The sequence below is a fragment of the Streptomyces sp. NPDC001889 genome, from assembly GCF_053594535.1.
In genome coordinates this window covers 57672-99327 of the sequence record NZ_JBSFER010000028.1, presented here as the reverse complement: position 1 = coordinate 99327, position 41656 = coordinate 57672, and the positions used below count along the sequence as shown (strand labels likewise).

The 41656-nt window shown below is 73.6% G+C and carries 35 protein-coding genes, 1 pseudogene and 1 riboswitch (1 of these 37 running past the window's edge); of the genes and pseudogenes, 10 read left to right on the top strand and 26 right to left on the bottom strand.

Annotation, left to right across the window (positions count from 1 at the left end; translation table 11 throughout):
* Positions 1–367: 367 nt before the first annotated feature.
* On the bottom strand, positions 368–1654 hold the full coding sequence (locus tag ACWCRA_RS29475) for an MBL fold metallo-hydrolase (RefSeq protein WP_351557112.1): 1287 nt from the start codon (positions 1652–1654) through the stop codon (positions 368–370).
* Positions 1655–2268: 614 nt separating this feature from the next.
* Between ACWCRA_RS29475 and ACWCRA_RS29470 the strand changes: the two genes are divergently transcribed.
* Together ACWCRA_RS29470 and ACWCRA_RS29465 are read left to right on the top strand one after the other, a co-directional pair.
* Positions 2269–3489, top strand: a complete 1221-nt coding sequence (locus tag ACWCRA_RS29470; RefSeq protein ID WP_351557110.1) for a Glu/Leu/Phe/Val dehydrogenase dimerization domain-containing protein — start codon at positions 2269–2271, stop codon at positions 3487–3489.
* Between the two features lie 39 nt (positions 3490–3528).
* Positions 3529–4149, top strand: coding sequence for a TetR/AcrR family transcriptional regulator (locus ACWCRA_RS29465; RefSeq protein ID WP_351557107.1), 621 nt, complete (start codon positions 3529–3531; stop codon positions 4147–4149).
* A gap of 46 nt (positions 4150–4195) precedes the next feature.
* Here the strand turns inward: ACWCRA_RS29465 and ACWCRA_RS29460 are convergent, their stop codons facing one another.
* The 3 genes from ACWCRA_RS29460 to ACWCRA_RS29450 all read right to left on the bottom strand — a co-directional run bounded on the left by ACWCRA_RS29460 (position 4196) and on the right by ACWCRA_RS29450 (position 8693).
* Positions 4196–4987 (bottom strand): SGNH/GDSL hydrolase family protein, encoded by a 792-nt coding sequence (locus ACWCRA_RS29460; protein ID WP_351557104.1) that lies wholly within the window; start codon positions 4985–4987, stop codon positions 4196–4198.
* A gap of 171 nt (positions 4988–5158) precedes the next feature.
* The gene (locus ACWCRA_RS29455) at positions 5159–6136 is read right to left on the bottom strand and encodes a M23 family metallopeptidase (RefSeq protein WP_451069041.1); all 978 of its coding nucleotides are present in this window, start codon (positions 6134–6136) and stop codon (positions 5159–5161) included.
* 4 nt (positions 6137–6140) lie between these two features.
* A riboswitch (cyclic di-AMP (ydaO/yuaA leader) is annotated at positions 6141–6293 on the bottom strand.
* A gap of 306 nt (positions 6294–6599) precedes the next feature.
* The gene (locus ACWCRA_RS29450; RefSeq protein ID WP_451069040.1) at positions 6600–8693 is read right to left on the bottom strand and encodes an alpha-galactosidase; all 2094 of its coding nucleotides are present in this window, start codon (positions 8691–8693) and stop codon (positions 6600–6602) included.
* Between the two features lie 180 nt (positions 8694–8873).
* Between ACWCRA_RS29450 and ACWCRA_RS29445 the strand changes: the two genes are divergently transcribed.
* Positions 8874–9689 (top strand): tyrosine-protein phosphatase, encoded by an 816-nt coding sequence (locus ACWCRA_RS29445; RefSeq protein ID WP_351557095.1) that lies wholly within the window; start codon positions 8874–8876, stop codon positions 9687–9689.
* A gap of 131 nt (positions 9690–9820) precedes the next feature.
* Here the strand turns inward: ACWCRA_RS29445 and ACWCRA_RS29440 are convergent, their stop codons facing one another.
* The 17 genes and pseudogenes from ACWCRA_RS29440 to ACWCRA_RS29360 all read right to left on the bottom strand — a co-directional run bounded on the left by ACWCRA_RS29440 (position 9821) and on the right by ACWCRA_RS29360 (position 28793).
* On the bottom strand, positions 9821–9976 hold the full coding sequence (locus ACWCRA_RS29440; protein ID WP_351557092.1) for a DUF6126 family protein: 156 nt from the start codon (positions 9974–9976) through the stop codon (positions 9821–9823).
* Positions 9977–9990: 14 nt separating this feature from the next.
* Positions 9991–10611, bottom strand: a complete 621-nt coding sequence (locus ACWCRA_RS29435; RefSeq protein ID WP_351557089.1) for a helix-turn-helix domain-containing protein — start codon at positions 10609–10611, stop codon at positions 9991–9993.
* Between the two features lie 144 nt (positions 10612–10755).
* Positions 10756–12186: an aspartate aminotransferase family protein gene (locus ACWCRA_RS29430; RefSeq protein WP_451069039.1), complete on the bottom strand. Its 1431-nt coding sequence runs from the start codon at positions 12184–12186 to the stop codon at positions 10756–10758.
* Positions 12187–12299: 113 nt separating this feature from the next.
* Positions 12300–13322: an adenosyl-hopene transferase HpnH gene (hpnH, locus tag ACWCRA_RS29425; protein WP_451069038.1), complete on the bottom strand. Its 1023-nt coding sequence runs from the start codon at positions 13320–13322 to the stop codon at positions 12300–12302.
* Positions 13323–13327: 5 nt separating this feature from the next.
* A complete protein-coding gene (locus ACWCRA_RS29420; protein ID WP_451069037.1) occupies positions 13328–14014 on the bottom strand; it encodes a phosphorylase family protein in 687 nt (228 codons plus the stop codon).
* Positions 14014–16215 (bottom strand): squalene--hopene cyclase, encoded by a 2202-nt coding sequence (gene shc / locus ACWCRA_RS29415; RefSeq protein ID WP_451069036.1) that lies wholly within the window; start codon positions 16213–16215, stop codon positions 14014–14016. The genes ACWCRA_RS29420 and shc overlap by 1 nt, the downstream gene beginning before the upstream one ends.
* A 244-nt stretch (positions 16216–16459) precedes the next feature.
* A complete protein-coding gene (locus ACWCRA_RS29410) occupies positions 16460–17569 on the bottom strand; it encodes a polyprenyl synthetase family protein (protein ID WP_451069035.1) in 1110 nt (369 codons plus the stop codon).
* Complete coding sequence (gene hpnE / locus ACWCRA_RS29405; RefSeq protein WP_451069034.1) at positions 17566–18951, bottom strand: hydroxysqualene dehydroxylase HpnE; 1386 nt, start codon at positions 18949–18951, stop codon at positions 17566–17568. Before hpnE ends, ACWCRA_RS29410 begins: the two co-directional genes overlap by 4 nt.
* A gap of 451 nt (positions 18952–19402) precedes the next feature.
* Positions 19403–20341: a presqualene diphosphate synthase HpnD gene (gene hpnD, locus ACWCRA_RS29400; RefSeq protein ID WP_351557068.1), complete on the bottom strand. Its 939-nt coding sequence runs from the start codon at positions 20339–20341 to the stop codon at positions 19403–19405.
* Between the two features lie 8 nt (positions 20342–20349).
* Entirely contained in the window at positions 20350–21306 is a 957-nt protein-coding gene (hpnC, locus tag ACWCRA_RS29395) for a squalene synthase HpnC (protein ID WP_351557065.1), read from the bottom strand.
* 456 nt (positions 21307–21762) lie between these two features.
* Entirely contained in the window at positions 21763–22554 is a 792-nt protein-coding gene (locus ACWCRA_RS29390) for an ABC transporter ATP-binding protein (RefSeq protein WP_351557062.1), read from the bottom strand.
* The gene (locus ACWCRA_RS29385) at positions 22541–23470 is read right to left on the bottom strand and encodes an ABC transporter permease (RefSeq protein ID WP_351557060.1); all 930 of its coding nucleotides are present in this window, start codon (positions 23468–23470) and stop codon (positions 22541–22543) included. Before ACWCRA_RS29385 ends, ACWCRA_RS29390 begins: the two co-directional genes overlap by 14 nt.
* A gap of 101 nt (positions 23471–23571) precedes the next feature.
* Positions 23572–24454, bottom strand: a pseudogene (locus ACWCRA_RS29380) (glycosyltransferase family 2 protein).
* A complete protein-coding gene (locus ACWCRA_RS29375; protein ID WP_351557056.1) occupies positions 24451–25230 on the bottom strand; it encodes a CDP-alcohol phosphatidyltransferase family protein in 780 nt (259 codons plus the stop codon). Before ACWCRA_RS29375 ends, ACWCRA_RS29380 begins: the two are co-directional and overlap by 4 nt.
* On the bottom strand, positions 25208–26269 hold the full coding sequence (locus ACWCRA_RS29370; protein ID WP_351557053.1) for an iron-containing alcohol dehydrogenase family protein: 1062 nt from the start codon (positions 26267–26269) through the stop codon (positions 25208–25210). Before ACWCRA_RS29370 ends, ACWCRA_RS29375 begins: the two co-directional genes overlap by 23 nt.
* On the bottom strand, positions 26257–27009 hold the full coding sequence (locus ACWCRA_RS29365; RefSeq protein WP_351557050.1) for a phosphocholine cytidylyltransferase family protein: 753 nt from the start codon (positions 27007–27009) through the stop codon (positions 26257–26259). The genes ACWCRA_RS29370 and ACWCRA_RS29365 overlap by 13 nt, the downstream gene beginning before the upstream one ends.
* On the bottom strand, positions 27006–28793 hold the full coding sequence (locus ACWCRA_RS29360; RefSeq protein WP_451069055.1) for a DUF5941 domain-containing protein: 1788 nt from the start codon (positions 28791–28793) through the stop codon (positions 27006–27008). Before ACWCRA_RS29360 ends, ACWCRA_RS29365 begins: the two co-directional genes overlap by 4 nt.
* A 340-nt stretch (positions 28794–29133) precedes the next feature.
* On the opposite strand from ACWCRA_RS29360, the gene galE reads away from it, so the two are divergent.
* The 3 genes from galE to idi all read left to right on the top strand — a co-directional run bounded on the left by galE (position 29134) and on the right by idi (position 31940).
* A complete protein-coding gene (galE, locus tag ACWCRA_RS29355; protein WP_351557047.1) occupies positions 29134–30117 on the top strand; it encodes a UDP-glucose 4-epimerase GalE in 984 nt (327 codons plus the stop codon).
* Positions 30118–30295: 178 nt separating this feature from the next.
* Positions 30296–31237 (top strand): cation diffusion facilitator family transporter, encoded by a 942-nt coding sequence (locus ACWCRA_RS29350; RefSeq protein ID WP_451069054.1) that lies wholly within the window; start codon positions 30296–30298, stop codon positions 31235–31237.
* Between the two features lie 97 nt (positions 31238–31334).
* Complete coding sequence (gene idi, locus ACWCRA_RS29345; RefSeq protein ID WP_451069033.1) at positions 31335–31940, top strand: isopentenyl-diphosphate Delta-isomerase; 606 nt, start codon at positions 31335–31337, stop codon at positions 31938–31940.
* Between the two features lie 24 nt (positions 31941–31964).
* Here idi and ACWCRA_RS29340 read toward each other — a convergent pair whose 3' ends face one another.
* Both ACWCRA_RS29340 and ACWCRA_RS29335 read right to left on the bottom strand, forming a co-directional pair.
* Positions 31965–32447, bottom strand: coding sequence for an ATP-binding protein (locus ACWCRA_RS29340; RefSeq protein ID WP_451069032.1), 483 nt, complete (start codon positions 32445–32447; stop codon positions 31965–31967).
* A gap of 231 nt (positions 32448–32678) precedes the next feature.
* Complete coding sequence (locus ACWCRA_RS29335; RefSeq protein WP_351557039.1) at positions 32679–33287, bottom strand: HdeD family acid-resistance protein; 609 nt, start codon at positions 33285–33287, stop codon at positions 32679–32681.
* Between the two features lie 77 nt (positions 33288–33364).
* Here ACWCRA_RS29335 and ACWCRA_RS29330 point away from each other — a divergent pair, with 77 nt between their 5' ends.
* The 3 genes from ACWCRA_RS29330 (at position 33365) to ACWCRA_RS29320 (ending at position 37619) form a co-directional block, all read left to right on the top strand.
* The gene (locus tag ACWCRA_RS29330; RefSeq protein WP_351557036.1) at positions 33365–34144 is read left to right on the top strand and encodes an enoyl-CoA hydratase/isomerase family protein; all 780 of its coding nucleotides are present in this window, start codon (positions 33365–33367) and stop codon (positions 34142–34144) included.
* A 112-nt stretch (positions 34145–34256) separates the two neighbouring features.
* On the top strand, positions 34257–35132 hold the full coding sequence (locus ACWCRA_RS29325) for an SCO6745 family protein (protein ID WP_351557033.1): 876 nt from the start codon (positions 34257–34259) through the stop codon (positions 35130–35132).
* 153 nt (positions 35133–35285) lie between these two features.
* On the top strand, positions 35286–37619 hold the full coding sequence (locus tag ACWCRA_RS29320) for a Tex family protein (protein WP_351557030.1): 2334 nt from the start codon (positions 35286–35288) through the stop codon (positions 37617–37619).
* 450 nt (positions 37620–38069) lie between these two features.
* Here ACWCRA_RS29320 and ACWCRA_RS29315 read toward each other — a convergent pair whose 3' ends face one another.
* Entirely contained in the window at positions 38070–39707 is a 1638-nt protein-coding gene (locus ACWCRA_RS29315; RefSeq protein WP_451069031.1) for an ABC-F family ATP-binding cassette domain-containing protein, read from the bottom strand.
* Positions 39708–39805: 98 nt separating this feature from the next.
* On the opposite strand from ACWCRA_RS29315, the gene ACWCRA_RS29310 reads away from it, so the two are divergent.
* Positions 39806–40762 (top strand): NAD(P)/FAD-dependent oxidoreductase, encoded by a 957-nt coding sequence (locus ACWCRA_RS29310; protein ID WP_451069030.1) that lies wholly within the window; start codon positions 39806–39808, stop codon positions 40760–40762.
* A gap of 15 nt (positions 40763–40777) precedes the next feature.
* Here ACWCRA_RS29310 and ACWCRA_RS29305 read toward each other — a convergent pair whose 3' ends face one another.
* Both ACWCRA_RS29305 and ACWCRA_RS29300 read right to left on the bottom strand, forming a co-directional pair.
* Positions 40778–41029: a hypothetical protein gene (locus ACWCRA_RS29305; RefSeq protein WP_351559910.1), complete on the bottom strand. Its 252-nt coding sequence runs from the start codon at positions 41027–41029 to the stop codon at positions 40778–40780.
* A 526-nt stretch (positions 41030–41555) separates the two neighbouring features.
* Positions 41556–41656 carry the final stretch of a BCCT family transporter gene (locus tag ACWCRA_RS29300; RefSeq protein ID WP_451069029.1) on the bottom strand. It continues 1654 nt past the right edge of the window, so only the last 101 of its 1755 coding nucleotides appear in the window; its start codon lies off the right edge, out of view — the gene reads right to left on this strand; its stop codon occupies positions 41556–41558.

Genomic DNA, 41656 nt, shown 5'->3' with positions numbered 1-41656 from the left:
GAGGGCAGGGGGCGGGACGCGTGTGCCGGAGGTCGTGGGACGGCGGGCGGGCGCTGGTCCGGGCGCAGAGCGTGCTACGGGACACGCGGACCGGGAATCCCAGGGCGGTGGACAGCCGGGAGCAGTCCGGCCCCCCGGCCCCGGGTGGAGGGCAGGGGGCGGGACGCGTGTGCCGGAGGTCGTGGGACGGCGGGCGGGCGCTGGTCCGGGCGCAGAGCGTGCTACGGGACACGCGGACCGGGAGCCCCAGGGCGGCGGACAGCCGGGAGCAGCGCGGCCCCCCGGCCCCGGGTGGAGGGCAGGAGGAGCGGTCGGGCGCCGGGAGGGGAGTTGGGCTCCGGGGGCGTCGGCGGGCGGGGCAGTCGGGTCAGGCGGTGGGTGCCACTTCCGGACTGCCGGGGCCGGCGCCCGCGCCTCCGCCCGGCTCGGCGGCCGTCTCCGCCCGGGGCACGGCGGAGCCCTGGGTGCCGGCCGGTGTCAGCGCGCTCCCCCCGGCGGGCACCGCCTCGCGCGGGGCCGCCGCCCCGGCCCCCGGGGACACGGCGGCCACCGGGCGCCACCACGGCTCGGCGGGGACGGCCGGTCCGGTGGGTTCGAAGGGCTCGCCGGGGCGCGGCAGCGCGACCCGCGCGCCCGCTTCCCCGGCCGCCGTGAGCGTGCCCTCCGCCGGCTCGGACCAGGGGTGCGGGGCGAGGTTGAACGTCGCCCAGTGGATGGGGAGCATCACCCCGGCGGGGCCGCCCTGGAGGTCCAGGTGGGCGCGCATGCCCTCGGCGGGGGTCATGTGGATGTCCGGCCAGTACTCGGAGTAGGCGCCGATCTGGATCATGGTGGCGTCGAAGGGGCCGTGCTCGGCGCCGATGTCCCGGAAGCCGGGGAAGTATCCCGTGTCCCCGCTGTGGTAGATCCGGTGCTCGGGGCCCGCGACCGCCCAGGAGGCCCAGAGCGTGTGCTGCTGGTTGCGCAGGCCGCGCCCGCAGAAGTGGCGCGCGGGGGTGGCGGTCAGCCGGAGGCCGCCCACCTCCGCCGTCTCGTTCCAGTCGAGCTCGTGGAGCCGCTCGGGGGACACCCCCCACCGTTCGAGATGGGCGCCGACGCCGAGCGGGACGGCGAAGACCGTGCCGCTGGAGACCAGGGCCCTGATGGTCGGCAGATCCAGGTGGTCGTAGTGGTCGTGGGAGATAACCACCACATCCACGGGCCCGAGCCCGGCGAGCGGGGCGGGCACGGGGTGGAGCCGCTTGGGCCCGGCGAAGGAGAAAGGAGAGCAGCGGTCGCCCCAGACGGGGTCGAACAGCACCCTCCGCCCGTCGATCTCGGCGAGCACGGTGGAGTGCCCCATCCAGGTGAGCCGCAGTCCGGACGCGGGGGGCTCGGCCAGATCGGTGAGGGTGGCGGGGTGCAGGGGCACCGGGCCGGTGGGTGCCCGGCGGGCCCGGGCCTCCTTCTGGAAGTAGATCCTGGCGAACTCGGCCATGGAGGCGCCGGACGGCCGGGTCCTGGCACCGACGGGGTTCTGGAAGACGCCGTCCGCGTAGTTGGGCGAGCGCCGGATGCGCTCCAGCCTGGCTCCGGCGGGGTCGGCGCCGAAGGCCGCGGGCCGGAGTGAGCGCAGCCGGGATCTCAGCGGGTGGGGGGAGCCAGCGCCGGTCACGGCACCTCCAGGTGTCGGGTCTTCTCATTATGTGCGTGGTGGGTGGCAGTGCGGCGAGGAAATCCGCCGCACGGGAATCCCGCCGTCCGGCCGGGGCTCCCGCCCGGGGCCCCCGCGCCGGGCGGGCGTGGCCGCCCGGGCGTCACGGTCAGGAGAACGCGCGGAGCGGTGCGGGTGTTCCTCGGATTCCCCTGTTTCCGGGGGGGCCGGGGTCATGCGGCCGGAATCGGCCATGGGGTTCCCGAGGGCGGGGGCCGGGAGCCGGGAGCCGGGAGGCCGGGGCAGGGGCTGGGAGCGGAGGAGGGGCCCGCCGGCGTGTCGGGCGTCCGAGGAGGGGGCCTGTGCGACAGATCCCCGCACGGTGCGGGCCACGGTCGGGGGCCGGCCCCGAACCCCCGCGCCTCCAACGCCGTCGGAGCTGGAACTGAGGACCGGCGGCCCCGGACCCGTGGCCCCGGACCCGCGACCCCGGCGGAAGCGGATGGAGGGGCTCCGGGAGGGGAGCCCCGGATCGTATTGACGATCATGTTGACAAGGGGGGCACCCGCTCCGAATACTGAACCGCTATTCAGTTGTCTTGATTCAGCCGTCCCGTGTCCCCCTCTGGAGGCAGCATGTCCGGGCCCCCCGCCGGCTCCCCCGCGCCCGCCGGCACCGCTCCCCTGCTGTCGCTGGACTGGACGGACCATGTCACCGGGGTCCGGGGCCATCTGGTGGTGGACCGGCTGGTGCGCGGGGTCTCCAGCGGTGGTCTGCGGATGCGTGCGGGGTGCACATCCGCCGAAGTGGCCGGGCTCGCCCGGGGCATGACCCTGAAGGAGGCGCTGCACTACAACCCCGGCGGGAAGTACATACCGCTGGGCGGCGCGAAGGGCGGGATCGACTGCGACCCCCGCGATCCGCGCGCCTACGGAGTCCTGGTCCGCTACCTCCGCGCGATGCGCCCCTACATCGAGACCGTCTGGACGCTGGGCGAGGACCTCGGTCTGACCCAGGACACCGTGGACCGGGCCGCCGCCGAGGCCGGGCTCGTCTCCTGCGTCCAGGCCGTCTATCCACTGCTGGACGACGAGGCCGCGGCGCGGCGCCGGCTGGCCGACGCCTTCGCCACCGAGGTCGACGGCCTCGGCCTGGACGAGCTGGCCGGTGGCTGCGGGGTCGCCGAGTCGGTGCTCACCGCGCTGGACCGGGCCGGGGTCGCCCACCGCGGCACCCGCGTCTCCCTCCAGGGGCTCGGCACCATGGGCGGCGCGACGGCCAGGTTCCTCTCCCGCGCCGGGCTGCTGATCGTCGCCGTCGCCGACATCAAGGGCACCGTCGCCAATCCCGAGGGCCTGGACGTCGAGGCGCTGCTCGCCGCGCGGGACGCCTTCGGGACGGTCGACCGGGCCGTCCTGCGGCCCGGGGACCGGGAGCTGCCCGGTGACGCGTGGCTCTCGGCCGACGCCGATGTGCTGGTGCCCGCCGCGGTCTCGTACGCCGTCGACACCGCCAACCAGGCCCGGGTCCGGGCCCGCTGGATCGTGGAGGCGGCGAACATGCCCGTACTGCCGGAGGCGGAGGAGGCGCTCGCCCGGCGCGGGGTGACCGTGCTGCCGGACGTGGTGGTCAACTCCGGTACGAACGCGTGGTGGTGGTGGACCCTGTTCGGGGACATCGGGGCGGACGCCGAGGAGGCGCTCGCTCATGTGCGCCGCTCGATGCGCGCGCTGGTGACGCTGATGCTGGCACGGGCCGAGTCGGACGGCGTCACCCCGCGCGCGGCGGCGCACGCCATCGCCGCCGGCCGGCTGCCGGTGATCGCCGACCGCTTCGGCTGGTACGGGCCGCCGTGAACCTGTCCCCCGCGAAGATCCGCTGTGTAGGGTGACGGAGTGGCAAGAGTCCGGTTGAGCGTGGCGGAGCGGCGTGCGGAACTTCTCGGCGCGGCCGTGGAGCAGATCGAGCGGCGCGGGGTGGCGGCGCTGCGGATCGCCGATGTGGCCGCGGCGCTCGGAGTGAGCAACGCGCTGGTCCTGTACCACTTCTCGACCAAGGAGAAGCTGGTCGCGGCGGCCTTCACCCATGCCGCCGACGCGGACCTCGCCCATCTGCGCAAACTGCTGGGCCGCCGCACCACCGCGGTGCGCAGGCTCCGCGCCGCGGTCCGCTGGTACGCGCCGACGGGCACGGCCAAGGGCTGGCGGCTGTGGATCGAGGGCTGGGCGGTCGCCCTGCGCGAGCCCGCGCTGCGGGAGGTCGCCCGCGATCTCGACCAGCAGTGGAAGGCGGCTCTGACCGAGGTGATCACCGAGGGTGCCGCCGCAGGTGAGTTCCCCTGCCCCGATCCCGCGTCGGCGGCCTGGCGGCTCACCGCCTTCCTCGACGGGCTGGCCGTGCAGATGACCTCGTACGCCGGTTCGCTCTCCCGCGCCGCGATGCTGGAGTGGACCGATGAGGCGCTCGCCCGGGAACTGGGGCTCGACCGCGAGGCGCTGACCGCCGCCATCCGCTGAACCCGCGGATGGCGGCTCCCGGCCGGGCCGGAGCGGCGGCAGCGGGTCAGAGCGGGAGCAGATCCGGCCGCTTCGCCGCCACGTGGTCGCCGGAGCTGACACCGCGCAGTCTGCGCCCGATCCAGGGCACCAGGTACTCGCGCGCCCACTGGATGTCGTCGCGCCGCACTTCCAGGGTGCCCCTCGGCGGGAGCACCGGCCAGGCCTGGTCGGGGTCGGCGGGCACCGGGAGCCCCAGCACCTGCCCGGCGCGCAGGGCGACCCTCGTGTGCCCCTCCGGGGAGAGGTGCAGCCGGTCGCTGTCCCAGGCCCGCCGGTCCTGCACCGACCTGAGGGACCACAGGTCGAGCACCGGACAGCCGTAGCGGTCGGCGATGGACCGCACGTGCGCGGTGTAGGTGGCGACCTTGCCGCGCAGATGGCGCAGCACGGGTACGTCACGGGTGTCGAAGCCGGTGGTCACCATCACGGTGCCGACGGCGCCGGTGAGGTCGGCTACCGCGCGCTCGAAGCGCTCGGCCACGTCGTCCGGGTCGCTGCCCGGCCGGATGATGTCATTGCCCCCGGCGCAGAACGACACCAGGTCCGGGGCGAGTTGTCTGGCCCTCGGCACCTGCTCCGCGACGATCTGGTCGAGGAGACGGCCGCGTACCGCCAGGTTGGCGTAGCGAAAGGTGTGTTCGGGCCTGCGGTCGGCGAGCAGCACCGCGAAGCGGTCCGCCCAGCCGACGAAGGACCCGTCCGGTCCGGGGTCTCCGACTCCCTCGGTGAAGCTGTCACCGATAGCCGCGTACGACCCGATTCCGCCCTGGTTGTCTGTGCTCGAATCGTCTGCCACAAGAACTCATCTTGAACCCGTGGATGTGACCTACGCGACCGTAAGGAGGGGTTGACGGCGGGTGATCTTTACCACCGGGGAATATCACGCGGTGGGGAATACCGCCGAATCCCCCCGCACCGTCGAGCGGTACGGGGGGATTCGAGCGTTCTGGGCGGTTTGCCGGTCGCCTCAGAGGGAGACGCCGTGCTGGCGGAGATACGCCACCGGGTCGATGTCCGAGCCGTAGGAGGCGGTGGTGCGGATCTCGAAGTGCAGGTGCGGGCCGCTGGAGTTGCCGGTGGAGCCCGAGAGGCCGAGCTGGGTGCCGCCGCTCACGCTCTGCCCCGCGGAGACGGAGAGGGAGGAGAGGTGGGCGTACTGCCCGTAGGTGCCGTCGGTGTGCTGGACGACGACCTCGTTGCCGTACGCGCCGCTCCAGCCGGCGGAGACGACGGTGCCCGGACCGACGGAGCGGACGGAGGTGCCGGTGGGCGCCGCGAAGTCGACACCGGTGTGGTAGCCGCTGGACCACATCGAGCCGGTCGCGCGGTAGGAGGTGGTGACACCGCCGGACGCGACCGGGCTGGTGTAGCCGGAGGAGGAGCCCTGGGCCTCCCCGGCGGGCTGCTCCGGGGCCGGCTGCTCGGCGGCGGGGGCGGGCTCCGGCTGGGGGGCCGCGGCACCGGCCGGGCCCTTGCCGCCGGAGCCGGTGCCCGGGGTCTTCTCCGGGGCGGCGGCCGGGGCGGACTCCCGGCCTCCGGAGCGGTCGGCGCGCGCCTCGGACGCGCCGCCGATGGCGAGTTCGAGACCCGGGTGGATCATCGAGGGATCGTCGCCGATGGTGTCGCGGTTCTTCTCGTACAGCCCCTGCCAGCCGCCGTCGACCCGGTGCTCGTCGGCGATCGCGGTCAGATGGTCGCCGGCGACGACGCGGTACGTGGCGGAGGCGGGGGCCGCCGGGGCCTGAGCCTGGGTCTGGGCCTGGGCCTGGGCGGCCTTCACCGGGGCCACGGCGGGGGCGGCGGCCGGGGCCGACCGCTCGGCCGCGTGGGCGCCGGTCGCCCCCATCAGCGGGAGGGCCAAGGCGGCCCCGCCGGTGCCGGCGGCGACGAAACCACGGGTGAGCGGGTTGTTCCTGGGGCGGCGGTGCTTACCCTTTGCGGGCATGGCGCATTCCTCTCCGGCGCCTGCGAGGTGAGCTGTCGGGTTCGGGCTGGAGATGCCCGGCCGCGCTCTGCGCGGCTTCACCCCGAGCCGTCCGGCGAGCCGGAACGGCGTACTGCCTGGGTCCCCCGCTCCTGCCACGAATCGACGTCCGATGGGAGTCCGGCCGGCGGCAGGATTAGGCGGTCCGCCCGGATGGCCGTGACCGTAGATGAGCCGAGCGGACCGGAACAAGCTGCTCCGCTTCACGGCCGGGGGTCCTGCGGCCCCGCTCCCGGGGATTCCGGTCACCCTGCGTGGAGCGCGCTCCCCCAACTCCCGCCCCGGCGTCGGCGTTGTCCTCCGCCGCACCGGCACGGACCGTCACCACTATGATCCTGCTCACCGACCGCACCCCATCTCCGCCGCAGCCGGGGCAGGTTATGGCGAAACAGCTAATTGAGCGATAACGACCCAGATGCGCTGATTAGAGACAGTGGAGCCGGAAGACCGCGGCGTCGAGGTCACCCGAGAGCCCGGTGTGCAGCCCGTGGTGCAGCAGCACCGCCCCCCGGTGCACGGCGCCGGTGTCCCGGCACTCGTACCGGCCGGCCGGATCGAGGCCGCGCAGCCGGAGCCTCGGCGGCCGTTCGCCGTAGTGCTGCGACGGGAGCCAGGCGAGGACGACGGTCTCGTCGCCGCGCAGATACTGCACCGCGCTCAGTCCGCCGCCGGGCGGGCGGAGCCGGTGGAGGTCGCCGTGCTGCACCAGTGGCCGTATCTCCTTGTAGAGAGCGATCCAGCCGCGCGCCTCGGCGAGTTCCTCCTCGCTCCACTCGGTGAGGTCGCCGCCGATGCCCAGCACCCCGGCCATGGCACTGACGAAGCGGAAGCGGAGCGAGCTGCGCCGGCCGTTGAGCTGGGTGTTCGGACTGTCGGTGACCCAGGCGGCCATCACCCGCGCCGGATGGAGCTGGCTCAGGCCGTGCTGGATGGCGAGCCGGTCCAGCGGATCGGTGTTGTCGGAGGTCCACACCTGATCCGTACGGGAGAGAATCCCGAGGTCGATCCGGCCGCCGCCGCCCGAGCAGGACTCGAAGTCCACCCCGGGGTGGGCGGCCCGCAGCCGGTCCAGGAGTCCGTACAGCCCCTGGACGTGCTCCACCCACAGCCGCTGCGGATAGGGGTCGCCCGGCCAGCCGGGGTCGGTGAAGCAGCGGTTGAAGTCCCACTTCACGTAGTCGATCGGCGCGCTGTCGAGCAGCGCGTGCAGCCGCTCCCACAGATGCTCCCGGACATCGCGGCGGGCGACATTGAGGACGAGCTGATGGCGGTACTCGGTACGGGTCCGGCCGGGCCGGTGCTGCACCCAGTCGGGGTGGGCGCGGTGGAGATCGCTGTCGGGGTTGACCATCTCCGGCTCGACCCAGATCCCGAAGCGCATCCCCCGCGCGCGCACCTCGTCGGCGAGCGGCTTGAGACCGCCGGGGAAGCGGTCGGGGTTGGGCGTCCAGTCGCCGAGCCCGGCGCGGTCGCTGGTGCGCCGCCCGAACCAGGCGTCGTCGACCACGAAGAGCTCGACCCCGAGGGCGGCGGCCCGCCGGGCGAGGGCGCGCTGCTGCGGCTCGGAGATGTCGAAGCCGGTGGCCTCCCAGGAGTTGTAGAGGACGGGCCGCTCGGCCGCCGCGTCCGGGATCACCCGGGCGAGCTGCCAGCGGTGCCAGGCCCTGCTGGCCCCGCCGAAGCCCTCCCGGCTCCAGAGCCCGGCGAAGACGGGCGAGACATAGGACTCGCCGGGGGCGAGCCGCACCAGTCCGGAGTCGTCGTGGCCCGCGCCCCCGGTGATCTGGACCAGTCCGTCGGGCAGCCGGTGGACGGCGATCCGCCAGGAGCCGGACCAGCCGAGCGCACAGCCGTACACCTCGCCGTGCTCCTCGGTCGCCGCGCCGCCGGCGTCCAGGGCGACCCAGGGCAGATGCTGGTGTCCGGTGTGGCCCCGGCGGCTCCCGATGATGTGCTCGCCGTACGTCAGCGGGGAGCGCACCAGCCGGGACTCGGCCGCCCAGCGGCCGTGGAGCTGGCTCAGCCGCCAGGTGTCGCGCGGGGGCAGGGTCCAGGTGGCGGCGTCGGCGCGGAGCAGCTCCAGGGCGGGTCCCGTGCCCTCGTGCGCGGCGGTGGTCCAGCGCTCGACGACATCGCTGTCGTCGCGCATCCGGTGGTGCAGGGTGAGTCCGAGGCCGTGCACGGGGTCGGTGAAGCGCAGCCGCAGTTCGTCGCCGTCCGCCGTGGCGCCGGCGAAGGCCCACTCGGTGCCGCGCACCTCGGGGGTGCGGACGCTGAGCGCGGGGCGGACGAAGCGGGGGCCGCCCTCGACCGGGTACTCCTCATGGCCGTCGAGCGGGGATTCGAAGGGGCGGTGGGGCGGTGGGGCCTCGGCGGCGAGCGCCTCGGCGTCCGCGCCGGTGATCCGGGGGCCCCAGTGGAGGTGGAGCAGCGCGTCGTCGTCCGACAGCCGAAACGCATAGCTGCTCGACGCCCCGGAGAGCACCCAGACACGGCCCCTGCCGACACTTTCGATCATCCCGACCCCCGGATTGCAACAGATCCGAACAGGCCCGCACATCATCCGACGGTTTCCCCCGTCGGTGCAATGCCCCCGTAACAGCCGGAATAAATGATTGCCCGAGGAATCAATGTCGTATCGTCAAGAACACGCCATCGTCGGCGACGAGCGCCGGCGTCCGTGACCTCAGGAGCCTCCGTGACGCAGCAGTTGCCACAGGTCCCGTCGACCGAGCCCGAGCTGGCCGGGGTGCGCAATTTCCGGGATGTCGGCGGGCTGCCGACCGTGGACGGCGGCCGGGTGCGGTACGGCAGGCTCTACCGCAGCGGTCACCTCGCCAACGCCACCGCGGAGGATGTGTCGTTCCTGGCCGGCCTGGGGCTGCGCACGATCTTCGACTTCCGGAACTCGGCGGACCTGCTGCTGGACGGGCACGACGCCGAGGTGCCCGGAGTGCTCCATGTGAACATGCCGCTGAGCGACCCCGCCGACGGCACCGAGTTCTGGCGGATGGTCCGGGACGGCGATCTCGTCCAGCTGCGCGCGGTCCTGGGCGACGGCCGGGCCTCGGCCCGGATGACCGATTCGTACCGCACGATGATCCGGGAACGGACCGGGGAGCACCGCCGGCTGCTGCTCGCGCTCGCCGACGACAGCCTGCCCGCGCTGATGCACTGCGCGGCGGGCAAGGACCGGGCGGGGCTCTCCATAGCGGTGTCGCTGCTCGCGGTCGGCGTGGAGCGGGAGGCGATCGAGGCGGACTATCTCCAGTCCAACGATCCGCGGCGGCGCTACCTGGTGCGGCGCGGCGACAGTTCGCCCGAGGGGATGTCGGCGGAGGTGATGGAGCTGCTGAGCCCGCTCTTCGACGCGCGCGCGGAGTATCTGCGGGCCGCGCTGGAGACGATCGAGGAGACCTGGGGCTCCACCGAGCGCTATCTCGGCGAGGGGCTGGGGCTCGGCGCCCCGGTCCGCGAGCGGCTGCGGGAGCGGCTCGTCACCACCGGGGTCTGAGCGCCGGGGCGGGGGGCGGGGGTTCGAGCGCGGGGTTCCGGAGGGCGGGGCCGTGGTTCGAGCGCCGGGCTCCGGAGGGCGGGGCCGGGCGCCCGGGCCGCCCGGGGCGGGGGCGGCCACGCTCGCGGCTGCTACTTGCCCATCTCGAAGAGCAGGTACAGGAACCCGGCGAAGACATGGCCGGCGATCAGATAGGCGAAGAGGCGGATCACCGCGCCCCTGGGGAACTTGCTCTCCTGGCTGCTCTTGGGCTTCTCGGGCACGGGCGCCGCGGTGTTCTCGGACATGTCGGTCCTCGCTTTCAGGCGTGCGGGTGGAGATCGGGGCTCTGGAGCAGGGTGTGGACGAAGAGCATCTCGGCTCCGTCGCGGGTGGCCGCGGCGAGGCGGTGCGGGGTGAGCGAGTCGTAGTGCGCGCTGTCCCCGGGGCCCAGCTCGTGGACGGTCTCGCCGAGGGTGAGCCTCAGCCGTCCGTCGAGGACGTAGAGCCACTCCTCGCCCGGGTGGGTCCGGACCAGATCGCCCTGGGCCCCGTAGGGGACGACCAGGCGCAGCGACTGCATGGCCCGGCCGGGGGCGCCCACCTGGTGGTAGGTCCAGCCGTCGGCCTGTGACGGCTCACCGCTGCCGGCCCGGATGACCGGGTCCCGCTCCGGCGCCGGCTCGCCGAGCAGCTCGGAGACTGCCGTACCGTAGATCCTGGCGAGCGAGAGCAGCATCGGCAGCGAGGGCTGCCGCCGACCGGTCTCCAGCCGGGAGAGATGGGCCGGTGAGAGGCCCGCGCGATGGGCGGCGCTCTCCAGGGTCAGGCCGCGGAGACGGCGCAGATCGCGCAGCCGGGGTGCCACGTCGGACAGCTCGGCGGCGATGTCTCCCGTGGGAGACCGAAGGTCCGGGGGATGGCCCCCGGGAGGGGTCCGCATGCTCTGCATGACTCCATTGCGCCAGGAAAATGCCTCTGTGGCAAGTTTCTTGCCCCAGAGGCAAATCTCTCCGTCGAGACTGGCGAAAGCGCAGGTCAGAGCGGCAGGAGCCGGAGGCCGAACAGAACAGGCCCCGGGCCGGTCTCAGCGGTGGGCGACCGCCTGACCGACCAGGGTCCGGCCGAAGTCCCAGATCAGACCGCCGCCCGCGTGGGCCTCCTCCATCACCGCCGTGAAGGCCGTCAGAAAGCGGTCCACCTCCGGCTCCCCGATGGTCAGCGGCGGAATCAGCTTGATCACTTCCAGCCGGTCGCCGGAGACCTGGGTGAGGATGCGGTGCCGGGTCAGCAGGGGCACCACCACCATCTGGGCGAAGAGCCCCTTGCGGGCGGCCTGGAGCATCGCCCAGCGGGTCCGCAGCCGGAGCGAGTCCGGCCGGCCGAACTCGATCCCGGTCATCAGCCCCCGGCCGCGCACCTCGCGCAGGAACTCATAGCGGTCCACCAGCTCCGCGAGCCGGGTGCGCAGCAGCTCACCGGTGGCGCGGGCGTTCGCCACAAGTCCCTCGTCCTCGATCACGGAGAGCACCGCGAGACCGGCGGCCATGGCCTGGGCGTTGGCACCGAAGCTCGCCGAGTGGATCAGCACCCGGTCCATGGACGAGTAGACCTCACGGAAGATCCACTCACGGCCCAGGGTGGCACCGACCGGCACATAGCCGCCGGAGAGCGCCTTCGCGACACAGATCAGATCGGGTTCCACCCCGGGCTCGTGCCGGTGGGCCCAGAAGTCACCGGTCCGGCCGAGGCCGGTCTGCACCTCGTCGGCGATCAGGAGCGCCCGGTGCCGGCGGAGCAGCTCCTGGGCGGAGCCGAGGTATCCGGGCGGGCTCTCCAGCACGCCCTTGCCCTGGATCGGCTCCACGATCAGGGCCGCCACATCGCCGCGCCGCAGCTCCCGCTCCAGCGCGCCGAGGTCGCCGAGCGGGACGGCGGTGTCGGGCAGCAGCGGCGCGAAGCCGTCCCGGAAGCAGGACTCGCCGTTGACGGAGAGGGAGCCGGTGGTGAGTCCGTGGAAGGCGTGGTCGCAGTGGAGCACCCTGGGTCGGCCGGTGGCGCGGCGGGCGAACTTCAGGGCGGTCTCCACCGCCTCCGTACCGCTGTTGGAGAAGAACACCCGGTCGAGGTGGGGGCTGTGGGCGAGGAGCCGCTCGGCGAGCAGACCGGGCAGCGGCGGGCAGTCGAAGCGGGTGAGGTCGGCGAGGGAGGCGTCGAGGGCGTCGTGCACGGCCTTCCGTACGACGGGGTGGTGGCGGCCGAGGCCCATCACCCCGAAACCGGAGAGCATGTCCAGGTAGTCGTTGCCCTCGGCGTCCCAGAAGTGGGCGCCCTCGGCCCTGACATAGACCTTGTCGAAGCCGATGGTGCGGAGCATGCGCGGGAGCTGGTGGTTGAGGTGGCGGGTGTGCAGCTCATAGCCCTCGCCGCCGCGCTCGGCGAGCAGCCGTGCCAGATCGAAGCCCGGAGCCGGTGGAGGCGCGGGGGGACCCGGCGGGTCCGGGGGCTGCCCGGTCATCTGTCATCTCTCCCTGGGGGCGGGTCGGGGACGGGCCGGATACGGAACGGTGGCGTGGCGGGCCGCCGGTGCGCGCCGGCGGCCCGGCCTGTCGCGCACCGGCCGGTGTCAGCTCACCCCCGGCCGCCCGCGACGGTCTCCCGGGCCGCCCGCAGCGACTCCTTCAGCGAGCCCATGGTGGCGAGGACCGCGGTCGGCTCATAGCCGCAGTGCGCCATGCAGTTGGCACAGCGCGGGTCGTTGCCCCGGCCGTACTTGCTCCAGTCGGTCTCCTCGACGAGCCGGCGGTACGTGGGGACATAGCCGTCGTTCATCAGATAGCAGGGGCGCTGCCAGCCGAAGAGCGAGTAGTTGGGGATCGCCCACGCCGTGCACGGGAAGTCCGCCTTGCCCTCCAGGAAGTCGAGGAAGAGCGGGGAGTGGTTGAGCCGCCAGCGCCGCCGGTTGCCGCCGGAGAAGGACTTCCTGAACAGCTCCCGGGTCTGTTCCACGCCCAGGAAGTGCTCCTGGTCGGGGGCCTTCTCGTAGGCGTAGGCGGGCGAGATCATCATCTCGTCCACCTGGAGATCGTCGTTGAGGTAGTTCAGCACCTCGATCACGGTCTGCGGGGTGTCGGTGTTGAAGAAGGTCGAATTGGTGGTGACCCGGAAGCCGCGCCTCTTCGCCTCCTTGATGGCCTCCACCGCCTCGTCGAACACCCCTTCCTTGGCCACGGATTCGTCGTGGCGCTCGCGCAGCCCGTCGATGTGGACGGCGAAGGCGAAGTACCGGGACGGGGTGAACTTCTCGATCTTCTTGCGGAGCAGCATGGCGTTGGTGCAGAGAAAGACATACTTCTTCCGCTCCACCAGTTGCCGCACGATCTCGTCGATCTGGGGGTGCATCAGCGGCTCGCCGCCCGCGATGGAGACCATGGGCGCCCCGGATTCCAGCACCGCCCCGACGGCCTGGGCGACCGGCATCCGCTGCTTCAGCACACCCGCCGGATGCTGGATCTTTCCACAGCCCTCGCACGCGAGATTGCAGGCGAAGAGCGGTTCCAGTTCGACGATGAGGGGGAACTTCTCCCGCCTGCGGATTTTCTGTTGGAAGAGGTAGGTCCCGACCCGGATGGTTTGGCGGAGCGGCATGGCCATCTAGCTCACCTCCTGGGGAGCAGCAAAGAACGGTGCCATTCATGGAACGCGGGAAGGACGGCACGGAGAACACGGAAGGCCGATATTCCACCGCGCACCGTGCCGATGCGGACCAGTTCATGCGCCGGGGCGTCCACGACCACCCGGACGGCGGCAACGGGGCGGGGTCCCGAGCGCAGCGCCGCCGCCAGGGTGACCGCCGACTCCATGTCGGCCCCGATCGCCCCGGCGGCGTGGAGCCGGCCGCGCTCAGGACCCCGTACGACATGGTCGGACCCGGTCAGCGGGCCGATGTGGACCCGGTGGCCCGGCAGGGACCGGGAGACCGCGGCCGCCAGCACCTCGCTGCCGGTGCAGGGGGTGGAACCGGTTCCGTGGCGGGTCTCGGCGGCGACCACCACATCCCCGGGGCGCATCCCCGGGGCGAGCCCGGCGCAGAAGCCCGAGGCGATCACAGCGGCGTGCCGCAGCGCCCCGGCCGCGAGCGCCTCGCGCACGGCGCGCTCCGCGCTCGTCGGGCCCATGCCGGTGCGCAGCACGGTCACCGCGCCGGGCGAGCGGGCCCGGCCTCGGGCGCCGCCGCGCAGGGCCAGCTTCTCGATGCCCAGGGCGCAGGCGATCAGCAGCGGCACCCCGGGGCCGGGCGGTCCCGGCTCCGGTGCGCGCCCCGGGGCCGGGGCGGCGCCGCTCATCAGCCGCCCTGACGGCAGGCGACGGCGGCGGGGGTCCCGTGCACATAGCGCCCGAGCGCGGTGAGCGGGAAGACCTGGCGGTAGAGGTGGTAGTTGATGGAGAAGTCCCAGGGGAAGCCGGTACCGGTGAAGTACGGCTCGTCCCACGAGCCGTCCGGCAGCTGGGTCAGGGCGAGCCGGCGGACGCCCCGTTCGACGGCGGTGGAGTCCCGCTCCCCCGCGGCGAGGAGCGCGAGGAGCGCCCACGCGGTCTGGGAGGCGGTGGAGGCACCCTGTCCGATCCAGCTCTCCTCGCGGTAGGAGCGCAGGTCCTCACCCCATCCGCCGTCGTCGTTCTGCACCGATTCGAGCCAGCGGACCGCGCGCCGGATCGCCGGGTGCGAGGCGGGGAGCCCGGCGGCGGCCAGGGCCGGGACCACCGCCCCGGTGCCGTAGACATGGTTGACGCCCCAGCGGCCGAACCAGGCGCCGCTGGGCTCCTGGTGGGCGAGCAGCCAGTCGATGCCGCGCCGGGCCCGGGGGTGGTGGGCGCGGCCCTCGTGCGCGAGCATCTCCACGACATGCGCGGTGACATCGGCCGAGGGCGGGTCGATCACCTCCCCGAAGTCGCAGAACGGCAGCCGGTTGGCGAGCGAGCTGGTGTTGTCGGCGTCGAAGGCGCCCCAGGCGCCGTCCCTGGACTGCATGCCCAGAGTCCACCGCCCGGCGCGGGCGACGGCCGCGTCGACCCGGGCGGGGTCGGGGTGGCGGACCCGCCGCAGGGCGAGGACCACCTCGGCGGTGTCGTCGATGTCGGGGTAGTTGTCGTTGTGGAACTCGAACGCCCAGCCGCCGGGGGCGAGACGGGGCCGGCGCACGGCCCAGTCCCCGGGGCGCCCGATCTGCTCGCCGAGCATCCAGTCGGCGGCCTTCACCAGCGCCGGGTGGTCGGCGGGCAGCCCGGCGTCGGCGAGGGCGACGGTGGCGAGACAGGTGTCCCAGACGGGTGACTGACAGGCCTCGACCATCCGTGCCCCGTCCTCGCGCCAGACGGCGAACCGGTCCAGGGAGGCGAGGCCGGCCCGCATCACGGGATGGCCGGTGTCGTAGCCGCAGAGGTGCAGGGCGATGAGGGAGTACACGGCGGGCGGCTGGATTCCGCCCCAGCAGCCGTCGTTCTCCTGGCGCTCGACGATCCAGCGCGTGGCGGCCTTCAGCGCGGCGCCGCGCAGGGAGCGCGGGGCGACCCGGCGGTAGCGGCGCAGCACCCGGTCGGCGCGCTGGAAGAAGCCGTCCCAGCTCAGCGCGGGGGCGAGCGGGGCCGGAGGGTTGGGGACGCGGGGGTCGGTGTGCAGCTCGTCGATGGCGAAGGGAGCGGGCCGCACCGGTCGCTTCGCCGAGACGACGGTCAGCGGCACGATGGTCTGCCGGGCCCAGCAGCCGAAGTCGTAGATGTTCAGCGGGAACCAGGAGGGCAGGAAGAGCAGTTCGGGCGGGAGTTCGGGCAGGTCGTCCCAGCGCCACCAGCCGAAGAGGGCGAGCCAGATCCGGGTGAAGACCCGGCTCGCGGCGATTCCGCCGTGCTCCCGCACCCAGGCGGAGGCCCGTTCCATGTGCGGGTCGCCGGGGAGGTCGCCGGCGAGCCGGAGGGCGACATAGGCCTCGACGGTGGCGGAGAGGTCCCCGGGGCCGCCGAAGAAGGTGGCCCAGGAGCCGTCCTCGCCCTGCCCGCCGCGGATGAAGCGGGCGCTGGCCGCGGTGGTGCGGGCGTCCTGGATGCCGAGGAACTCGCGCAGCAGCAGATCCTCGGCGTCCATCGTGACATTGGTCTCCAGGGTGCCCTTCCACCAGCCCTGGGAGTCCTGCCGGCCGAGCAGATGATCGATGGAGCGGGCGGCGGCGCGGCGGGCTGCCGTGTCCGTGTCCCCGTCGGCGAGGTCCGGAAGGCCGGTGGGGTCGGCGGGATCGGCGACGCCGGGCCGGCCGGGGGGACCGGTCCGGCCGGCGGTCCCCCCGGGTGCCCCGAGAACCCCGGGAGCGCCGAGGGCCGTGCCGTCGTCGAGGGCGAGATCCACCGGGTCCGCGAAGTCCACGGGGCCCGCCGGGGCCACCGGAGCGGCGGGCTCCGCCGGTGCACCGGGATCGAGGTCGGTCGTCGTCTCACCGGCGGTGGCCGCCCGGACCCCCACGGGCCCGCCGCTTCCATCGGTCGTCGCTGTCATGGCTTCCCCTTTTACCGTGCAGTGGTGCGCGATGCGCTGCTGTGCCGGGGGTGCCGTCGGCCGGTGCCCGGGTTGACCCGGGCACCGGCCGCCGACTGCGATTCATATGGAGGACGGGAGAGGCGGCGTCGCAGGGGCGGGCGCGGGGGTGGGTGTCACCTCTTCCACCAGGATCATCCTTCCGGTCACCTCTGCTCCCTGATCGACTCTTCGGTGCCGTGCCCGCGCGGTGCCGCGCGGGCGGTCACCGCTGGCGCACGACGACGAAGTCCGCGAGGGCGACCAACTGGGCCCTGACCCGGTCGGGCATCCTGACCGCGTCCAGCGCGGCGATGGCCACGGCGTGCTGCCTGCGGGCCTCCTGGGAGGTCCACTCCCGGCCGCCGGCCTCCTCGATCAGCGCCGCCCTCATGGCGAACTCCTCCTCGGAGAAGCTCTCGACATCATTGCTCTTGGCATCGGCGGCGAGCAGCTCGCCGAGGCGCCGGGAGGCCTCTCCGCCCTCGGCGAGGGCGGCCACCACGGGCATCGACTTCTTGCGCTGGCGCAGATCGCTCCAGGTCTGCTTGCCGGTGGAGTCCGGGTCGCCCCAGATGCCGAGCAGATCGTCGATGGCCTGGAACGCGAGGCCGAGGTGGTAGCCGTACTCCTCCAGGGCGTCGGCCGTGCGGTCGTCCGCGCCACCGAGGACGGCGCCGATGGAGACGGCGCAGGCGAGCAGGGCACCGGTCTTGTTGCCCTCCATCTCCAGGCACTCCTCGACGGTGACCCGCTCACGGTGCTCGTAACTGATGTCCTGGGCCTGGCCGTCGATCAGCTTACGGGTGGCGGCGGTCAGCCGGCGGGTGGCGCGCCCGGCCTCCACGGTCCCCAGTTCCAGCAGGACTTCGTTGGCGAGCGCGAAGAGGGCGTCACCGACGAGGATGGCCTGCGCGGGGCCGTGGACCTTCCAGACCGTGTCACGGTGGCGGCGCTGCTCGTCGCCGTCCATCAGGTCGTCGTGGAGCAGGGAGAAGTTGTGCACCAGCTCCACGGCGACGGCGCCGGGGACCCCGGTCTCGGGACCGGCCCCGGCGGCCTCGGCGGAGAGCAGCGCGAGCGCGGGGCGCACCGCCTTGCCGCCGTCGCCGTCGGCCGGGTTCCCCTCGGCGTCGATCCAGCCGAAGTGGTAGGCGGCGACGACGTCCATGGGCGGGGCCAGCCGCTCGACCGCGGCGCGCAGCTCCGGCGCGGACAAGGCCCGGCCGCGCTCCAGCAGCGCGGCGATGTCCACGTCCGCTGCGATGTCGTCAGCCGGGTTCGCCGAAGGCACAGTCGGCACGGTCTCTCCTCTTGTTCCGGTACGCGGACTCACGCCGCCTCCTTGAGCGGATGTTCGTGGGGGCGGCCGAGCGCGCGGAGGGCGGCGGTGGCGGCGGTGAAACCGCTGCGCACGGCGCCCTCCATGGTCGCGGGCCAGCCGGTGGCGGTCCACGCGCCCGCCAGATACAGGCCGGGCGCCCGGGTCTCCGTCCCGGGGCGCAGCCGGCCGACACCCGGAGCGGGCGCGAAGGTCGCGGTGCGCTCCCGGGTCACGAAGAAGTCGAGCACCCCGGCCTTCCGGGCGGGCGGCAGCAGCCGCTCCAGCTCGGGGAGGTAGCGGGCGCGCAGCTCGGCGACGGGCGCGTCGATCTCGTCCTCGGCGGCGGACTGGGAGAGCGCCAGATACTGGCCGCGCTCCAGGCCGGATGCCTCGGTGCGGTCGAACACCCACTGGACGGGGCTGCCGAGCGCGGTGAAGAAGGGGCGGCGCAGCACCGGGCGGTCGTAGATCACATGGATGTTGAGGATGGGCGCGGTGCCGATGTCGAGCAGCCGGTCGGGGTCGGTGAGCGCGCCGTCGGGCAGCAGGGCGTGGGCCTCGCGCTGGGCGACGGCGAGGACGACGGTGTCGGCCTCCAGCGCCTCGCCGTCGGTGGCGACGCTCCACCGCCCTTCACCGGTACGGGACACCTCCCGCACCCGGGTGGCCGTGCGGACGCTCACTCCGGCGCCCTCCAGCGCCTTGCGGGCGAGGGTGTCGTGCAGCTCGCCGAGCGGGACCCGGGCCCAGCCGATGTCGGCGGCGCCGGGGTCGGAGAGCAGACCGGTCTTGAAGACCATCGCGGCGAGCGCCATCGACGCGTGGGGCGCGGTGGCGTTGAGGGTGGCCACGCCGACGAGGTCCCACAGGGCCTCGGTGGCGCGCCGGGACTGGCCGTGGCGGCCGAGCCAGGTGGCGAAGTCGATGCCGTCGAGGGCGGGGTCCTCGGGATCGAGCCGGGAGAGGGCGAGCGCGGCGCGGACCACTTGGGCGCGCTCCACGAGCGAGAGGTGGGGGTAGCGGGCGAGGGCGGACGCGAGGTGCAGCGGTACGGGGAGTGCGGTGCGGCGCAGCCGGCCCAGGCGCGGGCGGCCGGGGCGGCCGATGTCGAGGACCGGGATGTCCAACCGGTCCTGGACCGGGGCGAGGTGGGCGCCGCCGACGCGCTCCAGGAACCAGCGGTAGGCGGTGCAGCAGCGGAGGTAGACGTGCTGGCCGTTGTCGACGGTGAGGTCGCCGCGCTGGAAGGAGAAGGCGAGTCCGCCGAGGCGGGGACGGCCCTCGACGAGGGTGACCCCGACGCCCGCGTCGGCGAGTCGCAGGGCGGCGGTGACCCCGGCGAGCCCGCCGCCGATCACGACCGCGTGCCGCGACCGCGTGGTGTGGTCCGTCATTGCTGCTCCCCTCGGGCCGTGCGGGCGGGCCGCCGGGATCGGGTGTGTTGGTGGGCACGGGCGGGGGTGGGGGTGGGGTTCATTGGGGGTGGGAGTGGGGGCGAGGGTGGGGGTGGCTGGGTGCGGCCGGTGGTCCCGCGCGGGCTCTCCGGGCGGAGGGCCGTCCTCAAACGCCGGACGGGCTGGGATGTCCCGGCCCGGGCGGGCTGAGAGGGCGTGACCCGGGCGGGGTCGGGTGCCGTCACCCGGGTGGGGTGCGGAGAGAGGGTGCCCGGAGCGGGGCAGGCGGTCGTGCGGTCCGGGCCCCCCGCGCGAGGGTCCGTCCTCAAACGCCGGACGGGCTGGGGTGTCCCGGCCCGGGCAGCGCCCCGGGTGGGCTGGGGTGCCGCTCCCCGGGCAGGCTGAGGGGGCGTGACCCGTGCGGGGTCGGGTGACGGGTCACGGGTGGGGGTCATGTGCGGCCCCGGGGGGACTGGCGGGTGATGTGGCGGGCGTCCAGGCCCGACAGGCCGCGCACCGCCACGTACGCCTTCTCGTGGCCGGGCAGCGACACCCGGCCGCGCAGCACCGCCTCCGGGTCGCGCTCGATGCGGTCGAGGAGCCGGCGGTAGATCCCGGCCATCGCGGCGACACACGCCCCGCTGCGCCGGTCCAGCATCGGCAGCAGCCGGTACCCCTCGGCGAAGAGGGCGCGCGCCCGCCGCACCTCGAAGTGGACGAGGCCGGTGAAGTCCGCGCCCGCCGGCGGCGTCATCGCGTGGAACCCCGCCGAGCAGCCGAACTTCGCCAGGTCGTCGGCGGGCAGATAGGTCCGCCCGTTGGCCGCGTCCTCGCGGACGTCCCGCAGGATGTTGGTGAGTTGGAGGGCGAGCCCCAGCGTGTCCGCGTACTCCGCGGCCCGCTCGGCCCCGGGCGCCCCCTCCTGGGTGCCGAAGACACCGAGGGAGAGCCGCCCGATGGCCCCCGCGACACACCGGCAGTACGCCCGGAGGTCCTCCCAGGTCTCATAGGTCTCGCCGCGCACATCCATCAGCACGCCGTCGATCAGCTCGTCGAGCCCGGCCAGCGGCAGCGGGAAACGGCGCGCCGTGTCGGCGAGGGCGACCGCGACCGGGTCGGTGTCGTCCTCGGCGACCTCCTCGCGGCGGACGCGCTCCAGCAGCCCGCGGGTGGCCTCCAGCCGGGCCAGCTTCTCGGCGGGCGCGAGGACCCCGTCACCGATGTCGTCCACGCGCCGCGAGAACGCGTACAGCGCGGACATGGCCTGGCGCTTCTCGGCCGGCAGCAGCCGGATGCCGTAGGCGAAGTTACGCGCCTGCTGTCCCGTGACGGCCTCGCAGTAGCTGTAGGCGGCCTGCACCGGTGCCGGCGTAGGGGTCGTTCGCTCCATGGTCCGGCTCACCTCTCTTCACGCGCTCTTCGCAGGACTGCCGCCGCTTCACGCAGCACTCGGGTCCGTGCGGGTCTGGGTGGTCCGGGCAGTACGTCGTATCCGGCGGACCTGATCGCGGCGAGGGCCGCGTACCCCCCGCCGACGAACCCGGCGAGCAGCAGTCGCAGCCTGCCGTGGACGCTGCCCACCAGCGGTGCGCCCTCGTCCAGCAGTCCGCGGGCGCGGTCCGCCTGGTAGGCAACGAGGGCGCGGACGGAAGCGTTCCCGGTCGGCGCCGTGAGGTCGGTCTCGCCGACGTGGAAGCGCCGCAGATCCTCGGCGGGCAGATAGACGCGCCCGGCGGCGAGGTCCTCGCTCACGTCCTGGAGGTGCTCGATGATCTGGAGCGCGGTGCACACGGCGTCGGAGCGGCGCAGCCGCTCGGGGCTCATGGCCCCGGAGACCTGGAGGACCAGGTTCCCCACCGGGTTGGCGGAGAGTTCGCAGTACGCGAGCAGCTCCTCGTACGTCTCGTAGCGGCGCACCTCCTGATCGCGCCGGTTGGCCTCGATCAGGGCGAGGAACGGCTCGATGGTGAGCGAGCGGGCGCGCACGGTCGGCGCGAGGGCGCGCAGCAGCGGGTGGCGCGGCTCCCCGGGCCCGCCCTCGGGGTCCCCGGCGGCGGGCAGCCCGAAGACGCGCCGCAGATCGGCCTCGAAGGCGTCGAGCAGGACGGTGCGGTCCTCGGCGCGGGCCTCGTCGACGCCCAGCCACCGGGCGTCCGCGCCGCCCGGCGCGAGATCGCCGTCGCCGATGTCGTCGACGAGGCGCGCGTAGCCGTACAGGGCCATGATGTGGTCGCGCGAGGCGCGCGGCAGGAAGAACGGGGCCACGGGGAAGTTCTCGGCGGTGGCCTTGTCGAGGGTGTGGCGCGCGCCGGTGGCCGCCGGGACGCGCGCGGGTGTCTGCCGGGTCCCGGTCATGCGTGGCTGCCGGGTGCGGGGACGGCGAACGTCTCGCGGGGCTGGAGATATCCGATCATTGCCGTCACGTCTCCCGTTCTACACTGCTGATCCAATCCATCCTATTTCGGACACGCCGCCGGTCGTCCCGACTGCGGGGGGTCCGCTCGCCGACCGCGGCACAGGGGCCGTATCGCCCCACTTGCCGCGTTTCTACGCCGGTCCAGCTTACGTTGTACAACGCCCGGTTATGCGTCGGGGCGTCTTGGGCCTTGCGAGAGCGCCGCACTGGCGTTCAACCTTCCTTCGTGGCACCGGGCTTGACCTCCGCCGGCACGTTCCGGAGCCGGGCGGGCGGGGGCGGGCCGGTGCGGCCGTCATGGGAGAGGACGCGGTGAGGCCCCCGCCCGGATGTCAGAGCGGGGGCCTCGATCGGGGCCGGAGCGCGCTCCGGTCCCTGGGGTCTCGTCGCGGTCGCTACTTGCCGGTTTCCTTCTCGTACGCCTTGAGGACCTCGTCGGTGGGGCCGTCCATCAGCAGCTCCCCCTTCTCCAGCCAGAGCACCCGGTCGCAGGTGTCCCTGATCGACTTGTTGCTGTGGCTGACCAGGAAGACCGTGCCGGCCTCCTTGCGCAGCTCACGGATGCGCTGCTCGGAGCGGATCTGGAACTTGCGGTCACCGGTGGCCAGCGCCTCGTCGATCATCAGGACGTCGTGGTCCTTGGCCGCCGCGATGGAGAACCGCAGCCGCGCTCCCATGCCGGAGGAGTAGGTGCGCATCGGCAGGGTGATGAAGTCGCCCTTCTCGTTGATCCCGGAGAAGTCGACGATGGACTGGTAGCGCTCCCGGATCTGCTCGCGCGACATGCCCATGGCCAGCCCGCCGAGGATCACATTGCGCTCCCCGGTCAGATCGCCCATCAGCGCGGCGTTGACGCCCAGCAGCGAGGGCTGGCCGTCGGTGTAGACATGGCCGCGCTCGGTGGGCAGCAGTCCGGCTATGGCCCGCAGCAGGGTCGACTTGCCGGAGCCGTTGGTGCCGATCAGCCCGATGGCCTCGCCGCGGTAGGCCGTGAAGGAGACCCCGCGCACCGCGTGGACCTCGCGCACACCGCGCTGCTGCTCGCCCTTCTTGCGCCGCAGAATCCGGCTGAGCGCCGCGGTCGCGCTGCCCCGGCCCCCACCGGCGCCATGGACCCGGTAGACGATGTGGACATCGTCGGCGATGACGGTGGGGATGCGTTCGGTGGTGTTCTCAGCCACGGCCATACCGCTCTTCAGCCTTCCAGAAGTACACAAAACCGAGGACGCCGAAGACGACCGCCCAGCCCAGTGCCAGGGCCCAGACGTGGTTCGGCAGGTTCTCGGAACCGTAGCCGTCGATCAGCGCGAAGCGGATCAGGTCCATGTAGACCGCCGCGGGGTTCCACTGGAGCACATCGGCGATCCAGGCCGGCTTGTCCTTGAGCATGATCGGGATGGAGAACATCACACCGGACGCGTACATCCAGGTCCGCATGATGAACGGCATCAGCTGGGCCAGGTCCGGCGTCTTGCTGCCGAGCCGGGCCATGATCAGTGCCAGACCGGTGTTGAAGGCGAACTGGAGCACCAGCGCGGGGAGCACCAGCAGCCAGGACAGCGAGGGGTAGCTGCCGAAGGCCATCACGATCGCCAGCAGCACCACCATCGAGAACAGCAGCTGCTGGAGCTGCTGGAGCGCGAAGGAGATGGGCAGCGAGGCGCGCGGGAAGTGGAGGGCCCGGACCAGTCCCAGGTTGCCCGAGATGGCCCGTACACCCGCCATCACCGAGCTCTGGGTGAAGGTGAAGACGAAGACACCGGTCACCAGGAACGGAACGAAGACATCATTGGACATGTCATCCTTCGTCCCGAGGATGAGTCCGAAGATCAGGTAGTAGACCAGCGCGTTGAGCAGCGGGGTCACCACCTGCCAGAGCTGGCCCAGCTTGGCCTTGCTGTACTGGGCCGTCAGCTTGGCCTGCGAGAAGGCCAGGATGAAGTGGCGCCGGCCCCAGAGCTGCCGGATGTAGTCGGCCAGTCCCGGGCGGGCGCCGCTGACCGAAAGACCGTGCTTGGCGGCGAGCTGCGCCGGGGACAGACCGTCGTCGGCCGATGGCCGGGCGGTCATCGTGATCGCACCGTCATGGGTTGTGTCACTCACAAGGGGATACTTTCGTCTTCGAGATGCGCGGCAGTGGGGGCGCGGCCCCGGACATCGCCGGAAACCCGGAGTGCGCCCGGAGCTCTCAAGGCCCAAGCTTGTCAGATCACCGGAGGACGGCCCAGTCGGGTGAGCCGCCGCACGGTGCGCCACTTCATCGGCCGCCGGGGTCCGCACGGTGTGCGGCGGCCCTCCCGTGCCGCCGGCGCTGCCGGCGGGGGGCGGCGGGGGGCGGCGGGCCAGGGTGAGGAGCACCCGGACGCCGGGGCAGCGGGGCACCAGCGGGGCGGGCGGATTGCGGCGCGCGGGCCGGACCCGGTCGCGGGCGGCCGTCCGGTGGTGGACCGCGCGCCGGAACGGGGCCGTCGTGGGACGGGACAGCGGCAGGTCCGAGCGGTGGCCGGGCATCCGGCCCGCGTCCGGCGCCCGCCGGGCGAGGCCGGTCTCCTCATGGGCGCGGAGGAACTCTCCGGGCGGCGGTCCGGCCTCGGCGATCACCGGGGTCCGGGTCCGTGCGGCGCCGGGGAAGGCCGTCACCCGTGAGGAGCGCGTCGGGTCGGCGGCGCGCAGCCTCGGGAGACGGCGGGGCCGGGCGCGGCCGGTGGCCTCGCCGGCGATCCGGAACGGGAGGACTCCCGGCTCCGGGTCGGCGGCGAGGGCCTCGCGCGCCGGCTCCGCGGGGCCGGCGGGGTCGGGCGGCAGTCCGTCGCCGTCCGGGACGAGCGGGGCGCCGGAGCCGGCCGGTCCGGACGCCCCGGTACCGGCGGTGCGCCCGCCGGGGGTGCCCGGGTTCCCGGGCGGCCCGACGGTGCGCGCGCCGGGCGGGAGGCCGCCGGAGCCGGTCACCGGGGTGCCGGCGCCGACGACGGACGCCCCGGCCCGGCCGCCCCTCCGCGCGGCGGCCGGGCCGAGCAGGGCGCGGGGATCATCGGGGCGGTCGCCCTTGGTGATGATCACCGCGCCCAGGGTGAGGGACGCGGTCACTTCAGCCTGCTGGAGGCGAGGATCGACACCAGGTGCAGCAGTGTCTGGACGACCGCGATACCGGCGAGGACCGCGATCCCGAGCCGGGTGAAGAACAGATCGCCCGAGACGGTGTCGAGCACCGCCATCACCAGGATGAACAGGCTCGCCTCGATCCCGCCGACGAGCCGGTGGAACTTGAGCGCGGCGGCGGCACGGCGGGCGAGCGCCAGGCCGGAGGAGCGGGGCACGGAGGCCTCGTCCTTGACCGCGGGCAGCCCGCTGCGCTGCCGGGCGACGTCGACCAGGTCGGTCTCCGCCTTGATCAGGATCGCGCCGAGGGCGGCGAGGGTGCCCAGGAAGGCCCACAGCCACTCGGGGCGGCCGGCGCCGAGGGCGTCGGCGCCGCGGACGCCGAAGCCGATCAGCAGCGCCGCCTCGCAGAGGTAGTGACCGATCCGGTCGAGATAGACCCCGGTGATCGAGGTCTGTCCGCGCCAGCGGGCGACCTCTCCGTCCACGCAGTCCAGCAGCAGATAGACCTGGAACAGCACGACCGCGAGGATCGCGCCGGTCAGCCCGGGGATCAGCAGGGCGGCGCCGCCGGCGACACCCACCACGATCATGAGGTAGGTGAGCTGGTTGGGCGTGATCCTGGTGTTGACCAGATACGGGTCGACGTGGAGCGAGATCTCCCGCATGTACAGGCGCCCGGCCCAGTGCTCGCCGCTGCGCCGGTCCTTCACTCCCTCCGGGTGAACGACCGGGCGGAGTTCAGCTACGGATGGTCTTGGCATAGTCGGCGTACGCGTCCCTGATCTGGTCGGTGGAGAGGTCGAGGTGCTCAAGGATGGTGAAGCGGCCCGGCCGGGTCTGCGGGGCGTACTCCACCGCTGCCACGAACTCGTCGGGGGAGAAACCGATTTCGTCGGGGAGCACCGGCAGTCCGTGCCGGCGCAGCACATCGGCGTAGAGACCGGACTCGTCGGCCGCTCCGCGCAGATGCATCGCGAAGGCCGCCCCCATGCCGACCTGTTCACCGTGGCTGGCGGCGCGCTGCGGGTACAGCAGGTCGAAGGCGTGGCTGATCTCGTGGCAGGCGCCGGACGACGGGCGGGTGTCCCCGCTGATCGACATGGCGATGCCGGTGATGACCAGGGACTCGGCGAGGACGGTGAGGAAGTCGTCGTCGGCGATGCCGCCGGGGTGGCGCAGCACGGACTCCCCCGCCGCGCGGGCCATGGCGGCGGCGAGTCCGTCGACGGGCTCGTCGATGACCCGGTGGGAGAGTTCCCAGTCGGCGATGGCGGAGAGGTTGGAGATCGTGTCGCCGATGCCGGAGCGGATGAACCGGGCCGGGGCGTCGCGGATGACATCGAGGTCGATGACCATGGCGATGGGCGTGGGGACGCCGTAGGAGCCGCGGCCGTTGTCGTTGTCGAGGGTGGCGACCGGTGAGCAGATGCCGTCGTGGGCGAGGTTGGTGGCGACCGAGACCATCGGCAGCCCGAGGCGGGCCGCCGCGTACTTGGTCACGTCGATGATCTTGCCACCGCCGAGGCCGACCACCGCGTCGTACCGCTGGCCCTTGATGGCGTCGGCGAGCCGGACGGCGGAGTCGATGGTGCCGTCGGCGACCTCGTACCAGTCGGCGCCGGGCAGCACCGGCGCCAGCTTCTCTCGCAGCGTCCGGCCGGAGCCGCCGCTCATCGCGACGGCGAGCTTGCCGGACGCCGAGATCCGCTGGTCGGCGAGGAGGCCGGCCAGATCGTCCAGCGCGCCCCGGCGGATGTCGACGACGACCGGCGACGGGATGAGCCGGGTCAGTACTGGCACGCGATCTCACGGCCCTTCGCGAGGTCGTCGTGGTTGTCGATCTCCACCCAGGTGACCTCGCCGATGGGGGCCACGTCCACGGTGAAGCCGCGGTTGACCAGCTCCTGGTAGCCGTCCTCGTAGTAGAGGTCGGGGTCGCGCTCGAAGGTGGCCTTGAGCGCGTCGGCCAGTTCCTCGGCGGCCTCGGGCTCGATGAGGGTGACACCGATGTACTCGCCGGTGGCCCCGGCGGGGTCCATGAGCTTGGTGATCCGGCGCACTCCGAGGCCGTCCTCGGTGATCACCTTCATCTCCTCGTCGGCGAGCTGCTTCACCGTGTCGAGGGCGAGGATGATCTTCTTGCCCTCGCCGCGGGCGGCGAGCAGGGTGCGCTCGACGGAGACCGGGTGGACGGTGTCGCCGTTGGCGAGGATGACTCCGCGCTTGAGGACGTCACGGGCGCACCACAGGGAGTAGGCGTTGTTCCACTCCTCCGCCTTGTCGTTCTCCACCAGGGTGAGCTTGAGGCCGTAGGTGGCCTCCAGCTCGGCCTGGCGTGCGTAGACGGCCTCCTTGCGGTAGCCGACGACGATCGCGACCTCGGTGAGGCCGATCTCGGCGAAGTTGGCGAGGGTCAGATCGAGGACGGTCTTCGCGACTCCGTCCTTCTCAGGGCCTACGGGCACGAGGGCCTTCGGGAGCGTGTCGGTGTAGGGGCGAAGACGCCGTCCGGCACCGGCGGCCAGGACAAGGCCGATCATGCGGGTTCTCCTTCGTCATGTACGGCGGGTGCGGAGGAGGACACCCAGAAGCGGATGCTCTCCACCAGCACCACGAGAGCGACGATGACGGCCAGGGCCGTCAGCGCGGTGGTGAAATCGGTGGCGGCCATCAGGGCGGCCAGCAGGGCGACGGCCGTGATCCGGCCCTCGTGTCCGCCGATCACCCGCACCAGCCACTGCGGGGGCGCACCCGTTCCCCCCCGGATGCGGTAGACCGTGTCGTAGTGATGGTAGGCGACGGCCGAGACCAGCCCGAAAGCCGCCGGGAGGGCGCCGGGGGTGTCCGCGCGGACCGCGAGGGCCAGTACGGCTCCGTACTCGGCGGCCCGGAACACCGGCGGGACGAGCCAGTCGAGCGCTCCCTTGAGGGGGCGGGCGACGGCGAGGCCCGAGGTGATCACGTACACCGCGGCGGCGAGCACGGGCCAGGGCGACCCGTACTCGGCGAGGGCGGCGGTCGCCACGAGCGCGCCGCCGCCGATGAGGGCGATGACGGGCGGGGCCATGGCGGGCAGCGGCCGGACCAGCGGGCGCCCGGCGCGGGCGACGGCCTGCGCGAGGGGCCCGGAGTCGGCGAGGTCGGCCAGCGCCCCGGCGGCCCGGTCGGTCCGCCGCGCCCTGCGGGTCAGCGAGCGGAGCAGCCGGCCGGCCGTGGTGTAGCAGGCGGCGAAACCGCAGCCGACGAGGAGTGCCCAGAAGACGATCCTCGGAGTGGTGAGGGCGGTCAGCACGGCGATCATGGCCCAGCGCTCGCCGATGGGGAGCACGATCATCCGGCGCACCCAGACCGTCCAGCCGACGCTGTCGAGCTTGTCGGAGAGGGCGGCGGTGGGGCTGGTGTTGGAGACCGCGTCGTGGTTGGCCTCGTTGAAGGAGAAGTCCACGACATGGCGGCAGGTCTGGAGGACCATCGCGCCGAGCGCCAGGGCCCAGACGTCGTCACCGCCCCGGGCGGCGCCCAGGGCGAGGCCCGCGTAGTAGGCGTACTCCTTGGCGCGGTCGAAGGTGGCGTCCAGCCAGGCGCCCAGCGTGGAGTACTGGAGGGAGTAGCGGGCGAGCTGCCCGTCGGCGCAGTCCAGGACGAAGGAGAGGAGCAGCAGCACGCCGGCCGCGACGAAGCCGCCCCGGGTCCCGGTGGCCGCGGCTCCGGCCGCGATCAGCGCGGTGATCAGGGACGCGGTGGTGACCTGGTTGGGGGTGAAGCCCCGGCGGGCGCACCAGCGGGCGAGATGGCGCGAGTAGGGGCTGACGCAGTGGGTGGTGAAGAAGCCGTCCCGGGCCTTGACCGAGGAGCGCAGCCGTACGGCCTCGTCGTCGACGGCGGCGACGGACTGCCGGGCCTCGTTGCGGGCCTGGGGGTCGCCGGGCACGGTGGCGACGAGCGAGCCCAGCTCGGGCCGGTGCACGGCGGTGCCCTGCTCGCCGAGGGCACCGGCGAGCGCGTCGGGCACCACGGTGTCGTCGCCGGCCGTGGCGTCGAGCGCCCGGGCGAGGGCGGCCCGGGCCTCGGGCCGGGCGGTCACCGCGCCGGGGACGGCCGCGGCGGGGAAGCGGGGGTCGGTCAGCGCGAGCCGGAGCGAGTGGACGTGTCCGACGAAGCGCGCGTCGACGACGGCGACCCGGTCGGCGGCCGGTACGGCGGCGATCAGCTCGGCCGTGCGGCCGGCTCCCGGGGAGACCCGTACGTCGAAGCCCAGCGACCGCAGATCGGCCTCAAGCGACGATCCGGGCACGGGCGGACCGGTGAGGATGGCGGTCGACAGGCGAACTCACTCCTTGGAACCGAGAGGTGTGGGAGCGCGACGGCGCGGCCCGTCGCACGGGCGGCAGCACATCGGCTGAGGCTTCGGCAGAGGCTATCGGATGCCCTCAGAGGGGAGTTCACTGGCCGTTTACGCCCCGATCGGGCACCGATCACCGTGACAGCGCCCCGAGAGAGGGCCCGGCCGGAGATCATCATCGTCGATCGGTGCCCGGCCCACCAAACCGCCCCGGGCCGGGCCCGGGCTCCCGGCCCGGGGGCCGGATCGCGCCGGATGGGCGAGCGGTGCCCGGGAACCCGGGCCCGGCGGATTCCGGAAGGCAGGCTCTAGGGTGGCGGTCATGACTTGGCTGATCACAGGTGGAGCGGGGTACATCGGCGCGCATGTGACGCGGGCGATGGCGGAGGCCGGCGAGCGGGTCGTCGTGCTGGACGACATGTCGTCGGGGGTCGCCGAGCGGCTGCCCGAGGGGATGGCGGTGGTACGGGGGACGGTGCTGGACCGGGAGCTGCTGGACCGTGTCCTCGCGGAGCACGAGGTCACCGGCGTGGTGCATCTCGCGGCGAAGAAGCAGGTCGGGGAGTCGGTGGAGCAGCCGCTGCGCTACTACCGGGAGAATGTGCACGGGCTGACCGTGCTGCTGGACGCGGTCGTCGCCGCGGGGGTGCGCAGCTTCCTCTTCTCGTCGTCGGCGGCGGTGTACGGGGTGCCCGAGCTGGACGTGATCCCGGAGACGGCGCCCTGTGTGCCGATCAACCCCTACGGCGAGACCAAGCTGGCCGGCGAGTGGCTGGTGCGGTCGGCGGGCCGGGCCCACTCCCTGTCCACGGCCTGTCTGCGCTACTTCAACGTGGCGGGCACGGCCGCGCCCGAGCTGGCGGACACCGGGGTGTTCAACATCATTCCGATGTTCTTCGACCGGATCACCCGGGGCGAGGAGCCGAGGATCTTCGGTGACGACTATCCGACCCCGGACGGCACCTGTGTCCGCGACTACATCCATGTCGCGGATCTCGCCGACGCGCATCTCACGGTGGCCCGCAGGCTCGCCGGCCAGGACGGCCCCGGGGACCTCACGGTGAACATCGGCCGGGGCGGCGGGGTCTCGGTGCGCGAGCTGGCGACCCTGGTGGGCGAGGTCACCGGGCGCCCGGTGGAGCCGGTGGTCGAGCCGCGCCGCCCGGGGGACGCGGCGCGGGCGGTCGCGTCGGTGGACCTGATCGCGAAGGAGCTCGGCTGGTCGGCCTCGCGGGGGGTCCGCGAGATGGTCGAGTCGGCCTGGCGGGGGTGGTGCCTGCGCCACCCCGGCGCCGGCGCGCGCTGATCCCCGAACCGCCCTGCGCGATGATCGCACCACGACTGACCTGCGGATCGTTTCCGCAGGTCAGGCGATATGACAACGGTGTTCAGTGCCGTGTTGCCCATACCCCCCTCCCGTAGTTCACTGAGGTCGCGGAACAGATCGATTTCCGATGACTTCCGACGAGCTGGAGGAGTTCTCGATGGGGGCTGGGCACGATCACGGACACACGCACGGCGGGCCGCCGCCGACCGGTACCGCCGCCGCGGCCTACCGGGGGCGGCTGCGCATAGCGCTGACCATCACACTGAGCGTGATGGTCCTGGAGATAGTCGGCGGGGTCGTCACGGGCTCCCTGGCGCTGGTCGCCGACGCGGCCCATATGGCGACGGACGGCATCGGCCTCGCCATGGCGCTGCTCGCGATCCACTTCGCGAACCGGCCGCCCAGCACCAACCGCACCTTCGGCTTCGCCCGGGCGGAGATCCTCGCGGCGCTCGCCAACTGTCTCCTGCTGCTGGGCGTCGGCGGCTATGTGCTGTACGAGGCGGTGCAGCGGTTCATCACCCCGACCGAGACCGAGGGCGGGCTGACGATCGTCTTCGCCCTCGTGGGCCTGATCGCCAATGTGATCTCGCTCTCGCTGCTGATGCGCGGGCAGAAGGACAGCCTGAATGTGCGCGGCGCCTATCTGGAGGTGCTCAACGACGCGCTCGGCTCGGTCGCCGTCCTGATCTCGGCGACGATCATCCTCACCACCGGCTGGCAGGCGGCCGACCCGATCGCCTCGCTGGTCATCGGCCTGATGATCGTGCCGCGCACGGTGAAGCTGCTGAGGGAGACGCTGAACGTGCTCCTGGAGGCGGCTCCCAAGAACGTCGACATGGCCGAGGTGCGGACCCACATCCTGGAGCTGGAGGGAGTGGAGGACGTCCACGATCTGCACGCGTGGACGATCACCTCGGGGATGCCGGTACTTTCCGCTCATGTGGTGGTGAGCCAGAATGTGCTGAACTCCGTCGGCCACGAGAGGATGCTGCACGATCTGCAGGGCTGCCTGGGCTCCCACTTCGACGTGGAGCACTGCACCTTCCAGCTGGAACCCGTCGGCCACGCGGAACACGAGGCCAGCCTCTGCCACTGAGACCGTGGCGGCGGCGCCGGCGGAGTTGCGGATCGGACAAGCAGCTTTTGTACGGCAGACTGGGCAGGGCCCCTCAGGGCGAGGACCACAGCGAAGGATGGTTATGCCGAGCTCACCGACCTCATCGGCCACCGCCAGCGGCGTGTCGAACGGTGCACCACAAGCGATTCTGCTCGAACTGGTCGACGAAGACGGCACCACCATCGGCACCGCGGAGAAGCTCACCGCCCACCAGGCCCCGGGGCAGCTGCACCGGGCGTTCTCGGTGTTCCTCTTCGACGAGCGGGGGCGGCTGCTGCTCCAGCGCCGCGCGCTGGAGAAGTACCACTCCCCCGGTGTCTGGTCGAACACCTGCTGCGGCCACCCCTACCCCGGTGAGGCGCCCTTCGCCGCCGCCGCCCGGCGGACGTACGAGGAGCTGGGTCTTTCGCCCTCGCTGCTCGCGGAGGCGGGCACGGTCCGCTACAACCACCCGGACCCCGCGTCGGGCCTGGTGGAGCAGGAGTACAACCACCTCTTCGTCGGGCTGGTGCAGGCTCCGCTGCGGCCCGATCCGGAGGAGGTCGGCGAGACCGCCTTCGTGACCCCCGACGAGCTGGCCGAGCGGCACGGCTCGGCCCCGTTCTCGGCGTGGTTCATGACGGTGCTGGACGCCGCCCGCCCGGCGATCAGGGAGCTGACGGGACCGGCCGGAGGCTGGTGACGCGCACCGGGGGCGCCACGGGGCTCAGCCGGGCCCCGCGGCACCCCCGGCCCGCGGCCCGGGCAGCAGCGGCAGCTCGGCCCAGACGACCTTCCCGCCCCCCGCCGTGTGCTCGACGTCGTGGGCGCCGCCCGCGCCCCGGGTGATCTCCCGGACGAGGAGCAGCCCCCGGCCGCCGGTCTGCCGCCAGTCCGACTCCAGGGCCCGGGGCCGGCAGGGGTGGTCGTCCTCCACCGAGACGCGGACGGTGCCGGTGCGGACGGCGACTTCGAGGGCCAGCTCCGGCGAGAGCGGGGCGGCGTGTCTCACGGCGTTGGTGACCAGCTCCGAGACGATCAGCAGCAGGCCCTCGACGGTCTCGTCCCCGGCCGGTACGCCCTGGCGGCGCAGCAGCTCCCGGACCGCGTGCCGGGCCCGGGGCACCGAGACCTCGACGGCCGGAGCGGTGAATCTCCACACTCCCTCGTACGACAGTGGCCGGGCGGGCACTCTCCCGCGGCTCTCCATGGCTCCGGCACCCACCCTCGTTCGACTGCCACTGACCTCTGGGTGACGAGTGTTGGCAGTGTCCCGCTCCGGTCCGGGTCAGTGAGCAGAAGTCGGCACCAATCGACATCTTCTGACCGGGTGCGTAGGACAGGGGCAGGACTCCGCGACTGGTCCTGATCTTCTGATGGCCCTATCCGCTGATGGCCGTTCCACGCGCCGCCGGTGCCGGGACGCCCTCGGCCGCCGGGGTCAGGAGCGGTGGCCCGGCGGGGCGGCTCCGGGGTCCGCCGGCCCGGCCGGCTCGGCGACCAGACCGACGATCCGGCGCCCGCCGAGGCCGATGGCGATCAGTCCGAGACCGTCGAAGAGCAGCGCCAGCGAGAAGAAGAGCCCGAGGACATAGCGGCTGCTCTCCGGCCAGTTCCCCAGCACCAGGATGCCCAGCAGCACCCCGAACGCGCCCTGGAAGAGCATCCAGCCGAACTGCGGCCCGCGCACCACCAGGGAGCCCACCAGCCGGAAGAGCCCGCCCGTGAGGAAGAGCAGCGCGGCGAAGAGGGTGAGGGCCTCCGCCGAACCCTCGGGGTGGCGGATGACGACGACGCCCGCGGCGATGTTCAGGGCGGCCACCACCACGGCCAGCCAGAAGAAGTCGCTGCCGCGCGACTGGACGGCGTGGACCAGGCCCACCACCCCGCCGACCAGCAGCAGCCAGCCGAAGAGCAGCATCGAGGTGAGGGTGGCGACCCCGGTGTAGATCAGGCCCACGAGCCCGGCGATCACCAGGATCACACCGAGGGCGGCCAGCAGGCCGAAACCCCGCTTCAGCGCTCTGGGCTCCTGCGTGGGACCGGCCATCGCTTCCTCCTCGCCAGCTCCCCCGCGTACCCCCGCTCCCGATCGTAGGTCCGGCGGCGCCGGATAGCATCCGGCGCATGGAGCAGCCGCAGCCGGTACCTCGCCTGACACACACCGTGACGGACGGTGTCGCCACCGTGGTCATCAGCAATCCCGCCAAGCGGAACGCGATGACCGCCGAGATGTGGGGCGCGCTGCCCGCGCTGCTGGGGGCGCTCGCCGCGGACCCCGCCGTACGGGCCCTGGTGCTCACCGGCGACGGGCCGGTGTTCTGCGCCGGGGCGGACATCTCCTCGCTCGGCCGGCCCGGGGCGGACGGTCTGCTCCCGCAGGATCTCGCGGTCCGTGCCGAGGAGGCGCTCGCGGCGTTCCCCCGGCCGACGGTGGCGGCCGTGCGCGGCTACTGCGTGGGCGGCGGCTGTCAGCTCGCCGCCGCGTGCGATCTGCGGTTCGCGGAGGAGGGCGCGCGGTTCGGGGTGACCCCGGCGAAGCTCGGGATCGTCTATCCGGGCTCCTCCACCCGGCGCCTGGTCGCGCTGACCGGCCCCTCCGCGGCCAAGTATCTGCTGTTCTCCGGGGAGTTGATCGACACCGGGCGGGCGCTGCGCACCGGTCTGGTGGACGAGGTGCTCCCCGCCGGCGAACTGGACGCCCGGGTCGCGGCGTTCACCGCTGTCCTGGTGGCGCGCTCGGGGCTGACCCAGACGGCGGCCAAGGAGTTCGCGTCGGGGCGGCGGGACCGGGACGAGCACTGGGACCGGCAGGCGGCCGGGCAGGGGGCGCCGGGCGGCGACACCGCCGAGGGCATCGCCGCCTTTCTGGAGCGGCGCGCCCCGCGCTTCACCTGGCGGGGGTGAGAAAGGGCGGGGGCGGCGGGCGGGGCGTCCCGCCGCCCGGGCGCCCGTTCCCGGCCGTCTCCCGGGGAATACCCTTCCGGGGACAGCCGAGCCGTTGGAAAGGTGCTGGACCATGATCTCCGAGCCGCTGGACCCCATGGCGCGGGCGGGCCGCCGCTGCCACGACACGCTCAACGCGATGCACGCGACGAGCTACTTCTCGCCCGACCTGGGGAAGGAACTGGCCGGGATCGGGATATCCGACGCCGTCGCACCGCTGATCCTCACCCGGGCCGCGCCGCTGGGACCGGTCGGGCCCGGGGCGGTCGCGGCCGTCTTCTACAACTACAACCCCGCCCGGATCGCGCGGTATCTGCCCGCCGCGTGGGAGACCGCGTCCCCCCAGGAGGTGCTCCGGGCCCGGCTGCGGGCGGTGGACACCACGCTGCGGCGGCTGCTCGGCGACGAGGTCCTCGCCTCCGACGGACTCGCGGAGGCGGCGGAGCTGGCGCTGCGTGCCGCCGAGGGGTGCCGTCCGCACGCCCGCCCGCTGTACGCGGCCCACGCGGAGCTGCCGGTGCCCGGCGAGCCGCACCTCGCGTACTGGCACGCCGCCACGCTGCTCCGGGAACACCGGGGCGACGGGCATGTCGCCGCGCTGCTCGCCCTGGGGCTGGACCCGCTGGAGGCCCTGGTGAGCCACACCGCGACGGGCCGGGGGCTGCCGCCCCGGCTGCTCCTGGCCACCCGGGGCTGGGAGCGGTCCGACTGGGAGGCGGCCCAGGAGCGGCTGCGCGACCGCGGACTGCTGCACCCGGAGGGCGAGCTGACCCGGGACGGCGTCCGTCTCCGGGAGGAGCTGGAGGAGTTGACGGACCGGCTGGGCCGGGAGCCGTACGACCACCTGGGCGCGGAGGGCGTGGCCCGGCTGACGGAGCTGGGCAGGGGGTTCCTGCACCGGGCGGCGGCGGCCGGGGCCTTCCCCGACGAGGTCGCCGCCCGGGCCTGAGAACCGGCCGGGAGGCGGGGGCGCCGAAGCGGGAGCGGGGGCGATCCGGCCCGGGGGCGGTGCGGGGGGACCGGGGTGCGCGACATCGCCCGCGCTCACCCGGCACAATGCAGTCTCCAGCACAGCCAGCAGGAGAAGGCGAGTCGGGGAATCGTGACGACGTCCATCGAAGGCAGGATCGCCGGGGAACTCGGCGTACGGGAGCGGCAGGTCAGGGCGGCCGTCGAGCTGCTCGACGGCGGATCGACGGTGCCGTTCATCGCGCGCTACCGCAAAGAGGCGACCGAGACGCTCGACGACGCGCAGTTGCGCGCGCTGGAGGAGCGGCTGCGCTATCTGCGGGAACTGGAGGAGCGGCGGACCGCGATCCTGGAGTCGGTGCGCGAGCAGGGCAGGCTGGACGACGCGCTGGAGGCGCGGATTCGGGCCGCCGACACCAAGGCGCGGCTGGAGGACATCTATCTGCCCTTCAAGCCCAAGCGGCGCACCAAGGCCCAGATCGCCCGGGAGGCGGGGCTCGAACCGCTGGCCGAGGGGCTCCTCGGCGATCCGTCGGTGGAGCCGCTCGTCGCGGCGGCGGCCTTCGTGGGTCCGGACCGGGGGGTGGCCGATCCGGCCGCGGCCCTGGAGGGGGCGAGGGCGATCCTCACCGAGCGGTTCTCGGAGGACGCCGATCTGATCGGCGAACTGCGCGAGCGGATGTGGACCCGGGGCCGGCTCTCGGCGAGGGTCCGGGACGGCAAGGAGGAGGCGGGCGCGAAGTTCGCCGACTACTTCTCCTTCGCCGAGCCGTTCACCGCGCTCCCCTCCCACCGGGTGCTGGCCATGCTCCGGGGCGAGAAGGAGGATGTGCTCGATCTGGCGCTGGAGCCCGAGGAGGCACCCGCCGAGGGCCCCACCGCCTACGAGTCCATGGTGGCCCGGCGCTTCGGCGTGGCCGCGCGGGGGCGCCCGGCCGATCCCTGGCTCGCGGACACCGTCCGCTGGGCCTGGCGGACCCGGATTCTGGTGCACCTGGGGATCGATCTGCGGATGCGGCTGCGCACCGCGGCGGAGGACGAGGCGGTACGGGTCTTCGCGTCCAACCTCCGGGATCTGCTGCTCGCCGCGCCGGCCGGCACCCGGGCCACCCTGGGCCTGGACCCCGGTTTCCGTACGGGGGTGAAAGTGGCGGTCGTCGACGCGACGGGCAAGGTCGTCGCCACGGACACCATCCATCCCCATGTCCCGGCGAACCGGTGGGACGAGGCGCTGACGAGGCTGGCCCGGCTCGCCCGGGAGCACTCGGTCGACCTGGTCGCCATCGGCAACGGCACGGCGTCGCGCGAAACCGACCGGCTCGCCGCCGAGCTGATCACCCGCCACCCGGAGCTGAACCTCACCAAGGTGATGGTCTCGGAGGCGGGCGCTTCGGTGTACTCGGCGTCCGCGTTCGCCTCGCAGGAGCTGCCCGGTCTCGACGTGTCGCTGCGGGGCGCCGTCTCCATCGCCCGCAGGCTCCAGGACCCGCTGGCGGAGCTGGTGAAGATCGACCCCAAGTCGATCGGGGTCGGCCAGTACCAGCACGATCTGGCGGAGGTGAAGCTCTCGCGCTCGCTCGACGCGGTCGTCGAGGACTGCGTGAACGGTGTGGGGGTGGATGTGAACACCGCGTCCGCGCCGCTGCTCTCCCGGGTCTCCGGCATCGGCGCCGGGCTCGCCGAGAACATCGTCGCCCACCGGGACGCCCATGGTCCCTTCCGCTCCCGGCGGGCGCTGAAGGATGTGTCGCGGCTCGGCCCGAAGGCGTACGAGCAGTGCGCGGGCTTTCTCCGCATCCGCGACGGCGACGACCCGCTGGACGCGTCCAGCGTGCACCCGGAGTCGTACCCCGTGGTGCGGCGGATGGCGAAGGCCACGGGGGGCGGTGTCGCGTCGCTGGTGGGGAACACCGGGGTGCTGCGGTCGCTGAGGCCCGGGGACTTCGTGGACGAGAGCTTCGGGCTGCCGACGGTGACCGACATCCTGCGGGAGCTGGAGAAGCCGGGGCGCGACCCGAGGCCCGCCTTCCGGACGGCCACCTTCAAGGAGGGGGTCGAGAAGATCGGCGATCTGGCCTCCGGGATGGTGCTCGAAGGGGTGGTGACCAATGTCGCGGCCTTCGGGGCCTTTGTGGATGTGGGGGTCCACCAGGACGGGCTGGTGCATGTGTCGGCCATGTCCAGGAGCTTTGTGAAGGACCCGCGGGATGTGGTGAAGCCGGGGGATGTGGTGAGGGTGAAGGTGCTGGAGGTGGACATCCCGCGGAAGCGGATTTCGCTGACGCTGCGGCTGGAGGATGAGGTGGCGGGGGCGCCGAAGCGGGAGCGGGAGCGCGAGCGCGGGGGGCGTCCGCAGCAGAGGGTCCGGGGTGGGGGTGGGGGTGGCGCCCGGCAGGCCCCTCCGCAGGGAGGCGGCGCGATGGCGGACGCCCTCCGCCGCGCGGGCCTGACCAACCCCCGCCCCTGAGCCCACGAAAGCCTCCACCCGGCGCTTGAGGACGAACCCGGGCAAACCGAGCCCGTCCGGGGGCACCTCCCAGAGGCAGCTCTGGGGGAGATCGAGGACGGACCCTGTGCCACAGGACCCCGCACCCTGCGGGCCACGGTCGGGGGCCGGCCCCCGAACCCCCGCTCCTCAAACGCCGGAGGGGCTGGTTCTTGTGCCTCGGCTCGCCTGGAGGGGCTTGGGTGGGCGGCCCAATCGCCGGTGGGTCCGGGGTGGTGCGCCTCGGCTCCCCGGCAGGGCTGAGCAAACGCAGCCCGTCCGGGGGCACCTCCCAGAGGCAGCTCTGGGGGAGATTGAGGACGGACCCCGCACCACAGGCGCCCCCGCGCAGTGCGGCCCAATCGCCGGAGACGCCGAGGTGGGCCGGCTCGGGGCAGCCCGGCGGCCCGGGCCCGCTGACCCGCTCAGGGCTCACCCCTCGGAGAGCCTCCCGGCCGAAACCGTGACGCGTCGGGTGGTGTGGACCGCCTCCAGCATGCGGCGGTCGTGGGTGACCAGCAGCAGCGTCCCGGTGTAGGAGTCGAGCGCCGACTCCAACTGCTCGATCGCGGGCAGATCGAGGTGGTTGGTGGGCTCGTCCAGGACGAGGAGATTGACCCCCCTCCCCTGGAGCAGCGCCAGCGCCGCGCGGGTGCGCTCCCCCGGCGAGAGGGTCGTCGCCGGGCGCAGCACATGCGCCGCCTTCAGGCCGAACTTGGCCAGCAGGGTCCGCACCTCCGCCGGCTCCGTCTCGGGGACGGCCGCGCAGAACGCGTCGAGCAGGGTCTCGGGGCCGTGGAACAGCCCCCGGGCCTGGTCGATCTCCCCGACCACCACCCCGGGCCCCAGCGACGCCGCCCCCGAGTCCAGCGGGAGCCGGCCCAGCACCGCGGCGAGCAGGGTGGACTTGCCGGAGCCGTTGGCCCCGGTGATGGCGATCCGGTCGGCCCAGTCGATCTGGAGCGAGACGGGCCCGAGGCGGAAGTCCCCGCGCCGCACCTCGGCCTCGCGCAGGGTCGCCACGACCGCCCCGGAGCGCGGAGCCGCGGCGATCTCCATCCGCAGCTCCCACTCCTTGCGGGGCTCCTCGACGGTGTCGAGCCGCTCGATCATGCGCTGGGTCTGGCGCGCCTTGGCCGCCTGCTTCTCGCTCGTCTCCCCGCGGAACGCGCGGACGTGCTTGTCGTTGTCGCTCGCCTTGCGGCGCGCGTTCCGGACGCCCTTGTCCATCCAGCCGCGCTGCATCCGGGCCCGGCCCTCCAGGGCGGACTTCCGGTCCGCGTACTCCTCGAACTCCTCGCGGGCGTGGGCCCTGGCCCGCTCCCGCTCCTCCAGATAGGACTCGTAGCCGCCGCCGAAGGCGCTGACGCTCTGCTGGGCGAGGTCGAGTTCGAGGATCTTGGTGACCGTGCGGCTGAGGAACTCGCGGTCGTGGCTGACGACGACCGTACCGGCGCGCAGCCCCCGGACGAAGGACTCCAGACGGTCCAGGCCGTCCAGGTCGAGATCGTTGGTGGGCTCGTCCAGGAGGAAGACGTCGTAGCGGGAGAGGAGCAGCGAGGCGAGGCCCGCGCGGGCCGCCTGGCCGCCGGAGAGGGCGGTCATCGGCAGATCGAGGCCCACGGTGAGGCCGAGTGCCGCCGCGGTCTCCTCGGCGCGCTCGTCGAGGTCGGCGCCGCCGAGGGCGAGCCAGCTCTCCAGACCGGTGGCGTAGGCGTCGTCCGCGCCGGGGGCGCCGTCGACCAGCGCGGCGGTCGCCTCGTCCAGGGCGCTCTGGGCGTCGGCGACGCCGGTCCGCCGGGCGAGGAATCCCCGGACGGTCTCACCGGGCCGGCGCTCCGGCTCCTGGGGCAGATGGCCGACGCTCGCGGCGGGCGGGGAGAGCCTCAGCTCGCCCCGCTCGGGCCGTTCGAGCCCGGCGAGGAGCCGCAGGAGCGTGGACTTCCCGGCTCCGTTGACACCGACGAGACCGATCACATCGCCGGGCGCGACCACGAGGTCGAGCCCGGTGAAGAGGGAGCGGTCGCCGTGGCCCGCGGCGAGATCCTTGGCGACGAGAGTGGCAGTCATCAGACCGCCGATTCTAGGGCCTCCCGTCCGGCCGGCCGCCGGGCACCGGGACCGCCGGCGCCCTCCTCGTGGCGGCGCGCGTTCGCTACGGTCCCCTCATGAGCGGCGATGTGATCGTGGTGGGCGGCGGGGTCAGCGGGCTCGTGACCGCCGTGGTGCTGGCGGAGCGCGGCCGGCGGGTGCGGGTGCGGACCCGCGAGGAGCCGGCGGGGACGACCTCGTCGGTGGCGGGCGGGCTGTGGTGGCCGTACCGGATCGAGCCCCGGGAGCAGGTCGCCCGCTGGTCGGTGGCGACGCTGCGGGTGTACGAGGAGTTCGCGCGGCGCCCGGACGAGACGGGGGTGCGGCTGGTCGCCGGGGTGATGGCCGAGCAGCCGCTCGCGGGCCTCGGACCGTGGGCGGCCGGGGCCGGAGTGCGGGCGGCGCGCCCCGGTGAGCTGCCCGGCGGGCACACCGAGGGGGTACGGGCCAGGGTGCCGCTCGTGGACATGCCGGCCCACCTGGGGTGGCTGCGGCGGCGGCTGGAGGCCGCGGGCGGCTCGGTGGAGGTGCGGCCGGTGCGCTCGCTCGCCGAGGCCGCCGCGTCGGCGGGCGCGGTGGTGAACTGCGCGGGACTCGGCGCCCGGCGGCTCGCGTCCGACGCGGGGCTGCGGCCGGTCCGGGGCCAGTTGGTGCTGGTGGAGAACCCGGGGGTGACGGAGTGGTTCGTCCTCGCGGACGGGGCGTCGGAGCGGACCACCTATCTGCTGCCGCAGCCGGGGCGGCTGATCCTGGGCGGCACGGCCGAGGAGGGGGCGTGGGGTCTGGAACCGGTCCCCGCGACGGCGGAGGCGATCGTGGCGCGCTGTGCCCGGCTGTGGCCCGAGGTGGCGTCGGCCCGTGTCCTGGGCCACCGGGTGGGGCTGCGTCCGGCCCGCCCGGCGGGGGTGCGCATCGAGCGCGAGACCCTGCCGGACGGCGGTGTGGTGATCCACAACTACGGGCACGGGGGCGCGGGTGTGACAGTGGCCTGGGGGTGCGCCCGCGCGGCGGCGGATCTGGTGCCGGAGGGCTGAGCGCGGGGCGGCCCGTCAGTGCAGCGGCGGGCGGGGGCCCTCGGCCCGGTCCCCCGGCGACGGCGGGCGGGGCTCGCGGGGGCGGCGGTGGGACGACCCGTACTCCAGTCGGGACAGAAACCAGCAGACCGCCAGGAATCCCACGAAACCCACGGTGAGCAGCAGGATCAGCCAGCCGTTCGGAACGAAGAGGATGAAGAGGGCAGAGAGGACGATGGCGAGCAGGGTGGCGGCCACGCCCGGGGCGGCCTTCCAGCGGAATGACATGCGGTGCTCCCCCGGTTCGCGGTGCGTCGATCGGTGCCGGCCGGCCCGGCACCGGCCGTCGCCGGCCCGTCGTCAGGTCCGGCTGATCCCTTCGACGCGGCGCACCGGGCCGGCGGTTGCGGACGCGCGGAGCCGGCGGGCGCTCCCGCCGGCTCCGCGCCGGCTGGGCCGTCTCTCCCGGATCGGGCCGGGGCTCGCGAGCCCCGGCACCGGCGGGCACCGCCGCGCTGTCGTCGGTCGCCCACGCTCCGCGTGCTCTCCCTCCCCCGCCTCGCGGTCCACGGCACCGGGCCCCGCTCACCGGCCGTACGGCACCGTGCGACTGCGACGGGTATCCGGAGCTGGAGTGGAGCAGCGGGGACCGCTCCGGCACAGCGCGGATCGACGACAACGGGCGCCCGTTCCGCACCAGCGCGGTGCGGGACGGACCCGTCCACGAGTACGACACCGGCACCGGCGGCTGGGCGCGGACCGGGCCGGCGGGGGAGTCCTGACGCCGGGCCCGATCCGATCCGGGAGAAACTCCCTACTCCTCCTTCTCGGGCGGCTCCGGCTCCTCGTACTTGATGCCCACCGGGTCCCGCCCGTCCGCCGGACCCGTTCCCGGGCCGATCCGGATCTCGAAGC

What these genes read in the sequence shown, in the direction of transcription:
- ACWCRA_RS29470 (WP_351557110.1), top strand. Translation starts at nt 2,269, where the DNA reads ATGTCCGGGCCCCCCGCCGGCTCCCCCGCGCCCGCCGGCACCGCTCCC.
- ACWCRA_RS29455 (WP_451069041.1), bottom strand. Translation starts at nt 6,136, where the DNA reads ATGCCCGCAAAGGGTAAGCACCGCCGCCCCAGGAACAACCCGCTCACC.
- ACWCRA_RS29450 (WP_451069040.1), bottom strand. Translation starts at nt 8,693, where the DNA reads ATGATCGAAAGTGTCGGCAGGGGCCGTGTCTGGGTGCTCTCCGGGGCG.
- ACWCRA_RS29440 (WP_351557092.1), bottom strand. Translation starts at nt 9,976, where the DNA reads ATGTCCGAGAACACCGCGGCGCCCGTGCCCGAGAAGCCCAAGAGCAGC.
- ACWCRA_RS29435 (WP_351557089.1), bottom strand. Translation starts at nt 10,611, where the DNA reads ATGCGGACCCCTCCCGGGGGCCATCCCCCGGACCTTCGGTCTCCCACG.
- ACWCRA_RS29430 (WP_451069039.1), bottom strand. Translation starts at nt 12,186, where the DNA reads ATGACCGGGCAGCCCCCGGACCCGCCGGGTCCCCCCGCGCCTCCACCG.
- hpnH (WP_451069038.1), bottom strand. Translation starts at nt 13,322, where the DNA reads ATGGCCATGCCGCTCCGCCAAACCATCCGGGTCGGGACCTACCTCTTC.
- ACWCRA_RS29420 (WP_451069037.1), bottom strand. Translation starts at nt 14,014, where the DNA reads ATGAGCGGCGCCGCCCCGGCCCCGGGGCGCGCACCGGAGCCGGGACCG.
- shc (WP_451069036.1), bottom strand. Translation starts at nt 16,215, where the DNA reads ATGACAGCGACGACCGATGGAAGCGGCGGGCCCGTGGGGGTCCGGGCG.
- hpnE (WP_451069034.1), bottom strand. Translation starts at nt 18,951, where the DNA reads ATGACGGACCACACCACGCGGTCGCGGCACGCGGTCGTGATCGGCGGC.
- hpnD (WP_351557068.1), bottom strand. Translation starts at nt 20,341, where the DNA reads ATGGAGCGAACGACCCCTACGCCGGCACCGGTGCAGGCCGCCTACAGC.
- hpnC (WP_351557065.1), bottom strand. Translation starts at nt 21,306, where the DNA reads ATGACCGGGACCCGGCAGACACCCGCGCGCGTCCCGGCGGCCACCGGC.
- ACWCRA_RS29390 (WP_351557062.1), bottom strand. Translation starts at nt 22,554, where the DNA reads ATGGCCGTGGCTGAGAACACCACCGAACGCATCCCCACCGTCATCGCC.
- ACWCRA_RS29375 (WP_351557056.1), bottom strand. Translation starts at nt 25,230, where the DNA reads ATGCCAAGACCATCCGTAGCTGAACTCCGCCCGGTCGTTCACCCGGAG.
- ACWCRA_RS29365 (WP_351557050.1), bottom strand. Translation starts at nt 27,009, where the DNA reads ATGATCGGCCTTGTCCTGGCCGCCGGTGCCGGACGGCGTCTTCGCCCC.
- galE (WP_351557047.1), top strand. Translation starts at nt 29,134, where the DNA reads ATGACTTGGCTGATCACAGGTGGAGCGGGGTACATCGGCGCGCATGTG.
- ACWCRA_RS29350 (WP_451069054.1), top strand. Translation starts at nt 30,296, where the DNA reads ATGGGGGCTGGGCACGATCACGGACACACGCACGGCGGGCCGCCGCCG.
- idi (WP_451069033.1), top strand. Translation starts at nt 31,335, where the DNA reads ATGGTTATGCCGAGCTCACCGACCTCATCGGCCACCGCCAGCGGCGTG.
- ACWCRA_RS29340 (WP_451069032.1), bottom strand. Translation starts at nt 32,447, where the DNA reads ATGGAGAGCCGCGGGAGAGTGCCCGCCCGGCCACTGTCGTACGAGGGA.
- ACWCRA_RS29335 (WP_351557039.1), bottom strand. Translation starts at nt 33,287, where the DNA reads ATGGCCGGTCCCACGCAGGAGCCCAGAGCGCTGAAGCGGGGTTTCGGC.
- ACWCRA_RS29330 (WP_351557036.1), top strand. Translation starts at nt 33,365, where the DNA reads ATGGAGCAGCCGCAGCCGGTACCTCGCCTGACACACACCGTGACGGAC.
- ACWCRA_RS29325 (WP_351557033.1), top strand. Translation starts at nt 34,257, where the DNA reads ATGATCTCCGAGCCGCTGGACCCCATGGCGCGGGCGGGCCGCCGCTGC.
- ACWCRA_RS29315 (WP_451069031.1), bottom strand. Translation starts at nt 39,707, where the DNA reads ATGACTGCCACTCTCGTCGCCAAGGATCTCGCCGCGGGCCACGGCGAC.
- ACWCRA_RS29310 (WP_451069030.1), top strand. Translation starts at nt 39,806, where the DNA reads ATGAGCGGCGATGTGATCGTGGTGGGCGGCGGGGTCAGCGGGCTCGTG.
- ACWCRA_RS29305 (WP_351559910.1), bottom strand. Translation starts at nt 41,029, where the DNA reads ATGTCATTCCGCTGGAAGGCCGCCCCGGGCGTGGCCGCCACCCTGCTC.